The organism is Bacillus marasmi (genome assembly GCF_902168435.1).
GTDB lineage: Bacteria > Bacillota > Bacilli > Bacillales > Cytobacillaceae > Bacillus_BU > Bacillus_BU marasmi.
The window spans coordinates 173,014-230,684 of sequence record NZ_LR656168.1 but is presented as its reverse complement, the minus strand read 5'-3'; the positions used below and the strand labels follow the sequence as shown (position 1 = coordinate 230,684).

Annotated in this window: 59 protein-coding genes and 2 riboswitches (2 of these 61 only partly in view); of the genes, 28 read left to right on the top strand and 31 right to left on the bottom strand. The window is 37.3% G+C overall.

Going from position 1 to position 57,671, the window contains the following annotated elements; genetic code table 11:
* Positions 1–1,220, top strand: the 3' portion of a protein-coding gene (locus FXW34_RS08630) for an ABC transporter ATP-binding protein (protein WP_425457410.1). It extends 739 nt beyond the left edge of the window; the window shows 1,220 of its 1,959 coding nt (coding positions 740–1,959); its start codon lies beyond the left edge, outside the window; it ends in the stop codon at positions 1,218–1,220.
* Positions 1,221–2,499: 1,279 nt separating this feature from the next.
* Here the strand turns inward: FXW34_RS08630 and FXW34_RS08625 are convergent.
* From FXW34_RS08625 to FXW34_RS08580, 10 genes are all read right to left on the bottom strand, one after another.
* Positions 2,500–3,408 carry a nuclease-related domain-containing protein gene (locus FXW34_RS08625; protein WP_147533571.1) on the bottom strand — a complete coding sequence of 303 codons (909 nt, stop codon included), beginning with the start codon at positions 3,406–3,408 and terminating at the stop codon, positions 2,500–2,502.
* Between the two features lie 127 nt (positions 3,409–3,535).
* Positions 3,536–3,793, bottom strand: a complete 258-nt coding sequence (locus tag FXW34_RS08620) for an alpha/beta-type small acid-soluble spore protein (protein WP_147533570.1) — start codon at positions 3,791–3,793, stop codon at positions 3,536–3,538.
* Between the two features lie 140 nt (positions 3,794–3,933).
* Positions 3,934–4,647 (bottom strand): exonuclease domain-containing protein, encoded by a 714-nt coding sequence (locus tag FXW34_RS08615; RefSeq protein WP_147533569.1) that lies wholly within the window; start codon positions 4,645–4,647, stop codon positions 3,934–3,936.
* Positions 4,648–4,649: 2 nt separating this feature from the next.
* The gene (locus FXW34_RS08610; protein ID WP_147533568.1) at positions 4,650–5,630 is read right to left on the bottom strand and encodes a DUF294 nucleotidyltransferase-like domain-containing protein; all 981 of its coding nucleotides are present in this window, start codon (positions 5,628–5,630) and stop codon (positions 4,650–4,652) included.
* Positions 5,631–5,690: 60 nt separating this feature from the next.
* A complete protein-coding gene (locus FXW34_RS08605) occupies positions 5,691–6,962 on the bottom strand; it encodes an ammonium transporter (protein WP_147533567.1) in 1,272 nt (423 codons plus the stop codon).
* Positions 6,963–7,182: 220 nt separating this feature from the next.
* Positions 7,183–7,689, bottom strand: a complete 507-nt coding sequence (locus FXW34_RS08600; RefSeq protein WP_147533566.1) for an AtpZ/AtpI family protein — start codon at positions 7,687–7,689, stop codon at positions 7,183–7,185.
* A gap of 47 nt (positions 7,690–7,736) precedes the next feature.
* Positions 7,737–8,108 (bottom strand): F0F1 ATP synthase subunit B family protein, encoded by a 372-nt coding sequence (locus tag FXW34_RS08595; RefSeq protein ID WP_147533565.1) that lies wholly within the window; start codon positions 8,106–8,108, stop codon positions 7,737–7,739.
* Between the two features lie 15 nt (positions 8,109–8,123).
* The gene (gene atpB / locus FXW34_RS08590; protein WP_147533564.1) at positions 8,124–8,849 is read right to left on the bottom strand and encodes a F0F1 ATP synthase subunit A; all 726 of its coding nucleotides are present in this window, start codon (positions 8,847–8,849) and stop codon (positions 8,124–8,126) included.
* 239 nt (positions 8,850–9,088) lie between these two features.
* Positions 9,089–10,366 (bottom strand): dicarboxylate/amino acid:cation symporter, encoded by a 1,278-nt coding sequence (locus tag FXW34_RS08585; RefSeq protein ID WP_147533563.1) that lies wholly within the window; start codon positions 10,364–10,366, stop codon positions 9,089–9,091.
* Between the two features lie 605 nt (positions 10,367–10,971).
* The gene (locus FXW34_RS08580) at positions 10,972–12,006 is read right to left on the bottom strand and encodes a DctP family TRAP transporter solute-binding subunit (protein WP_147533562.1); all 1,035 of its coding nucleotides are present in this window, start codon (positions 12,004–12,006) and stop codon (positions 10,972–10,974) included.
* A gap of 104 nt (positions 12,007–12,110) precedes the next feature.
* On the opposite strand from FXW34_RS08580, the gene FXW34_RS08575 reads away from it, so the two are divergent.
* From FXW34_RS08575 to FXW34_RS22870, 9 genes are all read left to right on the top strand, one after another.
* Positions 12,111–13,697, top strand: coding sequence for an ATP-binding protein (locus tag FXW34_RS08575; protein WP_147533561.1), 1,587 nt, complete (start codon positions 12,111–12,113; stop codon positions 13,695–13,697).
* A gap of 12 nt (positions 13,698–13,709) precedes the next feature.
* Positions 13,710–14,381 carry a response regulator gene (locus tag FXW34_RS08570; protein ID WP_147533560.1) on the top strand — a complete coding sequence of 224 codons (672 nt, stop codon included), beginning with the start codon at positions 13,710–13,712 and terminating at the stop codon, positions 14,379–14,381.
* 185 nt (positions 14,382–14,566) lie between these two features.
* Complete coding sequence (locus FXW34_RS08565) at positions 14,567–15,805, top strand: ATP-binding protein (RefSeq protein ID WP_147533559.1); 1,239 nt, start codon at positions 14,567–14,569, stop codon at positions 15,803–15,805.
* Positions 15,806–15,967: 162 nt separating this feature from the next.
* Positions 15,968–16,987: a 4Fe-4S binding protein gene (locus FXW34_RS08560; protein ID WP_147533558.1), complete on the top strand. Its 1,020-nt coding sequence runs from the start codon at positions 15,968–15,970 to the stop codon at positions 16,985–16,987.
* 237 nt (positions 16,988–17,224) lie between these two features.
* Complete coding sequence (locus tag FXW34_RS08555; RefSeq protein ID WP_147533557.1) at positions 17,225–18,379, top strand: HD-GYP domain-containing protein; 1,155 nt, start codon at positions 17,225–17,227, stop codon at positions 18,377–18,379.
* A 145-nt stretch (positions 18,380–18,524) separates the two neighbouring features.
* A complete protein-coding gene (locus FXW34_RS08550) occupies positions 18,525–19,721 on the top strand; it encodes a hypothetical protein (RefSeq protein WP_246140937.1) in 1,197 nt (398 codons plus the stop codon).
* A 305-nt stretch (positions 19,722–20,026) separates the two neighbouring features.
* Positions 20,027–21,160 (top strand): DEAD/DEAH box helicase, encoded by a 1,134-nt coding sequence (locus FXW34_RS08545; protein ID WP_147533556.1) that lies wholly within the window; start codon positions 20,027–20,029, stop codon positions 21,158–21,160.
* 153 nt (positions 21,161–21,313) lie between these two features.
* The gene (locus FXW34_RS08540) at positions 21,314–22,453 is read left to right on the top strand and encodes a trans-sulfuration enzyme family protein (protein ID WP_147533555.1); all 1,140 of its coding nucleotides are present in this window, start codon (positions 21,314–21,316) and stop codon (positions 22,451–22,453) included.
* 67 nt (positions 22,454–22,520) lie between these two features.
* On the top strand, positions 22,521–22,679 hold the full coding sequence (locus FXW34_RS22870) for a hypothetical protein (protein WP_187118887.1): 159 nt from the start codon (positions 22,521–22,523) through the stop codon (positions 22,677–22,679).
* 250 nt (positions 22,680–22,929) lie between these two features.
* On the opposite strand, the gene FXW34_RS08535 is transcribed toward FXW34_RS22870, so the two are convergent.
* A complete protein-coding gene (locus tag FXW34_RS08535) occupies positions 22,930–23,298 on the bottom strand; it encodes a DUF1360 domain-containing protein (protein WP_147533554.1) in 369 nt (122 codons plus the stop codon).
* Between the two features lie 186 nt (positions 23,299–23,484).
* Here FXW34_RS08535 and FXW34_RS08530 point away from each other — a divergent pair, with 186 nt between their 5' ends.
* The 5 genes from FXW34_RS08530 to FXW34_RS08510 all read left to right on the top strand — a co-directional run bounded on the left by FXW34_RS08530 (position 23,485) and on the right by FXW34_RS08510 (position 27,077).
* Positions 23,485–23,835 carry a lmo0954 family membrane protein gene (locus tag FXW34_RS08530; RefSeq protein WP_147533553.1) on the top strand — a complete coding sequence of 117 codons (351 nt, stop codon included), beginning with the start codon at positions 23,485–23,487 and terminating at the stop codon, positions 23,833–23,835.
* Between the two features lie 20 nt (positions 23,836–23,855).
* Positions 23,856–24,500 (top strand): PspA/IM30 family protein, encoded by a 645-nt coding sequence (locus FXW34_RS08525; protein ID WP_147533552.1) that lies wholly within the window; start codon positions 23,856–23,858, stop codon positions 24,498–24,500.
* Positions 24,501–24,674: 174 nt separating this feature from the next.
* Positions 24,675–25,409 carry a cell wall-active antibiotics response protein LiaF gene (liaF, locus tag FXW34_RS08520; RefSeq protein WP_147533551.1) on the top strand — a complete coding sequence of 245 codons (735 nt, stop codon included), beginning with the start codon at positions 24,675–24,677 and terminating at the stop codon, positions 25,407–25,409.
* The gene (locus tag FXW34_RS08515) at positions 25,406–26,452 is read left to right on the top strand and encodes a sensor histidine kinase (RefSeq protein ID WP_147533550.1); all 1,047 of its coding nucleotides are present in this window, start codon (positions 25,406–25,408) and stop codon (positions 26,450–26,452) included. Before liaF ends, FXW34_RS08515 begins: the two co-directional genes overlap by 4 nt.
* Entirely contained in the window at positions 26,445–27,077 is a 633-nt protein-coding gene (locus FXW34_RS08510) for a response regulator transcription factor (RefSeq protein WP_147533549.1), read from the top strand. Before FXW34_RS08515 ends, FXW34_RS08510 begins: the two co-directional genes overlap by 8 nt.
* A gap of 67 nt (positions 27,078–27,144) precedes the next feature.
* Here FXW34_RS08510 and FXW34_RS08505 read toward each other — a convergent pair whose 3' ends face one another.
* The 4 genes from FXW34_RS08505 to FXW34_RS08490 are packed head-to-tail and all read right to left on the bottom strand — an operon-like array spanning position 27,145 to position 29,841.
* The gene (locus tag FXW34_RS08505; protein WP_147533548.1) at positions 27,145–27,990 is read right to left on the bottom strand and encodes an energy-coupling factor ABC transporter ATP-binding protein; all 846 of its coding nucleotides are present in this window, start codon (positions 27,988–27,990) and stop codon (positions 27,145–27,147) included.
* Positions 27,991–28,011: 21 nt separating this feature from the next.
* Positions 28,012–28,788 (bottom strand): cobalt ECF transporter T component CbiQ, encoded by a 777-nt coding sequence (cbiQ, locus tag FXW34_RS08500; protein ID WP_147533547.1) that lies wholly within the window; start codon positions 28,786–28,788, stop codon positions 28,012–28,014.
* A 14-nt stretch (positions 28,789–28,802) separates the two neighbouring features.
* On the bottom strand, positions 28,803–29,081 hold the full coding sequence (locus FXW34_RS08495; protein ID WP_147533546.1) for an energy-coupling factor ABC transporter substrate-binding protein: 279 nt from the start codon (positions 29,079–29,081) through the stop codon (positions 28,803–28,805).
* A 1-nt stretch (position 29,082) separates the two neighbouring features.
* Complete coding sequence (locus tag FXW34_RS08490; protein WP_147533545.1) at positions 29,083–29,841, bottom strand: energy-coupling factor ABC transporter permease; 759 nt, start codon at positions 29,839–29,841, stop codon at positions 29,083–29,085.
* A 146-nt stretch (positions 29,842–29,987) separates the two neighbouring features.
* A riboswitch (cobalamin riboswitch) is annotated at positions 29,988–30,182 on the bottom strand.
* A 130-nt stretch (positions 30,183–30,312) separates the two neighbouring features.
* On the opposite strand from FXW34_RS08490, the gene FXW34_RS08485 reads away from it, so the two are divergent.
* On the top strand, positions 30,313–31,653 hold the full coding sequence (locus FXW34_RS08485) for an oligosaccharide flippase family protein (RefSeq protein WP_147533544.1): 1,341 nt from the start codon (positions 30,313–30,315) through the stop codon (positions 31,651–31,653).
* Positions 31,654–32,035: 382 nt separating this feature from the next.
* On the opposite strand, the gene FXW34_RS08480 is transcribed toward FXW34_RS08485, so the two are convergent.
* Together FXW34_RS08480 and mscL are read right to left on the bottom strand one after the other, a co-directional pair.
* Entirely contained in the window at positions 32,036–32,671 is a 636-nt protein-coding gene (locus FXW34_RS08480; RefSeq protein ID WP_147533543.1) for a Bax inhibitor-1/YccA family protein, read from the bottom strand.
* 75 nt (positions 32,672–32,746) lie between these two features.
* Complete coding sequence (mscL, locus tag FXW34_RS08475) at positions 32,747–33,142, bottom strand: large conductance mechanosensitive channel protein MscL (protein ID WP_147533542.1); 396 nt, start codon at positions 33,140–33,142, stop codon at positions 32,747–32,749.
* 340 nt (positions 33,143–33,482) lie between these two features.
* On the opposite strand from mscL, the gene queF reads away from it, so the two are divergent.
* On the top strand, positions 33,483–33,980 hold the full coding sequence (gene queF / locus FXW34_RS08470; protein WP_147533541.1) for a preQ(1) synthase: 498 nt from the start codon (positions 33,483–33,485) through the stop codon (positions 33,978–33,980).
* A gap of 431 nt (positions 33,981–34,411) precedes the next feature.
* Here the strand turns inward: queF and FXW34_RS08465 are convergent, their stop codons facing one another.
* Both FXW34_RS08465 and FXW34_RS08460 read right to left on the bottom strand, forming a co-directional pair.
* Positions 34,412–34,684 (bottom strand): acylphosphatase, encoded by a 273-nt coding sequence (locus FXW34_RS08465; protein WP_147533540.1) that lies wholly within the window; start codon positions 34,682–34,684, stop codon positions 34,412–34,414.
* A 144-nt stretch (positions 34,685–34,828) separates the two neighbouring features.
* Complete coding sequence (locus FXW34_RS08460; protein ID WP_147533539.1) at positions 34,829–36,061, bottom strand: aminopeptidase; 1,233 nt, start codon at positions 36,059–36,061, stop codon at positions 34,829–34,831.
* Positions 36,062–36,320: 259 nt separating this feature from the next.
* Between FXW34_RS08460 and FXW34_RS08455 the strand changes: the two genes are divergently transcribed.
* Entirely contained in the window at positions 36,321–37,490 is a 1,170-nt protein-coding gene (locus tag FXW34_RS08455) for a cation:proton antiporter (RefSeq protein WP_147533538.1), read from the top strand.
* A 485-nt stretch (positions 37,491–37,975) separates the two neighbouring features.
* On the opposite strand, the gene mnhG is transcribed toward FXW34_RS08455, so the two are convergent.
* From mnhG to FXW34_RS08420, 7 genes are read right to left on the bottom strand one after another with little or no spacing between them, the layout of a single operon-like run.
* Complete coding sequence (gene mnhG, locus FXW34_RS08450) at positions 37,976–38,329, bottom strand: monovalent cation/H(+) antiporter subunit G (RefSeq protein ID WP_147533537.1); 354 nt, start codon at positions 38,327–38,329, stop codon at positions 37,976–37,978.
* Entirely contained in the window at positions 38,316–38,597 is a 282-nt protein-coding gene (locus FXW34_RS08445) for a Na(+)/H(+) antiporter subunit F1 (RefSeq protein ID WP_147533536.1), read from the bottom strand. The genes mnhG and FXW34_RS08445 overlap by 14 nt, the downstream gene beginning before the upstream one ends.
* Complete coding sequence (locus FXW34_RS08440; RefSeq protein ID WP_147533535.1) at positions 38,597–39,073, bottom strand: Na+/H+ antiporter subunit E; 477 nt, start codon at positions 39,071–39,073, stop codon at positions 38,597–38,599. Before FXW34_RS08440 ends, FXW34_RS08445 begins: the two co-directional genes overlap by 1 nt.
* 5 nt (positions 39,074–39,078) lie before the next feature.
* Positions 39,079–40,560 (bottom strand): Na+/H+ antiporter subunit D, encoded by a 1,482-nt coding sequence (locus FXW34_RS08435; protein WP_147533534.1) that lies wholly within the window; start codon positions 40,558–40,560, stop codon positions 39,079–39,081.
* Complete coding sequence (locus FXW34_RS08430; protein WP_147533533.1) at positions 40,553–40,894, bottom strand: Na(+)/H(+) antiporter subunit C; 342 nt, start codon at positions 40,892–40,894, stop codon at positions 40,553–40,555. Before FXW34_RS08430 ends, FXW34_RS08435 begins: the two co-directional genes overlap by 8 nt.
* The gene (locus tag FXW34_RS08425; RefSeq protein ID WP_147533640.1) at positions 40,894–41,301 is read right to left on the bottom strand and encodes a Na(+)/H(+) antiporter subunit B; all 408 of its coding nucleotides are present in this window, start codon (positions 41,299–41,301) and stop codon (positions 40,894–40,896) included. The genes FXW34_RS08430 and FXW34_RS08425 overlap by 1 nt, the downstream gene beginning before the upstream one ends.
* Before the next feature lie 17 nt (positions 41,302–41,318).
* Entirely contained in the window at positions 41,319–43,721 is a 2,403-nt protein-coding gene (locus FXW34_RS08420) for a Na+/H+ antiporter subunit A (protein WP_147533532.1), read from the bottom strand.
* 108 nt (positions 43,722–43,829) lie between these two features.
* On the opposite strand from FXW34_RS08420, the gene FXW34_RS08415 reads away from it, so the two are divergent.
* Positions 43,830–44,063: a hypothetical protein gene (locus FXW34_RS08415; protein WP_147533531.1), complete on the top strand. Its 234-nt coding sequence runs from the start codon at positions 43,830–43,832 to the stop codon at positions 44,061–44,063.
* Positions 44,064–44,574: 511 nt separating this feature from the next.
* Here the strand turns inward: FXW34_RS08415 and FXW34_RS08410 are convergent.
* On the bottom strand, positions 44,575–45,858 hold the full coding sequence (locus FXW34_RS08410; protein ID WP_147533530.1) for an MDR family MFS transporter: 1,284 nt from the start codon (positions 45,856–45,858) through the stop codon (positions 44,575–44,577).
* Between the two features lie 133 nt (positions 45,859–45,991).
* Between FXW34_RS08410 and FXW34_RS08405 the strand changes: the two genes are divergently transcribed.
* Positions 45,992–48,184, top strand: coding sequence for a DNA topoisomerase III (locus tag FXW34_RS08405; protein WP_147533529.1), 2,193 nt, complete (start codon positions 45,992–45,994; stop codon positions 48,182–48,184).
* 43 nt (positions 48,185–48,227) lie between these two features.
* Here FXW34_RS08405 and FXW34_RS22865 read toward each other — a convergent pair whose 3' ends face one another.
* A complete protein-coding gene (locus tag FXW34_RS22865; protein ID WP_187118886.1) occupies positions 48,228–48,392 on the bottom strand; it encodes a hypothetical protein in 165 nt (54 codons plus the stop codon).
* Positions 48,393–49,135: 743 nt separating this feature from the next.
* A riboswitch (cyclic di-GMP riboswitch) is annotated at positions 49,136–49,234 on the top strand.
* A 21-nt stretch (positions 49,235–49,255) separates the two neighbouring features.
* Here FXW34_RS22865 and FXW34_RS08400 point away from each other — a divergent pair.
* Complete coding sequence (locus FXW34_RS08400) at positions 49,256–49,384, top strand: anti-repressor SinI family protein (RefSeq protein WP_147533528.1); 129 nt, start codon at positions 49,256–49,258, stop codon at positions 49,382–49,384.
* 80 nt (positions 49,385–49,464) lie between these two features.
* Here the strand turns inward: FXW34_RS08400 and FXW34_RS08395 are convergent, their stop codons facing one another.
* The gene (locus tag FXW34_RS08395) at positions 49,465–49,788 is read right to left on the bottom strand and encodes a helix-turn-helix domain-containing protein (protein ID WP_147533527.1); all 324 of its coding nucleotides are present in this window, start codon (positions 49,786–49,788) and stop codon (positions 49,465–49,467) included.
* A gap of 234 nt (positions 49,789–50,022) precedes the next feature.
* Between FXW34_RS08395 and map the strand changes: the two genes are divergently transcribed.
* Positions 50,023–50,769, top strand: a complete 747-nt coding sequence (map, locus tag FXW34_RS08390; RefSeq protein WP_147533526.1) for a type I methionyl aminopeptidase — start codon at positions 50,023–50,025, stop codon at positions 50,767–50,769.
* Between the two features lie 143 nt (positions 50,770–50,912).
* Here the strand turns inward: map and FXW34_RS08385 are convergent, their stop codons facing one another.
* Positions 50,913–51,134: a DUF1128 domain-containing protein gene (locus FXW34_RS08385; protein ID WP_147533525.1), complete on the bottom strand. Its 222-nt coding sequence runs from the start codon at positions 51,132–51,134 to the stop codon at positions 50,913–50,915.
* A gap of 141 nt (positions 51,135–51,275) precedes the next feature.
* Between FXW34_RS08385 and FXW34_RS08380 the strand changes: the two genes are divergently transcribed.
* From FXW34_RS08380 to FXW34_RS08365, 4 genes are all read left to right on the top strand, one after another.
* Positions 51,276–51,743, top strand: a complete 468-nt coding sequence (locus FXW34_RS08380; protein WP_147533524.1) for a low molecular weight protein-tyrosine-phosphatase — start codon at positions 51,276–51,278, stop codon at positions 51,741–51,743.
* Between the two features lie 15 nt (positions 51,744–51,758).
* Entirely contained in the window at positions 51,759–52,118 is a 360-nt protein-coding gene (locus FXW34_RS08375) for a YtxH domain-containing protein (protein ID WP_147533523.1), read from the top strand.
* A 36-nt stretch (positions 52,119–52,154) separates the two neighbouring features.
* A complete protein-coding gene (locus tag FXW34_RS08370; RefSeq protein WP_147533522.1) occupies positions 52,155–52,976 on the top strand; it encodes a YihY/virulence factor BrkB family protein in 822 nt (273 codons plus the stop codon).
* A gap of 358 nt (positions 52,977–53,334) precedes the next feature.
* Positions 53,335–54,864 carry a processed acidic surface protein gene (locus tag FXW34_RS08365; RefSeq protein ID WP_187118885.1) on the top strand — a complete coding sequence of 510 codons (1,530 nt, stop codon included), beginning with the start codon at positions 53,335–53,337 and terminating at the stop codon, positions 54,862–54,864.
* Between the two features lie 153 nt (positions 54,865–55,017).
* Here FXW34_RS08365 and FXW34_RS08360 read toward each other — a convergent pair whose 3' ends face one another.
* Complete coding sequence (locus FXW34_RS08360) at positions 55,018–56,241, bottom strand: MFS transporter (RefSeq protein WP_342780688.1); 1,224 nt, start codon at positions 56,239–56,241, stop codon at positions 55,018–55,020.
* A 117-nt stretch (positions 56,242–56,358) separates the two neighbouring features.
* On the opposite strand from FXW34_RS08360, the gene cax reads away from it, so the two are divergent.
* Together cax and FXW34_RS08350 are read left to right on the top strand one after the other, a co-directional pair.
* A complete protein-coding gene (gene cax, locus FXW34_RS08355) occupies positions 56,359–57,414 on the top strand; it encodes a calcium/proton exchanger (protein WP_147533519.1) in 1,056 nt (351 codons plus the stop codon).
* Positions 57,415–57,576: 162 nt separating this feature from the next.
* A protein-coding gene (locus FXW34_RS08350) for a YfkD famly protein (protein WP_147533518.1) crosses the window boundary here: on the top strand, positions 57,577–57,671 show its start. The gene runs 736 nt beyond the window's last position; the window shows 95 of its 831 coding nt (coding positions 1–95); its start codon is at positions 57,577–57,579; its stop codon lies off the right edge, out of view.

Genomic DNA, 57,671 nt, shown 5'->3' with positions numbered 1-57,671 from the left:
GTAATTTAGGTGCTCTGAACGGATTTATTGAAGAAACCATTTCTGGACAACGCATTGTAAAGACTTTTTCGCAAGAGAAAAAAGTGATCAGTGAGTTCATGGAGCGAAATGAGATGCTGAAGCAGTCAGGCTTTTGGGCTCAGACAATTTCAGGCTTTATTCCAAAGTTAATGCATGTACTAAATAATCTAAGCTTTGCGATTATCGCTGGAGTCGGCGGGGTTCTCGCGTTAAAAGGAATGATTACAATCGGTGTAATTGTTGTATTCGTGGAGTATTCTCGCCAGTTTACTCGACCTTTGAATGATTTAGCAAATCAATTTAACACACTGTTATCGGCGGTGGCAGGTGCGGAGCGAGTGTTTGAAATTTTAGATGAACGCGTCGAAGCTGCGGATGAAGAGTTGGATTTTGATGGTTCTAGTGCTAATGCAAATGCAAATGCTAAGGCTAAGGCGAGTGGGCTTGCAGGGCAGATTGCTGGTGATGTAAAATTTCGTAATGTTTCTTTTTCCTATGAAAAAGAAGGCGATACTGTTTCTGATATAAGTTTTCATGCTTCTGTTGGTGAGATGATTGCTTTGGTCGGGCCAACTGGAGCAGGTAAGTCAACAATTATAAATTTGCTCGCTAGGTTTTATGAGATTGATGGTGGCAGCATTTTGATTGATGATCGTAGTATTAAGAGTTATAAGCGGGATTGGCTCCGCAGCAAACTAGGGTTTGTGCTTCAGGATTCGGTGTTATTTGAGACGTCGATTCGGGAGAACATTCGTTATGGACGCTTGGATGCTACTAATGAAGAGGTGGAGCAGGCTGCTCGCCTCGCTAATGCTCATGATTTTATTGCTAGACTTCCAGAAGGTTATGATACGGTTTTGAAGCAAGATGGTAGCGGGATAAGCCAAGGGCAAAAGCAACTATTGGCGATTGCGCGGGCAATTTTGATTGACCCGGTAATATTAATTTTGGATGAAGCAACGAGTAATATTGATACAATTACCGAGGTTAAGATTCAAGAGGCGTTACAGCGGCTAATGGCAGGCCGAACGAGCTTTGTGATTGCTCACCGTTTGAATACGGTGTTAAGAGCAAATCAAATTTTGGTGCTCGATCAAGGGCGTTTGATTGAACGCGGAAATCACGATGAACTGCTTGCTGCGCGTGGGTTTTATTATGGATTGTATGGGAGTCAGTTGAAGAGTGAAGTTGTGAACTAGGGGAAGCACTGTAACTGCTGGCTGTTTAGCTTGTGTGTTGTGGTGCTTTTTGGTTTGTGGTTTCTTGTCATAATCGCCCCATCAAGACGGCGAAAACCGAGAATAGAGTAATGAATAGTGTCTAATCGCCCCATCTAGAGGACGAAAATCGAGAATAGAGTAATGAATAGTGTCTAATCGCCCCATCTAGAGGACGAAAATCGAGAATAGAGTAATGAATAGTGTCTAATCGCCCCATCTAGAGGACGAAAACCGAGAATAGAGTAATGAATAGTGTCTAATCGCCCCATCAAGATGGCGGATTCAGAGAATAGAGTAATGAATAGTGTCTAATCGCCCCATCAAGATGGCGGATTCAGAGAATAGAGTAATGAGTAGAACCTAATCGCCCCATCTAGAAGGAGAAAACCAGAGAATAGAGTAATGAATAGAGTCTAATCGCCCCATCTAGAGGACGAAAATCGAGAATAGAGTAATGAATAGAGTCTAATCGCCCCATCTAGAAGGAGAAAACCGAGAATAGAGTAATGAATAGAACCTAATCGCCCCATCTAGAAGGAGAAAACCGAGAATAGAGTAATGAATAGAACCTAATTGCACCATCTAGAAGGAGAAATCCGAGAATAGAGTAATGAATAGTGTCTAATCGCCCCATCTAGAGGACGAAAACCGAGAATAGAGTAATGAATAGAAACTAATCGCCCCATCTAGATGGTGGATTCAGAGAATAGAGTAATGAATAGTGTCTAATCGCCCCATCTAGAGGACGAAAACCGAGAATAGAGTAATGAATAGAACCTAATCGCCCCATCTAGATGGCGGATTCAGAGAATAGAGTAATGAATAGAACCTAATCGCCCCATCTAGAGGACGAAAACCGAGAATAGAGTAATGAATAGAACCTAATCGCCCCATCTAGAAGGAGAAATCAGAGAATAGAGTAATGAATAGAACCTAATCGCCCCATCTAGAGGACGAAAACCGAGAATAGAGTAATGAATAGTGTCTAATCGCCCCATCAAGATGGCGGATTCAGAGAATAGAGTAATGAATAGAACCTAATCGCCCCATCTAGAAGGAGAAAACCGAGAATAGAGTAATGAATAGAACCTAATTGCACCATCTAGAAGGAGAAACCAGAGAATAGAGTAATGAATAGAACCTAATTGCACCATCTAGAAGGAGAAATCAGAGAATAGAGTAATGAATAGAACCTAATCGCCCCATCTAGACCGTGAAACATCGGAAAAGTGAAAAAAGGTAATCAATGCATCTAGAATTATTCAGGAATGTAAAAGGAAGAACGTCCCTTTTGTATGAGTTTATAATTATTAGATAAAGTAACTTGGATAGTTTTTTTACTTTTAATAATTCCACACCACTCCCAAATTCCCGACGTTGTTATCTTCTTATCTGGAAACAGCAACATGTACTCCCTTACATGCCGCATTATTGATGAAGATACACTTTCTTTACAGCCGCAGTCCAGACAAACCACTATGTAATTATCAACGATTAAGTTAAATGATAAACATTTCGAACATAAATTCCCCTTCCTAACCTTCTCATACTCATATTCAGGAACTTTAGTATACGGTGATTTGCTGATATGGTGGGAGAGTAAGCGATTTGCAAGGATAAAGTGGCTATCATCTAATGTGGATGGTTGCCTATCTAAGGAGCATAAAAAACGATTGATCTGGGTTGGGAAAATAATCTGTTTGTTCATGGGGGCGTGATACAGGTGAAATTTTGAGTTGACGAACACTAAGTTTGAATTAACTGAAGTATAGCCGAGTTGGTAAAGCAGACGCCGGAGAAGTGTTTCGCTGCGTTCCATTTGTAGAATTGGGTTTGTTATTGGCGTCCTTGAAATTGAATACCAATTATCGTTATCAATATAATAATCTCCCTCAAAGTTTTTTACTTCAAAAGGGTAAATGGTATTTTGTTTAATCATTAATGAGTCGATTTGAATATGTTGATTGTTAACTTCAAAAAGCAAATCATTCAGCGTAATAAAATTGTCAGTTAAGCCGCTGATATGGGAGTCGAAAATTAGCTCACCCTCATATCCTTTTTCTTTTGCAAGGTAGTATGTTTTGTCATTTTCGGATAATGTCATACGCCTGTTTAAATACCGGAGCTTCAATAATTCTTCAGATTCACAGCGGGTTTTTAGTTCCATAAGTCATCTCCAATCTTTTTGTTGATATATTAATTTTACAAAAAAGTAAGATTTTTTTACAAGGAATATCATTGCGATTTTCACAAAAAAAACAGGGATTCCCCCTGTTTATGCTCAGTAAAATCATTTAATCTTTTTTCGTCATCGCTTGCTGAGCCATTTTGACCATTTCTCGAACCATGCTGCCACCGATTTTTCCGCCGATTTTTCCTGCATCCTGTGTTGATAAATTACCGTTATAGCCGTGTTTGAGTGGAACACCAACCTCTTTGGCTACTTCATATTTCACATTTTCGGGATTAGTTTGATTGTGTAATCGAGCTTTTAGTTGGTCTAAGCTAGCTCTCGCTTCTGGAACTAATATTTTATTTCGTCGCCGCGCCATACTCATACCTCCCTGGATAAGATTTTACAATTAGATTTCCCGGAAGGATGAAGAACTATTTCAAAAAAATCCGAAGCGATATACTCGATCCGGATTGGGTGAAGGGTATAGAGGGGAGGTAAAAATGTTGGGCAAAAAATTTACAGTCGTGCCACATGCTCGTAAACATCCTTTAAATTTTTGTAGCCGGACTTTTGGAGTTTTTCGATGTAATGGCACCAAAGCTGAGCGGTCAATTTGGCATCGCCGAGTGCGTGGTGTCGGTCCAAAACAGGTATGTTGTTGTATTCGCAAAAATCCTCTAAGCGGACGAGCTTTGCGTTTGGTTCCGCAACGCGATATAAGAAGGAGGTGTCGACAACGCGATGTTTAAAGTTTGTGCGGAACAATTTCCAGCTTGCATCCTGAATGAAGCTTTTTTCGTGGCTTGCATGATGGGCGACGAGTGTATCGTCCTTTACGTATTTGAAAAATTTGATTAATGTTTCGGAGAGGGGAGGAGCAAACTGCAAGTCTTCGTCGCTTATTCCGGTCAACTCAACGATTTTAGGTGGCAAGGTTTTTTCATACTGAACAAGAGAATAAAATACATCTTCCTCTTGAATTTTATTTCCGCAAACTCGAATGGCCCCGATTGAGATGATAGCATCGCCGTGTTCCGGGTTGAAGCCGGTTGTTTCAATATCAAATACAACTACATTTAATTGCTCTAATGGAATTTTTAGTTTGTTTTCAGAATTGAGCTCTCTTTGTAATTGACGCATGTAGGCAATGTGTTGGGCGTTTTGAGTTTGGGCACCCCCGAAGATTCCTTGTAATCCGCGCATAAATTGATTTATTGGTTCAAATGCCATGGCTAACACCCTTTTTCAATGATTGCGTTGACGTATTGATGTAGCTTCTTTCCCTCTTTCAAAATTTGCTTAAGTTCTTTTTTTTCTTCACGCGTTAGTTTGTTGATTTTTAAATAATGAATGTCATCGTAAGAGTCACTTTGATTAAAAAGGGTTAATCTTAGTTCCAGTAACCGAAGGAAGTTGTTTTTACAACCCGAAAGCACTTCGTAGTAATTACCGTTAAGATTCATTAATTGATTTAGACGATCAAGTGTTGAGGTATGGGAAATTCCATCTTTAATTGCAAGCAACCGAATTGCGTTTACATAGGGAAGGAAAGCCGCATATTTTAAATCGACTGCACCTGCATGAATGCCTTTCTCTTCGACAATTATTTGTCCGAGTGGACCGATGGCGTTTTTAACATGACTTACATTCTCCATGAGTCTACGGATTAAAGCTGGGTGCTCGGTACGATATTTGAAAATCACATTTTTTAATGAGTTAAGCAAGATTTCATCACCGATTAATAATCGCGCGTCAAAGAATATTTGCAGATTGCGAATGTTCTTGAAGCTGCCTTCGTCCATCCAATCGAACAATTGAATCTTCCAAAGCTCGAGAGGCTTGCGCCATTTGGAATTTGAGCTCATCACGTTTCCTTCACAGTAAGGGTAGCCTACTATATTTAAACCGAAGGAAATCTCTTCGCCCAGTGCCTTAAAGAATTCATTAGCGATATCGTCATTTCTTTCATAAACGATTCCGTGATCTTGGTCGCTAATGAGGCCTTGTTCGAATCTACCGCCACTGCCGGTAATAAACCAGGAAAATGGACATGGAGGGGCACCCATATCCAAGAGTTTTAATGCTAGTTTAAATACATTTTTCATAATCACATCGTGGAAGGTGTTTAGCGAATAAGTATCGGTTTGTTTTTTGGAGATATGTTGATCCTTCCAATCTTTAATTGCCTGATAAGATTGAAATTCCATTGTCATGACGACACATCCTTTAATATTGAAAAAGTGAAAGCCTCTGTATAAGAGGCTTTCTTAAACTTATGAGCTAACGTTTTTATTATTTTCTTCTGACATAAATACTTCGGGATAACCATAGCTTCCGTGTTCGCTAATGTCTAGACCCATAATTTCTTCTTCTTCAGTGACGCGAAGTCCGTTAAGCACTTTTTTGGCAATCGCTAAGATGATGAAAGATACGATAAAGGCGTAGGCTGCGGAAGTTACAATGCCTAATGCTTGAACGCCTAATTGTTCGAAGCCACCTCCGTAAAATAAACCGGGCTTACCAACAGTTGCCAATTCTTTTGTTGCGAAGAATCCGGTTGATAATGTACCCCAAACGCCAGCTGTACCGTGTACTGATAATGCGAAGATAGGATCATCGATTTTCATTTTTTCAAAGAAACGAGCGCTATAGAATACGAGGATTCCTGCGATGAAACCAATTACAACTGCTGCCCAAGTATCGACAAATGCACACGATGCGGTAATAGCAACGAGCCCAGCTAACGCACCGTTTAATATGGTTGGAACATCAGATTTTCCTAGAACAATCCAAGAGATAAGTAATGCAGCTACTGCGCCAGAACCGGCAGCGAGGTTTGTGTTTAAGGCAACAAATCCGAAGAATGCGCCATCAACTGAAACGGTGCTACCTGCATTGAAGCCAAACCAGCCTACCCATAAAATTAACACTGATAATGCTGTGAAAACTTGGTTGTGACCGTAAATGTTATTGGCAGAGCCATCTTTATTGTACTTGCCAATACGTGGTTTTAACAAGATGGTTGCAGCAAGTGCAGCCATTGCGCCAGTTAAGTGAACAACTGTTGAACCGGCGAAGTCTTGCTTGCCGTGTTCTGCTAACCAACCTCCGCCCCAGATCCAGTGAGCGATGACGGGGTATACTAGTGCTGAGAATAATAGTGCGAAGAATAAGTAGACAGATAATTTCGCTCTTTCTGCAAAGCCACCAAAAGCTATTGTTAATGAGATTCCAGCGAATGCTAATTGGAAAAGAAAGAAAACTGGAGTTGAGAGACTGGCGTCTTCAATCTGAGTACCTGAATAAAAGAATTCTGATAATCCGACCAGGAAGTTTGCGTTATCGCCAAAGATAAATCCGTAACCAACAGCCCAAAATACTAATGACGAGATACCGAATGTGAAAATTGTTTTACCAGCTATATGGCCGGCATTTTTCATTCGAGTAGAACCAGCCTCTAACAGGATAAAACCACCCAACATGAAGATCACTAAGACTGCAGACAACATAACCCATAAGCTGTTCATTAAAAATGTCACATCCATTTTTCTTCCTCCTTATCAATTGTTATATTTCTTTACTGTAATATGTCAGAAAATATAACATGAGTATCTTTGTTTATTATTTTAACGGATAAAGAATGAAAGTCAATGGGATTTTTGAAATTTCTGAAATTTAATGTCAGAAAATCTAACATCAAATTGTTTGAAATAAAAAAACATTACCCAAAACTGGGTAATGTAAGTATATGTGCAATAGAAAAAACTAATTTATATGTTTATTTTTGTTTTTATCATTTTTAATGGTCTTTAAATCAATTATTTTTTGGCTGGAAATTTTTTTTTCAATCGTGTTATGTGCTTTTAAGTAATTCATTATCATCACATAAGCAATTGTCCCACCAAGAATAAGTCCAGAAAGTACTCCAATAATAGTAAAGAGTGTCTCAAACCCCCACTTGTCATCGGCGAAGGTTCCGAGTTTGTAGCCACCAAAAATCGTAAGGCCAAGCATAATACAAATAACCACATTAAAGGATAACATTTTAATAAGAAAAATGGTGAATCTTTGCCAGTCGGTTTCCTTTTTTGAGTTATCATTAGCAATAAAGTTTTCGATATCAGTAATTAGAAGATCTGAAACATGATTTTCCTCAAGGAAATGACTAATATATTGAGCATTTGATTTTTGAGCATTTTTTAAAATATAGGCAGTCTTTTTGATGCTTCCGTTTGTGTAATATACGTATATCCACTTTTCCTCAATATCCAATTCTAGCTTTTCAGATATCCCTTCAGAGGTATTTGAGAATACGTGTTTCATCCGGCATCACGCTGCCGATCGGTTGGGAGGCTGTTATATGCTTGTGTTCGGATCATATTCGCTTCCTCTTTTGCCAGTTTTATGATGATGAGGGCTTCTTTTTGACTTCGAGTAATGATTTCTTTTGCTTCTATTTTTGCTTCCCGCAGCAGGTTTTCTTGTTCTTTAGCATACTGTTCTCCTTCGGCCTTGAAACTTTCTGCTAACATCAGTTGTTTTTCAATATGCAATTTCCGGTTTTCTAAGACTGCGACAAGCTTTGGTAATACATATTTTCTAAGTAATAAAAACAACCCTGTAAAAAGCAATGCTTGATAAATCATGGTTCCTAATGCGACGTTCATTCCGAAAATTGTAAAATCCCCCATTTGAATTCATTCCTTTCACATTTCATGGGCAGAAAATCTTTGCCCGATATAAACCATTGTTAATGTAACGAAGATATATGCCTGCAATGCTCCGATAAAAATACAGAAGGCTTGCCAAATGACCATAGGAATCGAAGCGAAAAATGCAGCGAAAAATCCGTTATGTACTGCACCGGCTAAAAGTGCTAACATCACTTCTCCGGCATAAACATTACCAAATAAACGCAATCCAAGCGTTAAAGTGGTAGCAAATTGCTCTAATAAGTTAATTAGAAACAATGCCTTAAATGGTTTGAAATAGCCTAAAAAGTATTTTTTTACGCCGTGAAGCTTTAAATCAATGAAATGTGTGTAGACAATCATCATAATTGCCAAAGTCAAGGTGACATGTGCATCAGAGGTTGGAGATTTCCACCATAAAAATTGTGTATCCGTACCGGCTACGAAGGAAAAAGGAATTCCCAGCATATTTGAAACAATAATAAATAGGAAAAGTGTGACACCTGTTGTTAAAATGAACATATTATTCTTAATGCCAATAGTGTTCATCATGATGTTTTGGATAAACTCGACGAGCCATTCCATAACATTTTGCCATTTTTGTGGTGAAGAGTTGACAAGTTTTCTAGATGCAAGAATTGCAAAAAGGAAGACGGTTACTGCGGTGAAAGTACTAGTGAGGACAAGTGACAAATCAAAAGTTAAGTTAAAGAATGTGACAAGCGGTCTTTCGTAATGCATAATATTCTACCCCTTTCTGTTCCCCCAAATCAGTAAGTGGCAGCTGTAATAATATGAAAATTTTGTATTATCTGGTTACATTATATTATATTGATAAAGTAATTCTGAGGGTCTTTTGTGTCATCTTTTCGAAATTTTCAGTATTTTTACATAAACATATTAACTAATAAAACAATCTAAATTAAGGATTCAAACTTCTTAATAATAAAAAAAGAACGGGCTTAGCCCGTTCGAATCGTTTAAACAACTTGTTCTTTAGTAGCTACTAGTGTCTCAGGTTTTTCTGGAGCAACTTCGAGTGGATTAAATTCATTTTCCATTTTTGATACAACAACTGTTGCCACGCCATTACCGATTAGATTAGTAATCGCTCTTGCTTCAGACATGAAACGATCTACACCTAGAAGTAATGCAATACCTTCAACCGGAATCATTGGGAAGGCTGCTAGAGTTGCCGCTAATGTGATAAAGCCAGAACCTGTTACACCTGCTGCGCCTTTTGATGTTAGCATTAAAATTCCAAGAAGTGTAATTTCTTGCACTAAAGTTAGGTCAACGCCATAAGCCTGTGCAATGAAAATTGCGGCCATTGATAAGTAAATTGCAGTACCGTCTAAATTGAATGAATAACCTGTTGGAACGACTAATCCAACCACTGATTTAGAACATCCGTATTTTTCTAAGCGTTCCATCATACGTGGTAAAGCGGATTCAGAAGATGAAGTTCCAAGTACAAGTAGTATTTCCTCTTTAATATATGCGATGAATTTAAAGATATTGAAGCGATAGAATTTAGCAATTGCCCCAAGAATAAAGACTACGAAAAGGAACATCGTAATATAAACAGAGCCCATTAATTTTCCTAATGAAATAAGTGATCCGAGACCAAATTTACCGATAGTATAAGCCATTGCTCCTGAAGCGGCGATTGGTGAAACCTTCATAATCATATTTACGACACCGAAGAATACATCAGTAAGCTTTTCGAACAATGAAACGATTGGCTTTCCTTTTTCTCCCATTGCAGCTAATGATACCCCGAACAAAACAGCGAAGAAAAGGATAGGAAGCAATTCACCCTTTGCCATTGCCGCAATGATATTATCTGGAATGATTCCTACGATAAAATCAATTGCTCCGTGACTGGTTTCTTTTGCGGCGTCTGTATATTGACTAACATCGCCGCCTTCAACTGATGATGTGTTAAAGCCTTTACCAGGTTTAATAAAGTTTACAACAATAATACCGATTGCTAAAGCAAACGTCGTTACGATTTCAAAATAGAGGAGCGCTTTACCCCCGATACGCCCGACTTTTTTGAGATCGCCCATGCTGCCGATACCGATAACGACTGTAAAAAAGACAATAGGTGCGATAACCATTTTAATCATTTTGATGAATACATCTGCTAATACTTTAAGCTTTTCACCGAACTCAGGAAACATAAACCCAATTGTAATCCCGACAAAAATCCCGATGATTACTTGTACAGTTAAATTACGGAAATTAATCTTCATTTTTCATCCCCCTTGTATATGAAAAAAATGTTAGCGTTTTCAATTGGTGTGAATGATGTAATATTAACAGATAATTTAGAAAATCCAGATTTATGGTGATATTGTTCTTTTTGTTCTTTTTGGTCACAAAATTGTAAAAAGTTTTAGTGTATAAAATGAAGCTAGGGCAGAACTAAATTGTCCGTTATTAAAACCGAATGATTTTTATGTAGGTATGAGAATAAATAAGAGGAGAATTTCCCGTTATTGTATGTAGTTGGGGCTAATTGAGCTGAAATAAGGGGAGAATTTCCACTTAACTACTCCCAAAAGGACAAAATCTAGTGATTTTTATGAGATAAGCGGAAAAACTCCTGCTATTTTTAAGGAAATATAGGTATTTCCTGAGATAAGCGGAATTCCTCCGCTTATTTTCAAACAAAAGGAAATCAACAATCGGGTTAACAGAGCCAGATGCAAAAAATTTTGCACAGCAATGTAACCGCAATTTTTTCAGGGTAATGCCTATTGTAAAAGTAAAAAAATCGAACTATAAGGAAATTCTAAGTTAGAATTTCGAATGATAGTTCGATTTTTTGTATAGCTGAAATACTTAAACTATATGGTTATTCGTTAAGTATACTTTGAATTTGTGTTGATCCGATTTCTGCTTTTAATTCCTGGTAAAGTGGGGCAAACCTGTCTTTCCAAGCTTTCTGTTGTTCTTTATTCAAAGTGTGAAGCTGTAGAGATGAATTTTGTTGGATTTCTTCAAACTGCTGTTCGTTCATTTTCTTGGCTTCTTCCTGTATCCATTTGGTTGTTTCTGATAGTGCGCTATTAATTTGATTTTGTTGTGTAGGAGTTAATTTTCCCCAAAATTGCTTGTTGATAATGACTGCATAACCTAGGTAGGCATGATTGCTTAAAGTAAGATGGCTCTGAACCTTGTAAAGTCCTTTTGAGTAAATATTGGAAATGGTATTTTCCTGCCCATCCAGTTCATGAAGCTCCAATGAACGGTATACATTATTGAATGGTTGTGCCGTGGTTTTTGCATTTAAAAGGGCAAACTGCCTTTGAATAACAGTGCCAGGCATTACCCGGAAATGGAGCCCTTGAAAATCCTCAGGGTTTAACAATGGACGTTCATTACTGGTCATTTGCTTAAAACCATTACTCCAAAACGTCAACCCAAGCATGTTTTTATGATCTAATTTTTGGAGCAAGTCTTTGCCTATTTTCCCATTAAAAACTCGCTCGACGTGTTCATCATTTTCAAACAAAAACGGTAGGTCAAGGACCTTCCATTTTGGAGCGTACTCGGTCATTTTTGAAAAGGTTGGGGCAATCATTTGAATATCCCCATTGACAAGGGCGTCCACCTCTTCGCCGTCAGAGTAAAGAATGCTGTTTGGATATACTTCAACTTTGACTTTTCCATTAGACTCGCTTTCTACTAATTGGGCGAACTTCTGTGCAGCAAGCCCCTTTGGTGTATTTTCGGCGACAACATGACTAAAGCGAATGACAATTTGATCACGCAAGCCAGTTTGTTCGTCGTCTTGTACGCGATTTTTCGAGTGATTTAAGGTATCTGTACTAATCCACGATATTAACATAACAATTGTTAATAAGCTTATAGAAATAAATGTTTTCATAGCCACCCTCAAATAGTTGTTTTTTAAATAATATCATTTATTAGAATAGTATATCATTTTTTTCGTGCTAAAATAGAAGCAAGAAATGTAAGGGGAATTCACGTATGCGGACACCAATACAATGGAAAATCACTAGCCTAATTGTGTTTATTCTTGGATTTTCATTAATCTTCCTTGGAATTATTTTAATAAACGAATTTACCCATAAAGAACAGAACAAAATTCGGGAGAAAGCAATGTTGACTGCCCGAACAGTTTCTGAGCTTCCAGAAGTAATAGTTCACCTTTCAGAAGATAACCAAGAGTTAGAGGTACTACAAAAAACGGTAGAGAAAATCCGCATGATTAATAATGCGGACTATATCGTTGTCATGGATATGAATAGAATACGACATACTCACCCAAATAAAGAGTTGGTCGGCAAGGTTTCGGATGGCTTAGATGAAGGTGCTGCCTTTGCTGAGCACTCTTATCTATCAGAAGCAATCGGGGAAATTGGCTCAGTGGTTCGAGCGTTTGTACCGGTCATTGATGAAGATCATCAGCAGGTTGGCGTAATCATGGTGGGCTATAAGCTTCCAAGTCTATTTGATACTTTGATGAATGTGAAGAAGGAAATTTTGCTGTCGGGAGGAATTGCTTTCCTATTTGGAGGTTGGGGCGCCTGGGTGTTGGCTCGGCACATTAAACGGGAAATGTTTCAGTTGGAGCCACATGAAATTGCGAGGTTGGTCGTGGAACGGACCGAGGCTTTTAATGCGATGCATGAAGGAATTATTGCCATCGATCGCCATGAGAAAATTACAATTTTTAACAATCGAGCAAAGGAGATTCTTGGAGTTGAAGAAGAGGTTATCGGAAGAGATATTACTGAGGTATTACCTGAAACCTATTTGCCAGAAATTCTTCATATAGCGGAACCGATTTATAACAAAGATTTATATATTAATAACTTGATGATTGTCAGTAATCGAGTTCCGATTAAGGTTGACAATAAGATTGTGGGAGCAATTGCGATTTTCCAGGACCGAACAAATGTAAAAAAGTTAGCCGAGGAGTTAACTGGTGTAAAAGCATTTGTTAACGCATTGCGGGTTCAAAATCATGAGCATATTAACAAGCTCCATACAATCGCTGGCTTGATTCAACTTGGTAATCGGGATAAAGCGTTACAATATGTTTTTCAGGTAACTGAGGAACAAGAGGAACTCACACGCTTTTTGAGCAAAAATATTCATGATGATAGTTTATCTGGTTTATTGTTAAGTAAAGTAAGTCGGGGCAAAGAGCTTGGGATACAGGTTATCATTGATCGGAATAGTTATTTACGGGAATTCCCAAATTTACTTGATCATCATGATTTTGTGCTAATGGTAGGAAATCTAATTGAAAATGCGTATGATTCCTTTCATCAGTCTCATGCGGATTGTAAGGAAATCTATGTAAGTATCAGGCAATCAGACAAGCTATTAACTATTTTAGTAGAAGATAATGGCTGTGGAATCCCTGAAGCGAATTTAGCTTCAATCTTTAGCTATGGTTATTCCTCGAAATCGGGGCCTGGAAGGGGAATTGGATTATTTTTAGTTCAGCAAATCGTCGAAAAGGGGAAAGGCTTCATTCATGTCGATTCAATTTTGGGGGAGGGGACTTCGTTTCAAATCACATTCGAACATGAACTAGCAAATTAGGGGGTGGATGATTTGTTCAAAGTCATTTTGATTGAAGATGATCTTATGGTACAAGAGGTTAATCGAATGTTTGTAGATCAAGTCGAGGGCTTCAGAGTGCTTGGAGCAGCAAGCAATGGATTGGAAGGTATCGAGCTAATTGAACAGCTAAAACCCGATTTAGTGTTGGTGGATGTATTCATGCCGAATCAAGATGGTCTGGAAACCTTAAAGCAGATCCGGGCAAAGGGATATGAGGTAGACGTGATTGCTATTACTGCTGCAAGTGATATGGATACGGTGCGAACTTTCCTGCAACAAGGTGCATTTGATTATATAATGAAGCCATTTAAGTTTGAAAGAATGAAAAAGGCTCTGGAAAATTATCGTTCGTTCCGGTTGCAGGTTCGGAAGAAGCAAAATATTTCCCAAGAGGAGTTAGATGGAATTCTTTTTCAAAAAGAATTAGATGAACAACCAGATTTACCGAAGGGGTTAAATGCTGTAACGTTAAAAAAAGTCATTAGCTATTTATCAAGCAATGATTTCCCTATTTCGGCGGAGGAAGTGGCTGAAGGAGTAGGAATTGCCCGTGTAACAGCTCGCCGATATTTAGAATACCTGGAGAAGTGCGGAAAAGTCATTATCGATATACAGTACGGAGGAATTGGACGGCCGGTTAATCGCTATATTTTCCAGAAATAGGAGATGTGAAAATCAGCTGAATTTGAAGTTTACACCCACTGAAAAATGCGATTTTTGTCGAATTTTATATTATTTTGCCGATTAATTTCATTTTGTGGTAGAGAAAAGCCTCTCTGTCGATTAAAATATGTATAAGGTATGTACATCATATATGGATACTATTAATCTTGAGGGGATTAGGATTTATGACAGGAAATATGAATGGAGACAACATAGTCAGTGAAGAAATAAAGTCAACTAAGCTTTTTTTGCTGATGTTTTATATTATTTATATTGGATATGATTTGTTTTATTATTTTATCTATCCTAAATTGAAAAATAAATCAATGGGTCTACCTGAGTTTGGTTTAGGTTATTGGTTTTATTTTTTGATGTTTGGATTTTTACCAATATCAATATATTTCTTAAAGAAGAAAAATCCATTCGTGATTAAGTATATTTATTCTATAGGGTTTATTTTATTAGAAGTTATAAATTATATTTTGATTACACTTAAAAACTCGAATTATATTCATGATGGTAATGTTGTAGAAGTTTTTCTTATGTTATTTTCACCAATTTTTATTAATAAAAGATATTACTGGGTTGTAATTTCAATCTTGTCTGGAAAATATTTATTTTATACGATGTATTTTCAGAGTCTAGAATTTCTGTTTCCAGTTGTAATAATCTTGGTAATTGGGATCGTTTCATATATCTTTTTAGCACGTTTTACATCTTATATTAAAACGCTGACTTCAATGTTTGAAAGACAACGACAAAATGAAAAGCTTGCTGTTCTAGGTCAGATGGCAACATCAATTGGGCATGAAATCCGTAATCCTTTATCTTCTTTAAAGGGATTTACGCAATTACAACAGGAACGCGATAACAGTGAAAACTCGTTTTATCCAATTATGATTCAGGAAATTGATCGAATTAATTCAATTGTAGATGACTTAATGATTTTGGGCAGACCAAAAATGAATCATTTTGAAAAACATGATCTGAATAAAATTGTTGACTATGTAACAAGTGTAACAAGTCAATTAGCCGAAAACACAAATTCAAGGATAGTCGTAGAACCGAATGATAAATTGTCATTAATTGAATGTAATGAAAAGCAAATTAAGCAAGCACTTATTAATATCATAAAAAATGCCCTCGAATCCATGCCTACGGGTGGCACTGTAGAGGTGAAATTAGTAAGAAAAGGTTCTGGGAAAATCAATATTGAAGTTCAAGATCAGGGCTGTGGGATTGATAAGGAAAAACTGCAGAAATTAGGAGAACCTTTTTATACAACAAAACCAGAAGGTACTGGTTTAGGTTTACTTATTACGAAGAAAATCATTGAAGACCATAATGGTGAGTTGCGCTTTGAAAGTAAAGAAAATAAAGGGACAAAAGTAACTATTAACATTCCGATGAAGCAAAATAAGTAATTCCTTTGAGGAGCTGTCAAAATTTCAGCTCCTTTATTTATGAGCTATGACATTTTTTCGACAACATGATGAATTCCGTAGTTTATCTAGTTATCATGTGAAGAAAATCACGTAAATTACCACCTGTTTTTTTTATATTTAAAAAAGAAAGAGGTGGGCATCATGAATACAAAAAAGTTGCAAAGACAAATCAAGAAAAGACCAATAGAATACGCTAGAATGACGGTGCAGCTCTTATTCTTATTTTTTATTCTTTATGTGGGACTGCGTTTTTATTTATTTTATAATCATTTTGCTACTTTTGGTGAAGCTCCTTTTGTAGAAAGACCACCAGCAGTGGAAGGCTTTTTGCCAGTCAGTGCTTTGATTGGCTTTAAAGTGTGGATTTCTACTGGAGATTTTGATCCGATTCATCCTGCAGGGTTAGTTCTACTCACATTCATTGTTGGTTCCGGACTGTTGTTTAGAAGGTCGTTCTGTAGCTGGATTTGTCCGATTGGCACTGTGAGTGAGTGGACCGGCAAGTTAGGTAAAATGATTATGAAAAAGAAAACCTATGATCTACCAAAATGGTTAACTTGGGTATTATCTCCAATAAAATATTTAGTATTAGCCTTCTTTTTAAAATATATTTTATTTGATATGCCTGCAGCAGCTGCCTTGGATTTCATGTTTAGCCAGTACAACGTCATTTCAGATGTTAAAATGTTAACGTTCTTCCTAAACATAAGTAGCTTTGCTGTAAAATTTATTTTAGTAATTTTCGTACTCTCACTTTTCTTTAAAAATTTTTGGTGTAGATTTTTATGTCCATATGGTGCTTTGATTGGTCTAGGTTCCTTGCTTGGCATTACAAAAATCAAGCGAAATGAAGACACCTGTATTGATTGCAACGCATGTACACGGGTTTGTCCGCAGCGAATTAAAGTCTCCGAAAAGAAAGCTGTATTAACACCAGAATGCTCTGCATGTATGCTTTGCGTGGAAGCATGTCCAGTAAAGGATACATTAACTGTGAATGTTGCTGGGAAAAAGGTTAATAAATGGTTCGTACCAGCTGCTTTCTTCGGAGTTTTTGCGTTGGTGTATATTACCGCTAGACTTACAGGACATTGGGAAACTATACTAACTTATGAGGATTTTAAATATTTAATATCTATAGTTGAAAGCATCGGACATTAATTTTGTTCCTTTGAAAAGCATCGAACTTTTAAGTCGTTCGATGTTTTTTTATGCAAATAATGGTATAATTTCGACGGATTGTGCACAATTAAACAATAAGTACTTTATTGGATATTAGTAACTATTTTGTTATGCTTTGTTTTCGGATATAATTATGTCAAATGTCGATTATTGACGAATGACTATAGCCTCATTAAATAGGCTCAAAGATTATTGCATAAATGTGGGGTAAATTTTATGGGTGTAAAAGGAAAAGAAGCTATATTATCAACTGAAGAAAAGCGTTCAGTAGTATTGTTTATATGGCTTTTTTATATTATTACGGTTGGTTATGATGTAGGCTATTATTTAATATTTCCTACGTTATATAATATGGAAGTTAAATTTACACTAATAAATTATGTGATTTATATTATCTTGTTTGCGATATTACCGATTGCATTGCGACTTATTAAACAAGGTAGGAAAGACATTGTAAAATACATTTATTTTATTAGTTATACTATTATTGTGTTGGTTCAAGATATCATTACTTATTATGGTTCATCAATGCAATACAAATCTGGAAATGGTGTAGAGCTTTTTTTCATCCTAATTTCGCCTATTTTCATTAATAAAGCTTTTTATTTGGTTGTATTGGTTGGTACAATATTTAAATATTTAATTTTGGGAGTCATTTTAAGTACGACAGACGTTTTTGCCCCAATTATATTAATGATGGTTTTTGGGATTGTTGCTTACATTTTTTTAAATCGGTTTTCTGGCTATGTTCGTGGAATTGAGGATTCCTTTGATAAGCAGTTGCAAGGAATTGTAAAAGGTGTGATTGCAACGCTTGAATTAAAGGATCCATATACTCGTGGACATAGTGAACGTGTTGCTTCTTATGCATTGATATTAGCTAAGGAAATTGGCAAGTTTTCTAAAAAGGAACTCAAGGAGTTTAATTATGCTTGCTTGCTTCATGATGTTGGAAAGATTAATATTCCTGACCATATTTTAATGAAACCACAAAAATTAACAGATGAAGAATACGAAATCATAAAAACACATCCGGCCCTTGGAGCAAAAGCCCTTGAGGGGGTAGAAGGCTTGAAAAATGGAATACAGGTTATTCATTTTCATCATGAACGCTGGGATGGAAAAGGATATCCAAATCAATTAACAGGTGAGGAGATTCCTTTCCTTGCAAGAATTACTTCGATAGCAGATGCATTTGATGCAATGACTTCATCACGTTCATATCGAGAAGCTATGCCCTTAGAAGTAGCGTATCAAAGAATAGTTGAGGGACAAGGGACACAATTTGACCCCAATCTAGTTGAGGAGTTTAAAAAAGCCTATCCAAAATGGAAGGAGTTTCATCAGAATTACCGATGGGTACTCAAATAACTACTTGAGAGGAGGTGACAAAAAATGAAGATTCGTAAGCTTAAGAAAGTAAAAACAACTTGCTGGTGGTGCATTATTATTGGATATTAATAATACGGTAAGATAGACTTATTTTTGTCTGGAATATTGAAAAAGGGTGTTTTAAATGAGATTTACCTATAATACAACTATGCAATTGCATCCTGTCCACATCCGAGAAGATAAAAAGAACTACATTGTCGAGGACGCGGTAACGGGTGAATTCTTTGAAATGCCCGATGTTTGTATTCATGCCATTGAAATGATTGAAACTGGCGCAAGCTTATTAGAAATTGAAACAGAACTTAAAGCTATTTATCCTCATGAAGAAATAAATATGATCGAATTTGCAGAACAACTACTCGAAATGGAATTGGTTCAGGAAATTAATGGGCAACCGATTACTAAGACAGAATCAATTCCTGAGAAACAGGGTTTCCTTTGGATTCCCGAGAAATTTGCACATATCTTTTTTAATCGTTTTATGCTTGTCGGTTATATCTTGTTTTTTTGCCTTAATATTATTTTTCTACTAACTAATCCAACCTTTGTTCCTCATTATCAAGATTTATTCGTTTTTGACGTAATGATATTTAATATACTTTTGTATATGGGTTTATCGTTTCTACTCATTTTGTTCCATGAACTGGGACATATTTTAGCGATACGGGCCGTAGGTCAACCTACCAAATTAGAAATTGGCCATCGTCTCTTTTTGGTTGTGTTAGAAACTGATATGTCATCAGTTTGGAGACTGCCAAGAAAGCAAAGAAATATACTTTATTTAGCAGGGCTATGCTTTGATAATTTAGTATTATTTATAGCACTTAGTTCGATGTTGATTTTTCCAAATCTTTCAGCTGTGAGTATTGGAATCATCGGTGTAATTGTCTTTGATGTTCTAATTCGGATTGTTTACCAATGCTGCGTATATCTCAAAACAGATTTATATTACGTTTTAGAAAATAGCAGCGGCTGCTATAATTTAATCGAAAATGCTCAAACTTACTTCAAAGGGCTGATATTCCCTAAGCAAGGAAAATCAACTAACGAAATGTTTCAGGGCGAGAAAAAGATTGTTATCACATATGGTATTTTTTACTTGCTAGGTATGGCAATAACCTTGTCATTATTAGTTTTTTATATCGTTCCACAGCTAGGATATGTGTTTAAAGAAACAATACATTGTATTAGTCATCCGGTCGGGTCGATGCATTTTTGGGATGGCATCCTTACAATATTGCAATTGTCTTTGGGCTTAGGGCTACTGCTTTATTCTTGGATAAAAAAATATAAGTTTATTTTTAAATGGAGTAGCCACTGACGCTGCTCTTTTTGTTTTTATGCTCTGTTAAAGCACAGTTTTGATTTTTGTCACGTTGATTGGAGAGGAAGACACGGAGACTCCTATGGGAGTAGCTGGCATGGGAGACCCCACAGGCGCAAAGCGCCGAGGAGGCTCCCAGTTAGCCCCATGAACCGCACGTGTCTGGAGCGGAAATCAACGTCAAATTTAACAGAGCCTGTTTTTATTTAAAGCATTACTAGACCGATTTTTGCTAGAATGCCAAGGGTATATTAAAATGAAACCATGTATGAATAAAATCGGGTATGTATAAAGGAGAAATTATGCTACAGACCATTAATATTGAATTGAAACCATTCTTACAAGCTGCTTGGGAAAAATCAGGCTTTGAGCAATTAACAACTGTCCAAATGAAAACTATTCCATTTATCCTTGAAGGCAAAGACGTAATCGCTGAGTCACCAACTGGAACAGGAAAAACATTGAGCTATTTAATTCCAGTGCTGCAAAAAATTGATGTAGACCGCCGTGGAGTGCAGGCTGTTATTTTGGCTTCATCACAGGAACTTTGTATGCAAATACTGGGCGAAATCCAAAAGTGGGGTGAAGGAAGTGGAATTCGTAGTGCTTCCTTTATTGGTGGAGCAAACCCTAAGAGACAGCTGGAAAAATTGAAAAAATCACCGCAAGTCGTCGTTGGTACACCTGGCCGTGTGCTTGAATTGATAAAGCAAAAAAAATTAAAGATGCATGAAGTGAAAACCGTAGTGTTAGATGAAGGTGATCAATTGCTGATTCCGGAGCATCTAACGACGGTACGTCACATTGTAAACGCACCTTTAGCTGACCGCCAGGTGTTAGTGTTTTCTGCAACTTTACCACCAGTTACCGAGGATTTGGCAAGGGGCTTAACGAACAATCCCGAATTAATAAAAATCACAAGAGATGAAACGATTAAGGCTGAGAAAGTGGAGCACGTTTATCTTGTTTGTGAACAGCGGGATAAAATTGATCTATTGCAAAAGGTAGCACGGATCAATGGAATTAAGGCACTTGCTTTTATGAACGATATTGGGGCAGCAAGTGTGGCTGTTTCAAAGATGAATTTCAAAGGGATATCTGCAGGAGTTTTACATAGTGATTTGAAAAAGCTAGAACGACAATCAGCATTGAAAAAATTCCGCGATGGGGAGTCAACGATGCTAATCGCTACTGATGTTGCGGCTCGTGGCTTAGACATTAAGGGGATTACCCATGTTGTTCATGTTGATTTTCCAAAGGAAATCAATCAATATGTCCACCGTTCAGGACGAACAGGACGATTTGGAGCAAGCGGAACGGTTATTGCTATAGTGACTGAACGCGAAGAAAGGGAGCTAAAGAAATTTTACCGTGAGCTTGGCTTAACTGGGCAAAGAAAAGTATTCTTCAAAGGCGAACTCGTTACAGAGAAATAATTGTAGGTGATATTTATGTAATGGAAAAGTCGGCATTGAAAGCGGTTTTAAATGTTGATTTTTCCAATCGGGATTGACGAATTACGGAGATATTGTTATATTCATCGTATATTTTCAGATAAGTTTTTTTATTCATAAAAGAAGGTGAACAGGTTGGCCAGGTTTGAAACAGAAGTATTACATAATGTAAAAAAAGGTAAATTGCCAATCAAAAGCAAAGTAACGCCGATTTACCAAACGACTGCATTTACGTTTAGTGACCTTGATGAACTAGAGGGCTACTATCAAGGACAAGGAAATTACTTATATTCTCGGGTCGGCAATCCAAATACGGATGAGTTGGCAGAAGCAGTTGCTGGATTGGAAGCTGCACCAGCAGGAGTGACAACATCTTCAGGTCTGTCAGCTATCATGGCCGGAGTACTAGCAATCGTGAAAAATGGTGATCATATCGTTGCAGCGGAGGATTTGTACGGAGGTAGCTTCCAGCTATTAAAAGAAGAATTAAATCAGTTCGGTATTGAGGTTACGTTTGTTGCCTTCAACGAGCTTGAGCAAGTTGAGGCAGCCATCAAGCCAAATACAAAATTACTCTACACCGAATCAATTACTAATCCACTTTTGCGCGTCCAAGATATCGAGGAATTTGTGGAAATTGCTAAAAAGCATGAGCTTATCACACTTGTGGACAATACGTTTGCAACTCCATATCATTGCCAGCCTTATACGAAAGGCGTTGATTTAGTTGTTCACAGTGCGACAAAGTATATCGGTGGACATAGTGATGTAACAGCAGGTGTGCTTGTCGGTAGAGCAGATTTGATTGAGAAAGCTCGGGCAAAGGTCGTTAATCTAGGTACAAATGTTAGTCCGATTGAAGCATGGTTAACAACACGTGGTTTAAAAACGCTCGCTTTGCGGATGGAGCGTCAATCAAAAAACGCGCGGGCACTTGCAGATGCATTAGTGAAAAATCCAGCTGTTAAAAATGTGTATTACCCATTTGAGCAAGGGGAGAATGGGTACGGTGCAATTGTAACGATTGAATTGGGCAATACAGTTGATGTAAATGAATTCTTTAAAAATCTATCCTGGGTAAAAATCGCACCGACATTAGCAGGTGTTGAAACCTCGGTGTCTCATCCGGTGATTACTTCCCATCGGGCTTTACCGCAGGAGGCAAGAGATGCATTAGGTATCACCTTTGAAGTGGTTCGCATTTCAGTTGGTATCGAGCACGCAGAGGATGTTATCGAGATATTTGAGCAGGCAATTGCTTCTGCTTTGAAATAATAATCGGAATAAACCTCTTGAATCTGTCTCATACTACCTTTGACAATAGAACAAAGGAGCTGAAAGTGTGGGCAGAACAAAATTAGGGAACGCAAATGCAAACCGCAATAATAATAGTAAGCTTGGCAATCGTACTAGTGAAGAGCTAGTCGAATTCACAACAGGTGAAAAAGGCAGCAGACAGCCGGATATAAAGGATCAGGATATGGATTTATCTAAGGATTAATAGCGAGGGCGCTCATTTTTGAAATGAGCGCTCTTTAAGTTTGTAAAAAAATTAGGGTTTTGGCAAGTAAATTAGGATTTTGGCAAGTAAATTAGGATTTTGGCAAGTAAATCAGGATTTTGGCAAGTAAATTAGGATTTTGGCAAGTAAATTAGGATTTTGGCAAGTAAATCAGAAAAATGGCAAATAAATCTCGATTTTGGCAAATAAATCGAGAAAATGGCAAATAACATATCAACCGACCTCTATGCTAATCATCTTTCTTCGCATAATAATCCACTTTCTTAATATTCACGCCGACAAATGTTTCAATAATGGCTTGAGCCCCAGCAATGGATAAAATAAATATTAAAACAAAGGCATATTTCGGGGAAAGTAAATAAAAGCTTCCTAAAAATATTGCGCTCCACACCCCTGCACACCAATAACAATTCAATAAATAGCCGAACAGGTTTCGGGGAACATCCTTTTTCTTCGGACCGTGCCCGGTTTGTACCTCGATTTTCTTCATAAACGGCTTGCGCAAAAACTCAGTAATTTTATCAAAAACAATCAAATGGGTTAGACGGTAGCTCGCTAAAATTAGCATGATATAGGTCATCCAGGTGATATTTTTCATGTAAAAGTCCCCTTATTGAACGGCATTTTCCTTTAGTTTCACCACTAAAAATCCTGATTATGTAACACTTCCAACGACGGTCTTATCCCGACTAAGCCTTAAGTCCGAGATGAAAATCAAGCTTAGGCACGTTATGAGAAATTGGGTAAAAAGGTAAGATGAATACATGAAAGGAGGAAGTCAAACATGAAAAAATTTGGTTTATTACTAGCAGGTGGAATTGCAGCAATCGTGTTGTTATCAAACTTAGGATCAGTGGTAGGTTTAGCAATTAGCTTGTTTATTTTATACTTCGTATTTAAAAAGTTTTTGAAGGCAGATAAGCTGTTTGCAAAAATCTGTTGGGGTCTAATTGGGGTAGCGATGTTGATGGCTTCTGCGGCTAATGCTCCTGCAATTTTAGCAGTTGCTGCAGCTTATATTCTTTACCTTGTATATAAAAATTGGAATAAAGTGGGCAACAGTTCAGTGATCGTTGAAGATAATGATCCGTTTACGAACTTTGAAAAACAATGGTCTGAGCTTAACAAAAATTAATGATTAGGAGAGATGATCAAATGGCAAACTTATTTACTCGTATTAAAAATGTGGTATTAGCAGATTTGAATGAGGTAATTGACAAAAAGGAGCAGAAAAATCCTATCGCTTTATTAAACCAGTATTTACGCGAAAGTGAAGCAGAAACTGAAAAGGTACGTAAGCTTCTTGAACGTCAATATACTTTGAAGGATCAATTTGGCCGTGAATATCAGCAAGCACTTGAATTAGCGACTAAACGAAGCCGTCAGGCAGAAATCGCTGCGCAAGCCGGAGAAACTGAGCTTCACCAATTTGCATTAAACGAGAAGCTTCAATATGAAGAGCGCGCATTACATTTAAAGGAATCACTACAAACGGTGCTTAGTCAGCTAACAGAGTTGGAGCAAAAATATGAAGAAATGAAGCATAAATTAAAAGACATGCACATTCGCCGCATGGAATTAATGGGTCGCGAAAATGTAACAAGAGCACACAACAAAATTAATCAAGTATTAGAAAACCCTAGCTACTCTAATCACTCTTTCTCAAAATTTAATGAAATCGAATCATATCTTGATCGCCTGGAGCAGCAGGTAAATAGCGCTTACTACCGCAATACGATTGATGCAAAGATAGCACAATTGGAAAAACAAGCGAAAAATGATGAAAATATTTCTATCTAATCACTAAAACTGATATTCTAAAAGGGCGTAGGAGTTTTTTCTACGCCTTTTGCACCACACTTGAAACATATTATTTACTAGCAGTCACGATGATGATGTTTAGCGAAAGCGACTAAGGCCTCGAGTTACAAGATTACATGCCGCTTACGCTTTTCGAAGAAGGGAGGTTTGGCCATGCTAGGAAAAATGAAAAATGACTATTTCAGTTGGTTGTTATTAATGAGTCTAATACTCCTATTGTTAGAGGTTTTGTTTTTTAATAAAGGCCTAATCTTCTCACTTCTAGTGGCTGCTGGAATGGTTTATATTGGTAGAAATCGTCTGGAAAAGAAAAAAGGAAAATTCCTGTTCTGGGTTGGTATTCTCTTTTTAGCTGTCAGCATCTTAGGGATGATTACATTTCGCTTTCTTGTGCTAGCTGTCTTCATCTATTTATTAATCCAATTTGCCCAAACTAAGAAAAAGCCGAATTTAATTATGCCTATCGTGAAGGAACCAGCCGCTCAACCTGCTGGGGAGGAGCTCATCACCCGTGAACCGTTGTTTAAGAATGTCATGTTCGGGGATCAAAAAACACCAGAGCATACCTATGAATGGGATGATATCAATATCCAAACATGGGTTGGGGATACTGTAATCGACTTAAGTTATACGGTACTTCCAGAAGCAGAGATAGTAATCTTTATTCGAAATGTGATTGGGAAGGTTCAGATTCTCGTACCATATGATATTGAGGTAAGTGTGCATCATTCCGTTATCGTAGGGAATGTTGATATTCTCCATTTCCATGGCGATAAGATGTTCAATCAAAACGTTCATGTCCAGACCGCGGACTATGACCAACAGAAACAAAAAATTAAAATAGTTACCTCATTGTTAATTGGTGATATTGAGGTGAGAAGAATATGAGCATGGTTCAAAGACAAGTAATCATGGGAGTATTCATCTCGCTCATTTTGTTTTTACTGATTTCAGCAGGGTACTTAATCGCGTTTCCGCTTGATGATTGGAGTGAGCTTTGGAAAAGGGAGGTATTGGATATCCCTTTTATCATCTCTGTTCCAAGCGTTAGTATAGCCATTGGGATTATTTTTGGTATCATTGCTGGCTTAAATTGGCGTAAGCAGTTAAGAACCGTTGATCAGTTGCTGCATGAGCTAGAGGAAGGTCGACCGGTTGAAGTGCAACTTCAAAATGGGTTTATCGAATTAGAATCTATCGGCAAACGAATAGAAAAGCTTCAAAAGCAGATGAGTGAACAAGTTAAGCTATCGCAAAAGCTCGCTACTGAAAAGGTGGAGGGGCAGGAAAGCCAAATCCAGGAAATCATCTCGCAGGAACGAAATCGGCTAGCTCGCGAGCTCCACGATTCAGTAAGTCAGCAATTATTTGCAGCCTCGATGATGATGTCAGCCATTAATGAAAATAAAACTGATACTGAGACCCGAGAGACTAAACAATTGAAATTAGTCGAGGAAATGATTCATCAGTCGCAATTGGAAATGCGCGCACTGCTACTTCATTTACGCCCCGTTGCTCTTAAAGGGAAATCGCTGAAAGAAGGCATGAAGGAGCTATTAAATGAATTAGCACAAAAGGTTTCCATGGCGATTACCTGGAAAATCGAGGAGCTCACTTTAGATAAAGGCGTAGAAGATCATTTATTTCGGATATTGCAAGAGTCGGTTTCGAATACACTAAGGCATGCTAAAGCTTCTAAGCTTGATGTTTTATTAATTGAAAGAGATGACTTTATTATTTTGCGTGTAGCTGATGATGGGATTGGTTTTGATGTTGAAAATCGAAAGGCTGGCTCATATGGGCTGCAAAATATATATGAACGTGCTCTTGAAATTGGCGGATCGGTAAAAATCATCAGTCTGCCTAATAAGGGTACTCGTTTAGAAGTTAAAATACCTCGGATGTTGAAAGGAGAGGAAAGCAATGATTAAAGTCGTGTTTGTGGATGATCATGAAATGGTCAGAATTGGAGTGTGCTCTTATTTATCAGCTCAGCCTGACATCGAGGTCGTCGGTGAAGCGGATAATGGCAAAACAGGCGTGGAGCTTGCCCTTTCCTTGCGTCCGGACATCATTTTGATGGATTTAGTTATGAAGGAAATGGATGGTATTGAGGCAACAAGGCGAATCATCGAAAGCTGGCCAGAGGCAAAAATCATCATTGTGACGAGCTTTTTAGATGATGAGAAGGTATATCCAGCGCTTGAAGCAGGTGCAACAAGCTATATGCTGAAAACCTCAAAGGCAAGTGAAATTGCCAATGCAGTTCGTGATACATACCATGGTCAATCGGTGCTTGAGCCTGAAGTAACCGGAAAAATGATGCTGAAAATGCGCCAAAAGCAAACTTTACTTCCTCATGAGGAGTTAACGACGAGAGAAATGGAAATATTGCTATTAATGGCAGAAGGTAAAACAAACCAGGAAATTGCCGACGAGCTATTTATTGCTTTAAAAACCGTCAAGACCCATGTGAGCAATATTTTAAGTAAATTAGGTGTACAAGACCGAACTCAAGCGGTCATTTATGCGTTCAAGCATGCGCTTGTGCAGTAGGTAGCAATGATGAGATTATGAGCATACTCTGTAAAAATAAAACCTTATGCTGAACTAAGAAAGTTAATCAGCATAAGGTTTTTTGTGTTTTTAGCATTTTAAATAACTCTTGTTTTGATTTTGGATATTGTTGATTTTGGGGCCCCAATCCATCCTGTAATTTTTCGAAAACCTCGATAACCCAGGGTTTTTCTAAATGACTAAGTTTGATTGCTGCTTCATTTTGAAACACTTCGCAAGGTGCACCTTGTTCGATAATTTTTCCATCATGTAAAACGATAATTTCATCAGCCCATTCATAGGCAAGATCAACATTGTGTGTCGAAAGAATAATTGTCCGGTTTTTATTGTGAATGTCTTCTAATAGACTCATGATTTTTTTTGAATAATAAGGGTCTAGCCCAGCAGTGGGCTCATCCAAGATCATAAGCCTTGGATTCATGGCAATAATGCCAGCAATCGCAACGCGCTTTTTCTGTCCGATACTTAAAAAATGAGGCGGTTTATCTTTTAATGCTTCAGTTTCTGTTAGCACCATCGCATCTTGGACGACTTTTTCAAGTTCCAATTGGGACAATCCTAAATTTTTAGGTCCAAATTTGATATCCTCATAGATGCTCGAGGAAAATAATTGAGTTTCCGGGTTTTGAAAAACAATCCCCACAAGCTTTCGTAGTAGCTTAATTTCCTTGCGTTTATAGGTTAATTTTTCGCCATTAAATATTAAATTACCGCTTGTCGGTTTTAATATTCCGTTCAGAAGCAAGAAGAGTGTTGATTTTCCAGCACCATTATTACCGATTAAGGCAATCTTTTTTCCAGGATCTAATGACAAAGAAATATCGTTTAGAGCAATGGTTCCGTCGGGATATTGATACGTAATATTTTTTAAAGAAAGAATAGGTGACATCATTTCAAACTACCTCTTTTTTATCTAAGTAAAAATCATTATTATGAAAAGAACAACCATCGAGACAACGATAGCTACGATATTCAAACGATTGTATTTTAGTCTCATATCTACTTCATACAAGCCATCATCACCACCACGACTATCGATTGAATATTGTAACTCTCTGGAGGACTGAATCGATTTGATAAATAAACTAACCGTAAGCTGCGCAATCGACGAGAACCAGGTTTTATAATTTTGGTAACCTAATCTACTAGACTGCGCGAGGTGAATTTCGCTCATCTTATCAAAAAGAACGAAAATGAATCGGTAGGTTAAGCCCACTAATTCAATAAAAAGAGTGGGTAGTTTTACTTTTTGCAGCACCCACATTAGCTGATGTAATGGAGTAGTTAAAATAAGAAAGTACAAGCTACTAATACTTGCTAAAACCGTTGCAAACAGATGAATAGCCTGATTAGCAGAACGTGAACTAATGTAAAATTGCCAAACTCCGATTTCAAGTTTCCACAGGGGCTCAAGGTTGTTTGTATCAATCGGAGCAATAGAAAATAGTATTGAGATGATACTAGTTAATAAGAAAAGGCTAGGCAAAAGTAATAGCTTTACGAATTGCCTGAAAGGGATTTTGGCTGCTAACACAACACTCAAGGTCATGATGATAAAGGTTAAACCTGTTATCCATATGTTTTTTGTGATAATCGAAAAAAACAAATAAATAAAAGTAAAACTTACCTTTTCAATCGGGTGAACATCTTTTAATCCGTTTGTATATGCGTAATGGTCAATGTTCAACATCGTTTATCTTATACTCATTCTTTTGTGGAATACTTTTTTCGTGCTGAGCTAAAACCCATCACATAGCCAATGATGATGGCTCCGATTGCCGCTTGCAATGAAAATAGTAAACTTTCAATTTCGCCACTTGGAGGCTGCCAAAAAGAACTGAACCACGGCTCGTAATCAGGTGCAATTTCTGCAATGGCTTCTTCTGCCTGTCCATCAGCTCCGTCGAATTCTGCACCTTGTAGAAGAAATAGCGGAACAATCGCTAACAAAATGACAAATAGTAGTAGAATGAAATTTTTCACGTTAGTTCGCCCCCTTTAGAATTTGTAGTTTACTAAGCTCCGGCATATTGTATTTTTGCAATAAATTCATGACGATGACAGTTAATAAACCTTCGCTAATGGCTAATGGAATTTGTGTTAAGCCAAATATGCTGGAAAATTTTATGAATGAAGCTAAAAAACCACCAACTTCAGCTGGGAACGCAAGCGCTAATTGAACGGAAGTAACAATATATGTGCCTAAATCGCCTAAAGTGGCAGCCAGAAATACTGTAAGTGCAAAAGGTAGGTTTAGTTTACGTCCGAATCTGAAAGTACCATAAGCTAGCATCGGACCGACAACCGCCATCGAAAATGCATTTGCACCTAATGTTGTGATTCCGCCATGGGCAAGTAATAGTGACTGAAATAATAGAACGATTGTGCCTAAAACACTCATTGCAGTAGGTCCAAATATGATGGCTCCTAGTCCAACTCCAGTTGGGTGAGAGCTGCTACCAGTTACCGAAGGAATTTTTAATGCTGATAATATAAACGCAAAAGCTCCAGATAAACCAAGCAATGTTTTTAATTCAGGGTTTTCCTTAAGCTTTTTTCGAATAGACTTTAAGCCAATCATGATAAATGGTAGTGTTAAAGCCCACCAAAAAAGAGCCCAACCAACTGGCAAAAAACCTTCCATGATATGCATAGCGAAAGCTTCAACCGAAGAATTAACCCAAAAGTAAACAGTCAATCCTAGCATTAACATTATCCAAGATGACAATGATTTTTTCCTCATTACAAAATCTCCCTTACTTCAATTTGCGCAAAATAAAAAAGCATTTAAACCCAGAGAGTTTAAATGCTTCAGAAAAACGATTACAAGTATAAAAAAGATTGAAAAACCTTTTGCTCGTAACACATCTCTCCTATCTCCCGTAGGTAAATTATGTCTCAAAATAGGCAGGTCTCCTGACTTAACTTCCTTGCTCGCTGCGCCTTCCCGCTATGATAGCAGTGACTTCTTGCAGCTTGCTCCGAATTACAGTGGCGGGAACCGTGTCGGATTTTCACCGAACTTCCCTTTTAAGCTAAATATACATAGTGAAATGTATTAGCACCTATTTTAGAATTATTTGTTATTTTCTGTATTTTAACATAACTATTCATGACTGTCAGTGTTTTTTTCCTTTTCGAAATTTTTGTAAATAATATCCTAGCTTGTCACATAAGTTTAGTAAAAGGAAAGACAAACTGTAAGGAGAATCGCATGAATACGATATTACGCGGAACGATGCTGCTAATTGGAGCAGCCTTCATAAGTGAATGTGTTGAATTCCTGGTTAACATGGTTCTTGCGAGAGAATTAGGAGAACGGGGCATGGGGCTGTATATGACGATTTTGCCAACTGTGTTCCTTATCTTTCTCCTGTCAAGCTTTGAGATGCCCGTTTCTATTTCAAAATTCGTTGCAGAAAGAGAGAATAAATATCACCACAGTATGCTACAACATGCACTTCGACTGGCGATAATCTTAACGTGCGTACTGTTTATTGCAGCGATGTTAATCTTGCCGTTCGTTCCGGTGTTTGATGCATATGACCCGCGGATACGGTGGCTTGTCGTAATTTTGATTCCAATTGTGGCGTTTTCTTCGATTGCGAGAGGTTTTTTTATGGGTAAGCACCAAATGGGGAAGATTGCGGTTGCTAATTTCTTAAGAAAGCTATTGCAATTGGGTTTATTAGTTTTATTATTCCAACTGTTTGATTTTAAGATTGAGACATCTGTTTTGATTGCGCTTTGTGCTTTGGTTGGTAGTGAATTAGTTGTATTTATTTACTTAGTCCACATGTTTTTTATTCAATTTCAGCAGCTTAAACAACAGCCAATTAAGCATATTTCACGGAGAGAGGTCCAGAAAAGCTTGATGGCGGTTTCGGTGCCTACTACAGGCCTTAGACTATTTAATGCTTTAACAAATGCAATTGAGCCATTCTTGATTAAGTTTGCTTTAGTCAAATCAGGTTTAACTGCCGCAGTGGCTACTGAGCAATTTGGCTTACTAGCTGGTGTAGCGATGTCCATCGGCTTTTTCCCGGCGTTCATTGCTCATTCCTTTTTAATTATGTTAATTCCAACTGTGTCAAAAGCGTATGCAGATTATGATTTCGCTAGATTGCGGAAGCTCCTCCGAAATGTAATGCTGGCAACACTCGCCTATGGTAGTGTGGCGGTTTCGATTTTTTACATCTTTGCAGAGCCGTTAACCTCTTTATTTTTCGATTCAAAGGCGGCTGCCTGGTATTTACAAATGCTTTGGCCATTTTTCCTGTTCCATTATTTCGTCATTCCAATGCAAGCCTATTTAATCGGTCTTGGACTGGTGAAGGATGCGTTTATTCATACCGTCTGGTCCACGCTGTTTTCTTTTTCGCTCATGTATTTCCTTGGATCCTCGTATCAGTTCCATATGGGAGGAATTATTATCGGCATGAATGGTGGGATTGTTTTGCTGACACTGATGCATTATTTAACGATTTGTAAAAAAATCGGCATCACCTTCCGATCCAAAACGAGCTTCGACGATCCATACGAAAGAAGAGTATAAGCAGCAAAAAAGGCAGTCCGAAAGTTTTAATTATGGGCTGCCTTATTTTTTGTTTATACGAAGAAAATGTGTAGAAAGTATCATTGGAGGTCTCAATGAAACAAAACCAAAGGAGAAAATGCGGGAAGTGTATCATTGGGGGTCTCAATGAAACAAAACTCAAGGAGAAAATGGGGAAAGTGTGTCATTGGGGGTCTCAATGAAACAATACATATTAGATACAAGGAAAAGAAAAATGAAGTCAACACAACAGTGCCCAACGCCTATATCACCAAGATTTCATAAAAAAAAGAAAGTGGAGAATGCTATTTTACTCCACTTTCTTTATTTAAGTAATCATTAATAATTAGTAATACGTATAAAAGCGCTAGTACTTACTGGCTTAATCATCACTACCCAAAATCCCAAAGATACGGAGGATGTTTATGAATAGATTGATGAAATCAAGATATAGGTTGAGAGCCATTAATGGAACTTCCTCAGCGCTCACACCATAGTGCTTCATACGGTTAAAATCAAACAGAACATATCCGCTAAATACTAAAACGCCGATGAATGAAAATGCAAGCATTCCAGTTGAGCTTAATGGCCATATTAAGTTGAAAATACTAATCGCAACAAGCGCAAGTAATGCTGCAAATAGCATCCCGCCTAAAAATGATAAATCACGCTTTGTTGTTGATGCATAAACTGCAAGTCCAGTAAAGACAACTGCTGTCGTTCCAAATGCCATAAACACGGCATTAGCGCCAATAATGGAAAGATAATGAGCAATAATCGGATAGGTGGTGATTCCTGATATAAAGGTAAAGAAATATACGAAAGTATACCCGATTGCTTTTCTCTTTCTAAAGAAAAAGGCACTAATAAGTAGAACGAACTCTAGGATAATTAGCGGTAAAAATAGTGCTGGTGGAACAAACACACCTGCGGCCATACCGATAACGGATATTGCCAGTGAAAGCGCAAAAGTCCGTAGTACTGATGGTAAATATTGAGTTTGTGAATGTGCGTACATTTAGTTCACCTCGTAGATTGATATATTTTAATCATACGATAATTGTACGAGTTAGTTTCATCTTTTTTAAATTATTTAAGGATTTTGCTTGGACGAAGCATTTTGCTTCAGGAGATCACGGATCTCAGTGAGCAGTTGTTCCTTTTTATCAGGATTAGCGACAGTAACCGGTTGTTCTTCCTGCTTCTTTTTAAAGCGATTAAACATTCTAATGACCATAAAGATGGTAAAAGCAATTATAAGAAAATCAACAACAGTTTGGAGAAAGGCACCATATTTAACCTCTGCATCAACAACCTTAAAGGAAAGCTTACTGAAATCAACCCCACCTACCAATAGACCAATTAGTGGCATAATTAAGTCATTAACAAGTGAAGTTACAATTTTTCCGAATGCACCACCAATAATGACCCCAATGGCAAGGTCAACAACATTTCCTTTTAACGCAAATTTCTTAAATTCCTGAAACACAATAAAGCCTCCTTTTATAATAGATTCTATTCTTATTTTTAATGCGATTCCAAAAATATGCACCCAATAAGGGTCATTGAGTACTTAATTTTCAATCCATCGCCGAAACCAAGCAGTCAATAAGGGTGATTGAGTACTTAATTTACAATCCATCGCTCAAACCAAGCAGTCAATAAGGGTGATTGAGTACATAATTAACAAGTCACCGCCCAAACCAAGTACTCAACAAGATTCTTGAGAATTTATGTCCTTTAGTGTTACCATAATTGTCCGTTGACAGCCTTACTATTTTTCCCCTATAGTATGGGTTGGAATTCCGCTTAATAAGGAGGATTTTTTTATGGCAGGTAGAAAAGATGAAGAGCTAACCGAGATTACTTTACTTGGTAATCAAGGTACGAAATATTTATTTGAATACTCTCCAGATATACTTGAGGTATTTGATAATAAACATCCAAACAGGGATTATTTTGTTAAATTTAATTGCCCAGAATTCACAAGTCTGTGTCCAAAGACTGGTCAACCTGATTTTGCGACGATTTATATTAGCTATATTCCTGGACCGAAAATGGTAGAAAGTAAATCGCTAAAGCTATACCTATTTAGTTTCCGCAACCACGGAGATTTCCATGAGGATTGCATGAATATTATCCTAAATGACTTGGTTGCATTAATGGATCCTAAATACATTGAGGTATGGGGGAAATTTACCCCAAGAGGTGGAATTTCAATTGATCCATACGTCAATTACGGTAAGCCAGGAACAAAGTATGTAGAAATGGCCGATTATCGCTTAATGAATCATGATTTGTACCCAGAAAAAATTGATAACCGATAGAAAAGCGAAGGCGGCTCGGTCAGCCCCGACAAGCTTAAGACGAGCCGGTCAGAAGGTTGTTCTTTGACCTTTTGGACGGATTGGCTTAAGACCTCGAGGGGTTAGCCGCCGCAGCTAGATGATAGAAAAGCGAAGGCGGCTCGGTCAGCCCCGACAAGCTTAAGACGAGCCGGTCAGAAGGTTGTTCTTTGACCCTTTTGGACGGATTGGCTTAAGACCTCGAGGGGTTAGCCGCCGCAGCTAGATGATAGAAAAGCGAAGGCGGTTCGGTCAGCCCCGACAAGCTTAAGACGAGCCGGTCAAAAGGTCGTTCTTTGACCATTTGGACGGATTGGCTTGTGACCCCGAGCCACTAACCGCCGTAGCTAGACACTAAACTATGTTCAGAATGAATATATCAACTAGAAAAAAGGCAGCCATCTTGGCTGCCATTAATATTTTATCTTGAAAGAATGATACCCGTCTGTTTTATCCATTTCTTTAATGGCAATATCGTCCACTGTGGAAAAAGGATTTCCTCTTCGAACATCTTCTAAAAATAACTGTAGGTTTTCCCCTGTTCCCTCAGCAATTATTTCGACAGATCCGTCATCACAATTGCGAACCCAACCATGGATGCCATGTTGAATGGCCTTCATTTGTGAAAAATATCGAAATCCCACACCTTGAACTCTACCAAAAACAGTTAGATGGATTTGCTTCAATGTTAATTCCCTCCGGTTAATCTACGCTGATCATTCTAAGAAGCTTGTTTATTTATCTGACTTAGTGGTGGATGATTTCACTCGCTAAGTTCTATTACAATAGATTCATTAACCCTATCATACTAAACTAAATGCAAGATGTCACTAAAACGCCCAATTTCCGTTGCGGAAAACAGGTTCTATTTTTCCGTCAGCCGTAATTCCGTCAATATCCATCTCACTTGAACCAATCATAAAATCAACATGAGTTAGGCTTTCGTTCAAGCCGTTTTCTGCTAATTCTTCTGGTGACATATTTTTGCCGCCTTCGATACAGAAGGAATAAGCGCTACCGATTGCTAAATGATTGGAAGCGTTCTCATCAAATAAAGTGTTGTAAAATAAAATATTTGATTGGGATATCGGAGAATGATAAGGAACTAGGGCTACCTCACCTAAATAATGTGAGCCTTCATCAGTTTCAACTAGACGTTTGAGTATTTCTTCGCCTTCCTCAGCTTTGTAATCGACAATCCGGCCATTCTCAAATTTGATTGTAAAGTTATCGATAATGTTGCCACCATAGCTTAATGGCTTAGTACTAGAGACGACACCATTTACTCCATTTTTTAATGGTACCGTAAAAACTTCTTCGGTTGGCATATTAGCCATGAATTCATGACCTTTAACATTGATGCTGCCAGCACCAACCCATAGGTGCTTGTCGTTTAACTCAATAGTTAAATCTGTACCAGGCGCTTTATAATGGAGCTTTTTATAGCGTTTACCATTTAAATAAGCAACTTTTTCGTGAAGGTTCGCATCATGTTGTTTCCAGGCTTCAACTGGATCAGCATTATCCACGCGAGTGGCTTTAAATATGGCATCCCATAGCTTTTGAACTCTTGTTTCAGCTGGTTCATCTGGAAATACCTTTGCTGCCCAAGCATCGGATGCGCCGGCAATTACTGTCCAGCTTACTTTATCGGTTAGGATGTATTTACGGTATTCTTTCAGAGCTTTTCCTGTTGCCTTTTGGAAATTAGCAATTCGCTCAGGATTCACTCCTTTTAATAAATCAGGGCTAGAGGAGACGATTGACATGAACGCTGCGCCGTTTTCAGCTAATTCCTCAGCTTCTTTCGCACGCCATTTTGGATATTCATGAAAAGATTCATCTGGAGCTAAATCGTATTTCAGCTTTGATACAATATCATCATGCCAATTTACAATAACGTTTGCTGCGCCATTTTCATATGCCTTTTTAACGATTAATCTCGCTAATTCTAAGGACTCAGTCGTTGCAGTGATAACCAAGGTTTGATTTTGTTGGAGATTCACTCCGACTTTCACGGCAAGTTCGGCATATTTTTCTAAGTTTGTTTGAAAATCATTCATTGAATTCGCTCCTTTATCATAAGTTCCTTCTTAATCTTATCGGTTCACGAAAGAAAAAGAAACTAAATGCACTACTATAAGTAATTCTTACCAATTAACCTTTTTTCCTGTCTTTTTCGTAGAATTTATTGTATAATTATTATTAATGACTATAAAATTAAATACAGTTTTTTTGGAGGAGCCTGTCACCAAGGGGGAAGTATGCCCTTGGTGACGGGCTCCTTTTGTATTTTTTAAACAATTTATTTGGAGGTAATCGATGTTTATTTTACAAATAGTAATTATTTTACTTGCGACGAAAATTGCGGGTCAGTTAAGTATTCGACTCGGGCAGCCATCGGTATTAGGTAAAATTATCGTTGGGATTTTGTTGGGCCCTGCACTTCTTGGATGGGTGCATGATACAGAAGTTCTTGATGTTTTTAGTGAAATTGGTGTGTTACTGTTAATGTTTTTAGCAGGGTTAGAAACAAACATGAAGGATTTAAATCAGAACAAAAATGCAGCTATTCTTGTTGCTGTCGGTGGGATTATTGCACCTATCGTATTAGGTTATTTTGGTGCACAAATTTATGACTTATCGAACCAAGAAGCGATTTTTATCGGCTTATTATTATCGGCAACTTCGGTTAGCATCTCGGTTCAAACCTTAAGGGAACTTGGTTGGTTAAATAGTAAAGAAGGTTCTGCATTATTAGGTGCAGCCGTGCTTGATGATATTATTGTTGTCATTTTAATTGCGATTGCGATGAGTTTATTCGCTGGATCTGATACGAATCTTGCTTTGCTCATAGGAAAGAAAATATTGTTCTTTGTTATTATTATTTTAGCTTCAAAATGGTTAGTACCTAGATTTATCCAATTGTTTTCTAGGTTTAAAGTTACCGAGACTATATTAAGTGCAGCATTAATAGTATGTTTTGGGTTTGCGTATTTTGCAGAGTCATTCGGTGTTGCTGGAATCATTGGTACGTTCGTTGCAGGTATCGCCATTGCTCAAACGAAATTTAAAGAAGAAATTGAGCATAAAATTGAGCCTATTGCCAATGGGGTTTTTGTACCCTTCTTCTTCGTAAGTATTGGGTTAGCTGTGTCTTTTGAGGGAATAGGTAACCAGGTAGGATTTATTACAATTTTCTCAGTTCTCGCCATCTTATCTAAGTTTATTGGCTCTGGAATTGGTGCCCGGATTTCCGGATTTAATACAAAATCATCAATGGGTATTGGGGCCGGAATGATTTCAAGGGGAGAGGTTGCATTAATATTAGCTGCGATGGGCTTAGAAAGCGGACTGTTGCCGACGGAATATTTCACGGCAATGATAATTGTCGTCATCGTTACGACGCTTGTCACTCCTCCGTTATTAAAAGTATTTTTTGGAACCAGGAAAAAGGGGCAAGTTGATAATAGTCAGAGTCTATCAATGTAGTGTTGCTTACGTTTAGGTTTTTGACTAGACATTGTCCCGTATTAAATAATCAAAAAGGAGCCGGGACAGAACTAAATGATTTTATGGAAGACAATATTAAAGTTCATTGGTGATTTTCATGAAGGTATGAGAAAAAATAAGCGGAGAATTTCCCGTTATTGTATGTTAGGGCGGCTAATTGATCTGAAATAAGAGGAGAAATTCCGCTTAACTGCTCTCAAAAAGACAAAATACAGTGATTTTTATGAAATAAGGGGAAAAACTCCTGTTATTTATAGGGAAATATGGGTATTTCCCATAATAAGCGGAATTCTTCCGCTTATTTTTAAACACAAGTAAATCAACATTTGGATTAACAGACTCACGTGCAAAAAAATTAGCACACAGTTATTTCAAGGTAGTGCCTATTTAAAAAAACCGAACTATTAGGAAATTCTAAGTGAGAATTTCACATGATAGTTCGGTTTTTTGTTTAGCTGAAAAACTTATGTCCCAGCCTCTTTTTTTGTTACATCAAGATCATCCCGAACACTTTTGTCCCAGAGTTTTACTCCGGAATTATATGCAGCTCTGTTTATGAGATGACCTGAGACAGGTGAGGTTAGAAAAATAAATACAATGGTTAGGATTAACCTTGATTGAAATAGGTTCATTTCAATGTAAAAGAATAAAAATGTCGCTAATAATAGGAACACCACTCCAAGGGTTGTTGCTTTTGACGCAGCGTGGTTGCGAGTATAGACATCAGGAAGTCTCACAACCCCGTAAGCGGCAGCAAGGTTTAAAAAGGCTCCGATAATAATGAAAAGGATGATGATAGAATGGCTAATCTCTGTCATGGTCTATGATTACCCCTTTTTCAAGATATTTTGCAAAGGTAACTGTGCCAATAAAAGCAAGAATTCCAATTAATAACGTAATGTCTAGAAAGGCGCTTGTTTTTAATTCGATTGATATTAGAGCGATAAATGCAACAAGATTAATACCAATTGCATCTAAAGCTATGACTCGATCTGGTGTGCTTGGTCCTTTTATTACCCTGTAGATTAGTAAGACCATAGAACAAGCAATGGTGAATAGCGTAATCACGACTATATTTTCTAGCATTATCGGCTCACATCCCTAATTAGTCTTTCAAATCCGTTTTTAATTCCGTTAATGGACTCCTCGATATCCGGAATATCCATAGCGTGAATATATAAGGTCTTTTGATCGTTTGACACCTTCATAACAAGCGTCCCAGGTGTTAATGTAATCAAACAGGATAAAATGTAGATTTCCCAATCTTTTGTTATTCCAATTGGTAGGGCGAAAATTCCTGGTTTCATATCAAGCTTAGGAGCTAAGACAATTTTTAGCACAGCGATATTGGAGAGCAATACCTCTCTTATAAAAACTAGTAGTAGGTGAACAATCGCTAAAATTCTGTATATGTAAAATCGAGAATCAAAAAAACGTCTAAAAATAAATATTATGATCAACCCTGTCATATAACCAACAAAAAAATCCATAGGCTGATAGGAATTTTTAAACAACATCCAAATAATAGCCATACATAGGTTCAATAATATTTGAAATGCCATCTACACTACTCCTTTAACACGGCATCAATATAGATGTCAGGATTTAATAATGTTTCCACAGCCAATGAAATATACGGAAAAATGGCTTCAGACCCAACTCCCATCAAAATAGATATAATTACTAATATAACAGGAGCTATTAACAGGGATTTGACAGGAGTTTTTTCATCTTCAGGATAGCTGCGAGGCTCACCCCAAAAACCATAAATAAAAATTTTCATAACACTAAATAGGATTAATAAGCTGGAAAAAAGAACAATTTCAGCCCCAACATTGAACCCTTCAGTAAAACCCCCTCTAATAATCAACAGTTTACCGAAGAAGCCACTAAGGGGTGGTATTCCTGCTAGAGATACGGCTGCGAGGAAAAATGTCCAAGCTAGTCCTGGATAACGTTTAATTAAACCGCTCATCTTCTTTAAATTGCTTGTACCCGTAATCTTTATCATGATCCCGATTATTAGAAACAACGCGGCTTTGATTATCATATCGTGAACGATATAATATACACTTCCAGCAACAGAATCCAATGACATAACAGCAAAGCCAAATAATATTACACCAATAGCTGCGATTATGTTATAAATGATAATCTTCTTTAAATCCATATAGGCAATTGCACCAATAACTCCTAATATAATTGTCAACAGTGAAAGGAAAATTAGTATTCCATATGTATATTCATAGTCATGGTAAAAGAAGAGACTGTAGGTTCTCATAATAGAATACACGCCAACTTTGGTTAGCAGAGCTCCAAATAATGCCATAATTGGGGTTGGTGGTGCATAATAGGAGCCTGGAAGCCAGAAATACAAAGGGAAAATTGCTCCCTTTAATCCAAACACAATCAAAAATAGAATGGCAATGACGGTTAAAATGCCATTTTGTTCAACCTCACTGATTCGTTCAGATATATGGGCCATATTTAGTGAACCAACAACTGAATATAAATAAGCAACAGTAATCACGAAGAGAGCGGATGAAATAACATTAACAAGAATATATTTAATCGATTCTCGTAATTGTATTTTTGTACCGCCGTGTACAAGTAAAACGTAGGAAGACATGAGCATGACTTCAAAGAAAACGAATAGGTTAAAAATGTCTCCTGTTGTGAAAGCCCCATTGACCCCAACGACTAAAAATTGAACGATAGGATAATAGTAAAATCTTTCACGTGCTTCCCCAATGCTGAAGCATGAGTAGAGAATACATAAAAAAGCAATGATGCTTGTAGTTAATACAAGTGTCGCAGACAGCATGTCAGAGACAAGTGTGATTCCAAAAGGAGCCTCCCAGCTGCTAACATCAAGTGTTTGAATTCCGTCTTGATAAACTTTTTGGACTAGACTAGCTGCAACCATAACGGTTCCAAAGGTAGATATGGCGGAAATCCAACGCTGTAAATATATATGACGCGGTAGAAAGAGCAAAAGGATTCCCGTTAAGATTGGGACAAGTATTGGCAGAATTAAAAAATTAATCATTTCCTTCTGTTCCTCTCAATTTCTCAGTATTATCAGTCCCAAGCTCTTGATAGGTTCGGTAGGCAAGAACAAGGAAAAAGGCCGTTACCCCAAAGCTAATCACAATGGCTGTTAAGATTAATGCTTGAGGTATTGGATCAGAGTAAGAAGAAGCTTTTTCACCGAGTAAAGGAGCAGCTCCTCGTTTTACTTTTCCCATTGTTAAAATTAATAAGTGGGCTCCATGGCTTAAAAGTCCTGTACCAACGATGATTCGAAGTAGGCTTTTAGAAAGCATTAAATAGGTTGCTGACATAAATAACATTCCAATGACAAATGCCATTAATATTTCCATTATTCGTCCTCCCCTATCGTTTGAATAATGGTCATCGTTACACCGATAACAACCAAATAAACTCCTAAATCAAATAATGTGGCAGTATGCAGTGCTGTTTCTCCTAAAATTGGTATTTGAACATCACCAAATGCATGGGTTAAAAACGGGACGTTAAAAAATAACGAAGCTGCAGCCGTTCCTACTGCGAATAATAAACCTACTGCAATAAGGTATTTAAAATCGATCGGTAAAATATTTTTAAGTGTTTTCATATCGTAAGCAATTAATAGCAACACGAGAGCTCCTGATGTCATAAGACCACCAATAAAGCCTCCACCAGGTTCGTAATGTCCAGCGAAGAAAGAATGAACTGAAAATAAAATAATAATAAACAAGCAAACCTTTGTACAGACTTGCAGGATCATATCGTTTTCTTGTGTGCTCAATGTTCTTCCCTCCCCGAAAGGCGAAGCTTAATCATGGTGAAGATACCAATTGCCGCAATCGCAAGCACAGTAATTTCAAACATCGTATCAAATCCTCGAAAATCAACAAGAATTACGTTAACCATGTTTTTTCCGGCCGCTTCGATATAGGTATTTTCAACATAATAATGAGCTATTGAATCATAGAGTTTCGTGCTATGTGCCGAAATTGCTATCAGTGTGACAATAACTCCAACACCAATTGAAATCACTAAATTTGGTATTTTAAAACGAATTCTTTCCTCATTCTTCTTTTTAGGTAAATGGTAAAAGCAAAGTAAAAATAAAGCTACGGACACTGTTTCAATTACAAGTTGTGTTAAGGCCAGATCAGGAGCGCGGAAAAGTACATAAAACAGTGACACAGTATACCCGACGGCACCTAATAAAATAATTGAAGTCATCCGAGATTTAACAAATAGAGCGGTGATGCTTCCGATGACAATGATTATAGAAAGAATCACTTCCCAAATTCCAATCTCCGCTAAATTATCTAACTCTAGCTTAAAGCCTTCCTTTACTACCATTGTTGCAGCCAAAATAGCAATAAAAAAGGCAAAAATATAGAGTAGGTAGGAACGGATGGAGCCGTTCATATAAAGTTTTGTTAGTCTCTTTGAACCATTTTGCGCAATTTTTAATGTCTCATCATAAACGGTACTGAAAAATCTGTCAGGAAAGATTGTATAGACATGTTTCCATTTTTCCCTGGTAAGGAAGAGAAAAGTGCCTAATAATAAAACACCTATTGTCATGAATAGTTCAACCGTAAAGCCGTGCCATGCAGAAATATGTACCTGAAATGCTTCGGTTTCGGTAAGTAAATTTGGCAAAATAACTGAAATAGCTGGAGCAATTATTGAATCGGATAATAAGTCTGGAAAGAAGAAAATAATGATGACTAAGGAAGCTAATACAATGGGCGATATGAGCATGCCGATTGGAGCCTCATGTGGCTTCTTATCCAGTTTTTCAGGTTGGTATTTTCCAGTAAACGTTTTAAACACAAGAACCATGCTATAGATAAAGGTAAATACACTAGCAATCCAGGCAATGCTAGGAAATAAAATTCCCCATGTCTGAAGATGATAAAGGTGCAAATCTTGAATGCGAATCATGCCAGTAAAGAACATCTCTTTACTTAAAAATCCATTAAATGGAGGTAAACCTGCCATTGAAAAGGCACCAATGATTGAAAGGGTGAAAGTGATTGGCATGAACGTCATTAAACCACCTAGTTTCCGAATATCCCGTGTACCTGTCTCATGGTCGACAATTCCGACAACCATAAACAAACTACCTTTAAATGTAGAATGATTAATTAAATGAAAAATTGCAGCAGTTGTAGCGACGAGATAATAGTTATCGTTTGTGTCGCTAAATTTCAGAGCGGCAGCTCCTACCCCAAGTAAGGACATGATCATTCCTAGCTGACTAATCGTTGAATATGCGAGGATTCCCTTTAAGTCAGTTTGTCTTACTGCATTAAAGGAGCCCCAGAAAAGTGTCAGTAGTCCTATGCCCGAAACGAGCCAAAACCATAATGGATGTTCTCCAAAAAAAGGAGTAAATCTAGCAACTAAATAAATTCCTGCTTTGACCATCGTAGCGGAATGTAGGTAGGCGCTAACTGGTGTTGGAGCTTCCATGGCGTCAGGAAGCCAAATATGAAAAGGAAATTGAGCAGACTTTGTAAAAGCTCCTAATAATATGAAAATTAAAGCTGGTATAAAGTACGAATCCTTGACGTAATTAGGATAAAAAAATTCCATGCTTTCTGAGATGCTAAAGGTGCCTGTCATCAAATACAGGAGAATAATTCCTCCAAGCATACACAATCCACCTAATACGGTGATGATCATTGATTTTTGCGCTCCAAAACGTGATTTGTCCCGTTTATACCAATAACCAATTAAAAAGAAGGAAGAAAAGCTGGTTAATTCCCAAAACATATAGAGAACAACTAAGTTATCTGAAAGAACAACTCCAAGCATGGCGCCCATAAATAATAAAAGATAAATATAGAAGGTGTTTAACTGTTCTGTTTTTTTATTTAAATAATAAATGGAGTAAAGCACAACAAGTGAACCAATTCCTGTAATGAGGAGTGCAAATAAAAGTCCAAGACCATCAACTCGCACCGTAAAATTAATACCGAGTGATGGGATCCATGATAGTGTCTCTCCGATTGAACGATTGTCTTTTGTCACAGAGACAAATGTTATAAAGTAACTAGTTAAGAGGACCGGCAGTGGCAAAATAAACCAACCTGTATGTACGTTGCGAAAAAATTTATACACAATTGGTACGACAATTGTGAAAATTAATGGCGATAGTATTGCTACATGCAATAATGACAAAACGATAAAACCTCCTTACTCATTTTGCAAAAACAATTGTTTCAATGGCAATTTTCCTTAGTATACCTAGTTCGTTTTTTTCTCATCCTAATTTTGGGTGGTGAAAAAATGAAAAGGAAAATTGGCGTTGCATTAGGGATTTTTCTTTTGTTATTCTCGGGGTGTTGGTTTTTAGATCAGAAGCAAGCGAGAACCGCGGAGGAAATGCAGGTTACTGAGGGACGAGAGGGTACCATGAATATATCAAATGTAAAAATTAATCAAGGTTCAATGTTTGACCAAATAACAATTAATTTTTTGCCGCGTGAATATATTCGAATTCAACAAAATTCCAGACAATGAAAAAAGGAGGCTGGGACAAAAGTATTTCAGCTAAACAAAAAACCGAACTATCATGCGAAATTCTACTTTGAATTTCCTAATAGTTCGATTTTCTTATTCCTATTTACTATAGAACTACCCTGAAATAAATGTGGATCACACATTGAGTGCAATTTTTTTTGCCTGTAGGTCTGTAAATCCGAATGTTGATTTCCTTGTGTTTGAAAATAAGCGGAGGAATTACGCTTATTTTGGAAATGACCCATATTTCCCTTAGAATAACGGGAGTTTTTTCATAAAAATCAATTGATTTTGTCTTTTGGGGAGTAGTTAAGCGGAAAATCTACCCTTATTTCAGCTCATTTAGCCCCCCTTACATACAATAAGGGGAAATTCTACTCTTATTTAGATTCTCATACCTATATGAAAATCAACACTGAACTTTAATTATAGTCCTACATAAAAAGGTTTTAATAACGAACAGTTTAGTGCTTCTTAATATTAATTTTGAAAAAAATTAAGATGTCCCCTTTTATGCCGACCCCTTCAGTCGCTTAGATTGCTTCTCTTTTTCAAAAATTGCAAACATCAACCAAAAGATAACTGCGCTTAAAATGGCTAAAAAACTGAGCAAGCCAATCGTCCAATCATAACCTATCCATACGGTTAATGGGATAGAGATGGGCGCAATCGTTTTACCGATGGTATAGCGTAGGCTTGCTGCTGCAAAATATTGGCCTCGCAAATGCTCAGGGGCTAACTTTGATACAAAGGTTTGCTGTAAGCCAGCTGTCATCAACTCGCCAAGGGTAAATAGTCCGATAGCGAACACCAACCCCCAAATCCATGTTGTTTGTCCGAAAAGGTAAATGGCAATTGCATAGATTAACGAAGATCCAATAAACACATTTCTTTCGTGAAATTTCCCCATCCATTTTGTTACTAAAACGGTTAACAAGGCAACCAAAAGGCCATTTTCTGATAAGAGAATGCCAAAGGCCTGTTCCCCTTCAATCGTAAAGGTCCAATTTTTCAAGGAAATAAAAGTTTGTTCCTGCACATTATCCTTTGTATACACAGGGATTAATAAATCAAGCTGCATGAATGTTTGCGCTAACAACACCCCGCCAATAATAAATAGCAGAAAAACTTTGTCTTTTAGAATGATATAGTACTCCTTTAATTGTCTTCCGATAAAAGAATACCAATGTTTATTGCCATCCAAACCTTTAGCATTGAACCTCGGTGCTGTTTCACGAGTCCATTTTGCTAAAAGGAAACCTAAAAGGATGCAGGCTCCTCCAGCGATAACCATTAAGTGAACCCGATATGTTGGGTAGAAAATGGCCCCTATTAACGGCCCAATGACAACTGCGATATTTATAGATGTATAAAAAATAGCAAAAACGTGATTTCGATCTTTTTCTTCGACGACATCAGCAACCATCGCTTGACTTGCAGGCCAATAAAAGGCACTAAAAATGCCAACAAAGGTATAGCAGACAAAGCTAATCCAAGCAGCATCAAGCCAATCTGTGTTAGCCAATCCAAATATCATGAAGCTAATGCCTTGGCCTCCTGCGGAGAGGACCATCATCTTTTTGCGGCCAAAGCGATCGGCACAATAGCCTCCAAGTAAATTAGCAAAAACCGAAAATATTTGTGAAAAAATCAATAAAAAGCCGGCTTTATCCTTACCAAACTCTTCGGCAAAATAAATTGTAACAAAAGGAAAGAACATCCAAAATGAAATGTTCATCAAGGATTCCCCATATAAACGGACCTTTAAATTTCGATCCCAATCTCTCAGTCTCATATTCCACCACCGTTTCTCCGGAAATAATTATATCAGTAAAACAAAAGAAACGGCTATCATGGTAATCTGCAATATATTGATTTGTATGATATATTAAAAATTAAATGTTGTTCCGAAAGGATGTTTATAAAAAGTGAAAAAAAGCGTAGTACTTGCTGAGAAACCTTCAGTTGCTCGTGATATTGCACGAGTATTGAACTGTAATAAAAAAGGTAATGGCTTTTTGGAAGGTGATAAGTATATTGTCACGTGGGCATTGGGGCACTTGGTTACACTTGCTGATCCAGAAAGCTATGATGAAAAATATAAGTCCTGGAAATTAGAGGACCTGCCAATGCTTCCAGAAAGATTGAAATTAACAGTCATTAGGCAGTCTGGAAAACAATATAACGCAGTTAAATCCCAACTTGTTCGTAATGATGTGAGTGAAATCATTATTGCTACTGATGCAGGACGTGAAGGCGAATTAGTTGCCCGATGGATTATTGCGAAAGCAAAAGTCAATAAACCGATAAAACGACTTTGGATATCCTCAGTTACCGACAAAGCAATTAAAGAAGGATTTCAAAAGTTAAAAAATGGAAAAGAATATGAAAACTTATTCCATTCAGCTGTAGCACGTTCAGAGGCGGACTGGTATATCGGACTCAATGCTACACGTGCCTTAACAACTAGATTTAATGCCCAACTAAACTGTGGTCGGGTACAAACACCTACTGTTGCCATGATTGCAGCCCGTGAAGCTGAAATCAAAAACTTCAAGGCTAAAGATTTTTACGGCATTGAAGCTCAAACAGCAAATAATTTAAAGCTGACTTGGCATGACTCAAAAGGAAACCGCAGTAGTTTTGATCAAGAGAAAATCGCAGCAATCATAAATACAATAGGTAAAAATAAAGCTGCTCTTGTTACGGAAATTGACAAAAAAACGAAGAAGTCCTTTGCACCAGGTCTTTATGACTTAACTGAATTGCAACGTGATGCGAATAAAATCTTTGGTTATTCTGCTAAGGAAACGCTGAACATTATGCAAAAGCTGTATGAACAACATAAGGTACTAACCTATCCGCGTACGGATTCACGCTATATTTCTTCTGACATCGTTGGTACGATTCCAGAACGCTTGAAAGCGTGTGGGGTAGGTGAATATCGCCAGCTCGCACATAAAGTACTAAATAAGCCAATAAAGGCTTCAAAGGCATTTGTTGATGATAGTAAAGTATCGGATCATCATGCCATTATTCCAACGGAAGGCTATGTAAACTATTCGGCTTTCACAGATAAAGAACGAAAAATTTATGACTTAGTAGTAAAGCGCTTTTTAGCTGTACTATTCCCTGCTTTTGAGTACGAGCAATTAACACTTCATGCAAAAATTGGTGATGAGAGCTTCATTGCTAGAGGGAAAACAATTTTAACAAGCGGCTGGAAAGAGGTATATGAAAATCGCTTTGAAGAGGAGGAGGCGATTGACGAGGTGAAGGAACAAATCCTACCGCGGATCGAAAGAGGCGATCAATTAAATATCAATTTAATCGTCCAAACATCTGGTCAAACAAAACCTCCTGCGCATTTTAATGAAGCAACATTGCTTTCGGCAATGGAGAACCCAACCAAATATATGGAAACTCATGATAAAAAGCTCGCGGAAACATTAAAATCAACTGGTGGATTAGGCACAGTGGCAACACGGGCGGATATTATTGAAAAGCTGTTTAATTCTTTTTTAATTGAAAAGCGAGGCAAAGATATATATTTAACATCAAAAGGAAAACAACTATTGGAGCTTGTCCCTGAAGATTTAAAATCCCCAACTTTAACAGCACAGTGGGAACAAAAGCTAGAGGCTATTGCTAAAGGAAAGTTAAAGAAGGAAATTTTCATTGGGGAAATGAAAGGCTACACTAAAGAAATTGTTGCTGAGATTAAAGCTAGTAATAAAAAATATAAGCATGATAATATTTCCACAAAATCCTGCCCTGAATGCGGAAAGCCTTTGCTTGAAGTAAATGGGAAGAAGGGGAAAATGTTGGTTTGTCAGGACCGTGAATGTGGACATCGAAAAAATGTCGCTCGCGTTACAAATGCACGCTGTCCACAATGCCATAAAAAGCTGGAGCTACGTGGGGAAGGTGATGGACAAATCTTCACTTGTAAATGTGGTTACCGCGAAAAAATGTCTTCATTCCAAGAACGCCGGAAGAAGGATGCTGGCGGTAAAGTTGATAAACGAACTGTACAGAAATATTTAAAACAACAAAACAAACAAGAAGAGCCTATCAATACGGCTTTGGCTGATGCTTTGAAAAACTTAAAATTAAAATAGTAAATCAAGAGGATGACTTACATGTGAGTCATCCTCTAAACGTTTAAGTATTTTCCTCACCGCCAACGCGATTTTTGAAGGCTTCCTGGGTAACAATTAATTCCTCATCACCAATTCTTTCTCTAGATTGTTTTTCAGTTTGGCTGTTTTTCGGAAAGTCTCCGGGATGATTTTTTTTCTTATGGTCAAAGTTTTGCCCTCGGCCCATTACTACCACTCCTTTCGTTCTGTGATGTATCATGCCCAAAGTGTGATTATTTCATGTGAGAAGAGGAAGAATGAAGGATTTAATGTGAAATATTTCACAATTTTTTCACAGACAAAAAGGAGTAGTCGTTATATAATCAAATTGTTCAAAGGTTCACAAACCCCCATTAGAATATTAACTTATATAACACCTAAATGATGCTTCCCCCCCAGGAGCATCATTTTTCTGCCTCCAATTGTATGCGCTTACAAAATAAAACGGCCATGAAGGATTCATGTCCGTTTAAACACCGTATTTCTTTCATTTGATTAATCTTGGCTTTCTTCTGTAGATACATCTGGTTTTGTAACATGATCCAGAAAATAACCGAAACCAACCATCGCAGCGACAGGGAAAACAACGTTAACTACATGCCAAAAAGTCATGAACATCACTCCTCGATATAAATACAGTGCTAATAGTATTATGTTGTCGTTAATATAATTTTATCGGAATTTTCTGAAAATAGACACAAAAAGTTCACAAGATTTAAAAATAAGTTTCGACAAGAAATCAACCAACTATTCGATTATTTTTACATAGGTTAATATAGCCATTTTTTGTAGAAATTATTCGTATTATTTTTAAAAATTAGGCCTAATTTATTATGATGGTGTCATAAATTGTAAGAATATTTTTTACACATTTGACAAAATTGTGTACATTTTTCACCTAAAACAATGTAAAATAGAAAAAACTAGAAAGTTAGATAAAGGCAAACCTATTGAAAAATAGGGACGCAAAGTCACAGATCTAAGGTCGTCAATGTAGAAAGTATGTACTAAGATGGCTGGACTTCCTACATAATAAATGGAGGATCAAAATTGACTACACATTTGAAATCAATTGAAGAGTTGGATATCGAATGGGTTCAACTAATTTTGGAAGCACTAGACCTGGGAATCGATAAGGAAGAAATTCGCTTATTTTTACAAGAGAAAAAAGTTGGTTAATGTATTGCGGAGATTGTAATACATAATAGGGAATTGATGTTAGCACAATTCTAAAATGAAAAAGAGGCCTACGCCTCTTTTTATTTGTTTTGATTTATTTTCCATTTATTAAACTCTAGATACTCACGAAATTGTTCCTTTGTAACCCCAGAGCCCATAGCCTCTTTTACTAAATCAACCCAATCACTATCGAGTTGTTCTGTGTTTGGCCTTTCTAAGATGAAATAGTCTACAGAAACGCCAAGTACAGTTGCGATTTTTTCTAGAAATTGAATCGAAGGGTTTGATTGCAGATTCCGTTCGAGAGAACTTAAATATGATTTCGCAACGCCAGCCTGGTCAGCAAGTTCTGTCAATGACATTTTCTTTTCTTGACGAAGCCTTTTTACACGATCTCCTATCATTAAGCTTCACACACCTTATTAATATATAATCACATTATACCAAAGGTCTGGGAAATGTTCCATACAACGAACGGTAAATTTTTTTGAAATAACATATTTTTAGGAATAATGGCTTAATTAAATAGGGGATAATTCGCTAAGTGCAAGCATGTTATAATATATGGTATGAATTGGATACTATTTTATGAGTATAAAGTTTGTATTCTTTATAGTGGGAGAGAAGGAAGTGATTAAATGATTGTATTAAAATCAGAACGGGAAATCGCTGGAATGAAGAAGGCAGGAGAAATCCTTGCTGCATGCCATAAAGAGCTAGCCAAACTTGTGAAGCCAGGCGTAACAACATGGGAGTTAAATGAATTTGTTGAAAAGTTCCTTAAAGAAAGGGGCGCAACACCTGAGCAAAAGGGCTATCGGGGATACGAATATGCCACTTGTGCCAGTATAAATGATGAAATTTGTCATGGCTTTCCACGTAAACAGCCTCTGAAGGATGGAGATATTGTAACGATCGATATGGTGGTTAATTACAATGGTCCCCTTGCAGATTCGGCATGGTCCTACGGAGTTGGGAAACTATCTGAGAAAAATAAAAAACTGTTATTGGTGACCAAGGAAGCACTTTATAAAGGAATTGAACAGGCGCAACCAGGTAATCGAATTGGAGATATTGGGCATGCAATCCAAGTGTATGCGGAAGGCGAGGGATTTTCTGTTGTCCGAAACTTTATTGGTCACGGTATCGGCGCGGTAATTCACGAAAAGCCGGATGTCCCGCATTTCGGACTTCCTGGTAAGGGAGCGCGCATCAAAGAAGGTATGGTTTTCACAATCGAGCCTATGATTAATGTTGGAAGCTATGAATCAAAGATGGATAACAATGGTTGGACAGCTCGAACGATTGACGGTAAGAACTCAGCGCAATACGAGCACACAATTGCCATTACGAAGGATGGTCCAGTCATATTAACGGAGCAGTAATAAGTTTGCGGAAAAAATCAAATCCCTTCAAGATTTCGATACTTGAAGGGATTTTTTTGACTTATAATCACCAAAAGGCAAATTAGCACAGAAAGGAAAGCTACTTGCATAAGCTTACCACTTAGTACACTTTTCAAATTCTGTTATTTTCGTAAACTGCCTAGCTCTTCTACAATTGCTTGCATTTCGCTGATGCTGAATGAGTCCTTTTTCATCACCAGGTTATAAATATCCTTTAACTCCTCATACATTTCTTCATCAAAATGCGAAGGCTTGATGGCGCCAAAATTCATTACTTTTAATTTTTCTTTTATTTTTTCAATCATAAATTCCACGTTTTCTACAGATTTTTGCGATAAATTCACACAAGTCATCCTTTCACAGTGTAATATTCACATCTTTTCATGTTCAAAACGGAAAGTCAACGAAAACACATACAATACAGGAGAAATTCACTTGAAACTTCATGCTGATATGAGGAAAATATAGAAAAAGGAGGAAGAAGTATGATTCATGTATTATTTGTTTGCTTGGGGAATATTTGCCGCTCTCCGATGGCCGAAGCAGTGTTTCGAGACCTTGTTAAAAGGGAAGGCTTGAAAGATAAAATAATCATCGATTCTGCCGGGACTGGGGATTGGCATGTTGGTCATCCACCACATCAAGGTACAAGGGAAGTATTAAGTAAAAATCAGATTAGTGCAGAAGGTATAGTAGCACGTCAAATTAATTGTGATGACCTTTCCAAATTTGATTATATTATTGCAATGGATCGTAATAATGAAATGGATATTATCAGATTAAGTGGTTCGGAGCAGAATCAATCTAATATCCTTAAACTCCTTGATTTAACTGATGAACATAGAGGAAAGGATGTACCAGATCCTTATTATACAGGAAATTTTGATGAGGTTTATCAATTAGTCAAACAGGGCTGTGAACAGCTACTTCAAAAAATAAAAATAGAGCTTTGAAAGGTGGAAAATAATATGGGTGAGGCAAGGAATTTTTGGAAGGGTGTATTGTTAGGAGCTTTGGCAGGCGGGGCATTAAGTTTGCTTGATAAACCAACGAGACAAGCTGTTACAACGAATTGTAAAACAGCTACCAAAAAAGTGGTGTATGTGATAAAAAATCCATCTGAAGTAGTAGACAAGGTGAAGACTACCTCAGAACAGGTACGGCAAACAGTTGCACAGGTAAGCGATGATCTATATTTTATTAAAGAAAAGGTTGAGGAAATAACCGAAGCTACTCCTTATGTTGTTAATGTTGTAAAAGAGACAAAGGATGTATTTTTAGATAACAAAGATACATATACTGAAACGGAGCAAGATCCACTGAAGTAACAAAAGAACTATTACATACAAGAAAAGGTGATTCAAATGGGGTCCATCAATACATCCATCATCAAGCATTTATGGGTAAGGATTGGAAGAGATGATATCTCCGGCCTGGCCGCACAATTGGCTTACTTTTTCTTACTTTCCTTGTTTCCGATGTTAATTTTTTTAGTGACACTGCTTCCATATTTTTCAATGTCGCAGGAATATTTGCTAAGTTTTATTAAGGATTATGCTCCAGGTGAAACGATGGAGTTAATCGAGACAAGCTTAAAGGATGTAATGGATAAAAACGGGAAGCTGTTGTCATTTGGGGTGATTGCAACTCTATGGTCAGCTTCCAACGGAATACACGCAATTGTCAGTGCCTTTAACAAGGCGTATGATGTGGTCGAAAATAGAACCTTTGTGGTTGAACGTGGAATTGCCATTATGCTAACGATTGGAATGATTGCGGTAATTGTAGTAGCGCTATTATTTCCAGTGTTTGGACGACAAATTGGTCTGTTCCTGTTTACTGAATTTGGTCTATCAGAACAATTTTTAAAGGTTTGGAATGCGCTAAGATGGCTATTTAGCTCACTGTTCTTATTTATTGTTTTTATGGGGCTGTATTGGATTGCTCCTAATAAAAAAATCAGCTGCTTAAGCGCAATACCTGGTGCAGCTTTTGCAACAATAGGCTGGGTGCTAACTTCACTGGCTTTTTCCTATTATGTTGGCAATTTTGCCAACTATTCCGCAACGTATGGAAGTATTGGCGCAATCATCGTACTGATGATTTGGTTTTATTTATCGGGATTTGTGATTATTTTAGGAGGAGAAATAAATGCGTATTATACTATGAAAAAAAGCAATTGTTAGTCTTCTTTACCTTAACTTACCTCTAGTAAATTTCTGCTTCCGTTTCAAAATAAGGAAGGGGAAATTTGAAGCTTAAATATGGAGGGATTAAGATGACTAAGCATACTAAAAAAGATGGAAGTACAAAGCAAAAAGGGAAGAAAAACAGTCCGAAACAAAAAACATCAGGTTCAGCAAACGGTTCAAATGGTTATCACTAATTTATTAAAGGGAAGTGCGTTTAGCACTTCCCTTTATTTGTGTCTAAATTATTCAGAACTATTTATATTTATATAATATTTCGATGGGTGTATCTATTCAAAAGGGTAGGAATTTTATATGATATTTATGCATTTAAATACTTTTTCGGAGGAATATGATGAGGCGATTTTATTATTTATTGCTAACTTGCGTTTTACTGCTAGGAGTTTCGCCGTCTGTAAGTTTTGCTTTATCAAATGAAGACCTTGCTAGTTTTTTGGAGAGTGAAGGTTTAACTGAAGAACAGTTGTCCGCTCATTTATCAGATTATTATTGGGGGCTGACACCTGAAGATTTTGAAACCATTGCCGAATTAGATGAGTTTTTAGGAGAAAAGATTTCCGATGAAAACCTTCAACAATTATTGGAAGATAATAATTTTTTAAATGAAGAAGAATTGATGTCCTTACTAATCAAAAATCAGAAACTAGAAGAGGGTCAAGACCTTCAAACGACGTTTCTTTACGTTGATGCTTTAGAAAGTACAATCTACAGCCTTCCTATCATTCCGAAAACAGATGAAAATTTGCAGGAGCTTGTTGATACATATGGATTAACCCTCGAAGAATTAAATCAAATTTTCGTCAGTAATAATGATACATTAGAAGATTATGAGTTTATCGAAGATATTGAGACGATGCTACTTCAATACGGAGTGCCAATCACTGAGCAAACACTTAATATCATGCTTGAAAATTATGGTCTTACACTTGAACAATTAAATAGTATTTTAATAGATCAAAATGATTCTCTTGAACAATATAGCAAAATTGATGATCTAGAAATTAAACTATTGGAGTATGGCGTACCGGTAACTGACAAAAATCTTCAGGATTTAATTGAAGTTTTTGAGCTAACCTTTGAAGAGTTATCAGCTTTATTATTGCAATATGAAGATTCTTTGGAAAGTTATCAAACCATCGACGAGCTTTATTTTTCCGTCGCTATGTATATGTCTATCGAAGAATCTGATGAATTTTTAGAAGAGCTAGGGATTGGGCTTGATAAAAATGAACTCAAGAATATTGTTAAGCATTTCTTAAGCATTGACATGACGGATCCGGCATTTATAGAGAAAATGTCTGAATTGGAAAATAGACTGTTAGAATTAGGTGATCTTGAAAGCCCTTCTGATCTGACGGAAGAACAAAAGACAATTCTTGTCAGCTCGTTCCAAGAGATGATGAACTTGTATCAATTACAAGCTAAGTATTTTCTAATCAAAGGAACTGAAAGAATTACTGTTTCTGATCAAGAAATGCTTACAATGATAACGACCAATGGATATGATTTAGGAATCGAATTATATAATCTAGATGGAATGCTACTTGCAGATATTACTGTTCCTGCAGAGTTTTTAGGCGGTGTAGAGCCAAATGAACAGCCTAATGATGATGAGAATGAAAATCAAGAAGAACCTAATGAAGAAGAAACTGAAGTTGTAAATGAAAACGTAAATAACACGGATAATATTAAAAGTGAAGTGCAAGTTCAAGCGAGTCAAACTAGTTCTCAGCAAGTGCAAACTGCAGGAGGAGAAAGATTGCCGGATACTGCGGGAAATAACGGAAATGGCATAATATTTGGTTTCGGCCTAGCTATGACAGGATTCATTTTATTACGCAAGCAATATAGAAAGCAAGCTTAGTAATTGAATAATTATTAGGTAGGAAAATAACCCGTTTGCTAAATATCATATACTTCCTTTTTGTATAGAAAAGTGTATTTCTCGTTTTACGTGTTTAGGAAGTATAAGAAGTAGCAATACGGGTTATTTTTATTTAAAAATTGTTCTTAAAATTTATCCCGACGCTTTTGCTTCAGTGGTGTGTTCTACTCTGAAGAGGGTCAAAGCAATAAAAATAAACAGGAGCATTAGGCTTAAACAATAGAAAAAACTGCCTTCTGGTAAAAATTGAATTGCTAATCCGCCAATAAAAGGACCAGAAATACTTCCGATGCTGTAAAAAATCCCGCACATAAGATTACCAGCCGGTAGTAGTTCACGTGGCAATAAATCAGCCATATAGCTGATTCCAAGCGAAAAGGTTGAGCCGACGAGCATACCGGCTATAAAAAAGCTAATCGTAAGGCCAATCACTGAATCCTGCAGGAGTCCAGCACTAGTAAAACTGACGAAACCGAGCAGCATAATCGTCGTTAAAACATGCTTGCGGCCGAAGTAGTCACTTAGCATTCCTAGTGGTAGTTGAAAAATAATCCCACCAATTGCAAACGATGGCAATATAATTGAAACGCCACTAACATCAATCCCATTTCTGAGTGCATAAACTGGGAAGTTACCATTTAAGGATGCTTCTAAAAAACCATAGCCAAATGGCGGAAGGAAGGCGACCCAGGCATATTTAAAAACTTGGTTGAACCGCTTGAAGGTGCTGAAAAAAGAGTCCTTCTCCGTAGTTTTTTCAGGAAACTCATTTTTCAATAACCAAACGGTTAACCACCCGGCAAGGCTCACAAGTGAGGCAACAATAAACGGCAAAGCTTCATTTACATGAACGAGTCTCGTCATATATGGGCCAGCTGCAAAGCCTAATCCAAAAAACAAACCATATAAAGACAGATTGCGTCCTCGTTTGTTTGCTGGGGAAAGATAAGTGATCCAGGTCTGTGTTCCAAAATGGAGCATGTGATCGCCAATTCCGATAATTAAACGTAAAACAAACCAAAACCAAAACGACTTCCAAATTGGAAACAAAGCAATTGAAAGCACAACGGCTATGCCACCTGTCAAAATAATTGGTTTATAGCCGACCTTTCGTAAAACACCCTCCATGAATGGGGAAACAAGCAAAACGCCAATATATAGGGCTGTTGCATGGAAACCGTTTAATGAGGAAGAAAGTCCATCCTCTTCGAAAATGATTGCAATCAGCGGCAGTAACATCCCTTGCGAATACCCAGAGATGGCAACAATGCCAACGAGAATCCAAAAGCGTACTTGTGAATTAATATTTATCATTATTATATCTCCATAATTTACTTCTTGATTTTGATGGTAAATGGAAATAATAGACTTTGCAAGAAAAATTGTTATGGATATTCCCTCCACGAAAAAAATAGTGTAATCTCTTTATTGGTGAGGAAATTATTTCCTATATTGAAAGAAGGAGAAGTTAAAATGGTAAATAAGATCTTTTTCTTAATGACCGTAATCGGTGTACCACTTTCAGTTGTGGGGACGCTGATGCATTGGCCTAGTATTATGCTTTTTATTATTTATTGCTTAACAATCATCGCGTTAGCAAGTTTTATGGGGAGAGCCACAGAAAGCTTAGCAATTGTTACTGGACCTCGAATCGGTGGTTTACTTAACGCGACATTCGGTAATGCGGTCGAGTTAATTATTTCAATCTTTGCCTTAAAGGCAGGGCTTATTGGAGTCGTTTTAGCATCTTTAACAGGATCCGTGCTAGGGAACTTATTGCTTGTTGCTGGATTATCGTTCTTTATTGGCGGAATAAAATTTAAGCGTCAAAAATTCAATGTATATGATGCGAGACATAATTCCGGATTATTAATGTTTGCGGTATTTGTAGCTTTCGTCATTCCAGAAGTATTTTCAATGGAAATGAATGATACAAAAACAATTAATTTAAGTATCGGGATTTCTGTGATTCTTATTGCTCTTTATTTGGCTGCATTGTTTTTCAAGCTCGTTACACACCGCGGGGTTTATCAGCATAATGAACGAGAAGAGCATCATGAGGAAGAACCAGAATGGAGCAAAGGAAAGGCGATTACAATTTTAGCATTGGCAACCGTTGCCGTTGCGTATGTTTCAGAAAATCTCGTTCATACCTTTGAAGCAGTAGCCCATTCCTTTGGTTGGACTGAGCTCTTTATCGGGGTCATTATCGTTGCGATAGTGGGTAACGCTGCCGAGCATGCTTCAGCTATTATCATGGCTTATAAAAATAAAATGGATATTGCGGTTGAAATTGCAGTTGGTTCAACATTGCAGGTGGCGATGTTTGTCGCCCCAGTGCTGATGCTTGTTTCTCTATTTTTTCCTACTCAAATGCCGCTTGTGTTCACTTTGCCAGAGCTTGTAGCAATGGTTTCGTCAGTATTGTTGATGATTGCTATTTCAAATGACGGTGAAACAAACTGGTTTGAAGGCTTGACATTGTTAGGTGCCTATTTGATTATGGGTATCGGTTTTTATCTATTATAAGTGTTTTTTGGAAAAGTTCCGTATTTCGTTATGCGGGGCTTTTTTTGTTGTTCAAAGTAATCAAGTTCACTGAGTTTAAATTTTTGGTTTCAATGGATAATTTTTGTGGACTCCGAAAAAACTAGTATTAGCGCTTCTAGGAAATGAAAGGAGTTTGTCACCATGAGAAAAATCTTAACCATTATGACGATTTGCTGTTTCGTCATGCTTTCATTCTTACCTTCCACCTTTGCAGAAAAAGCTAAAGAAAAATCAGC

What these genes read in the sequence shown, in the direction of transcription:
- FXW34_RS08625 (WP_147533571.1), bottom strand. Translation starts at nt 3,408, where the DNA reads ATGGAACTAAAAACCCGCTGTGAATCTGAAGAATTATTGAAGCTCCGG.
- FXW34_RS08620 (WP_147533570.1), bottom strand. Translation starts at nt 3,793, where the DNA reads ATGGCGCGGCGACGAAATAAAATATTAGTTCCAGAAGCGAGAGCTAGC.
- FXW34_RS08615 (WP_147533569.1), bottom strand. Translation starts at nt 4,647, where the DNA reads ATGGCATTTGAACCAATAAATCAATTTATGCGCGGATTACAAGGAATC.
- FXW34_RS08610 (WP_147533568.1), bottom strand. Translation starts at nt 5,630, where the DNA reads ATGACAATGGAATTTCAATCTTATCAGGCAATTAAAGATTGGAAGGAT.
- FXW34_RS08605 (WP_147533567.1), bottom strand. Translation starts at nt 6,962, where the DNA reads ATGGATGTGACATTTTTAATGAACAGCTTATGGGTTATGTTGTCTGCA.
- FXW34_RS08595 (WP_147533565.1), bottom strand. Translation starts at nt 8,108, where the DNA reads ATGGGGGATTTTACAATTTTCGGAATGAACGTCGCATTAGGAACCATG.
- atpB (WP_147533564.1), bottom strand. Translation starts at nt 8,849, where the DNA reads ATGCATTACGAAAGACCGCTTGTCACATTCTTTAACTTAACTTTTGAT.
- FXW34_RS08585 (WP_147533563.1), bottom strand. Translation starts at nt 10,366, where the DNA reads ATGAAGATTAATTTCCGTAATTTAACTGTACAAGTAATCATCGGGATT.
- FXW34_RS08580 (WP_147533562.1), bottom strand. Translation starts at nt 12,006, where the DNA reads ATGAAAACATTTATTTCTATAAGCTTATTAACAATTGTTATGTTAATA.
- FXW34_RS08575 (WP_147533561.1), top strand. Translation starts at nt 12,111, where the DNA reads ATGCGGACACCAATACAATGGAAAATCACTAGCCTAATTGTGTTTATT.
- FXW34_RS08565 (WP_147533559.1), top strand. Translation starts at nt 14,567, where the DNA reads ATGACAGGAAATATGAATGGAGACAACATAGTCAGTGAAGAAATAAAG.
- FXW34_RS08560 (WP_147533558.1), top strand. Translation starts at nt 15,968, where the DNA reads ATGAATACAAAAAAGTTGCAAAGACAAATCAAGAAAAGACCAATAGAA.
- FXW34_RS08555 (WP_147533557.1), top strand. Translation starts at nt 17,225, where the DNA reads ATGGGTGTAAAAGGAAAAGAAGCTATATTATCAACTGAAGAAAAGCGT.
- FXW34_RS08550 (WP_246140937.1), top strand. Translation starts at nt 18,525, where the DNA reads ATGAGATTTACCTATAATACAACTATGCAATTGCATCCTGTCCACATC.
- FXW34_RS08545 (WP_147533556.1), top strand. Translation starts at nt 20,027, where the DNA reads ATGCTACAGACCATTAATATTGAATTGAAACCATTCTTACAAGCTGCT.
- FXW34_RS08535 (WP_147533554.1), bottom strand. Translation starts at nt 23,298, where the DNA reads ATGAAAAATATCACCTGGATGACCTATATCATGCTAATTTTAGCGAGC.
- FXW34_RS08530 (WP_147533553.1), top strand. Translation starts at nt 23,485, where the DNA reads ATGAAAAAATTTGGTTTATTACTAGCAGGTGGAATTGCAGCAATCGTG.
- FXW34_RS08525 (WP_147533552.1), top strand. Translation starts at nt 23,856, where the DNA reads ATGGCAAACTTATTTACTCGTATTAAAAATGTGGTATTAGCAGATTTG.
- liaF (WP_147533551.1), top strand. Translation starts at nt 24,675, where the DNA reads ATGCTAGGAAAAATGAAAAATGACTATTTCAGTTGGTTGTTATTAATG.
- FXW34_RS08515 (WP_147533550.1), top strand. Translation starts at nt 25,406, where the DNA reads ATGAGCATGGTTCAAAGACAAGTAATCATGGGAGTATTCATCTCGCTC.
- FXW34_RS08510 (WP_147533549.1), top strand. Translation starts at nt 26,445, where the DNA reads ATGATTAAAGTCGTGTTTGTGGATGATCATGAAATGGTCAGAATTGGA.
- FXW34_RS08505 (WP_147533548.1), bottom strand. Translation starts at nt 27,990, where the DNA reads ATGATGTCACCTATTCTTTCTTTAAAAAATATTACGTATCAATATCCC.
- cbiQ (WP_147533547.1), bottom strand. Translation starts at nt 28,788, where the DNA reads ATGTTGAACATTGACCATTACGCATATACAAACGGATTAAAAGATGTT.
- FXW34_RS08490 (WP_147533545.1), bottom strand. Translation starts at nt 29,841, where the DNA reads ATGAGGAAAAAATCATTGTCATCTTGGATAATGTTAATGCTAGGATTG.
- FXW34_RS08485 (WP_147533544.1), top strand. Translation starts at nt 30,313, where the DNA reads ATGAATACGATATTACGCGGAACGATGCTGCTAATTGGAGCAGCCTTC.
- FXW34_RS08480 (WP_147533543.1), bottom strand. Translation starts at nt 32,671, where the DNA reads ATGTACGCACATTCACAAACTCAATATTTACCATCAGTACTACGGACT.
- queF (WP_147533541.1), top strand. Translation starts at nt 33,483, where the DNA reads ATGGCAGGTAGAAAAGATGAAGAGCTAACCGAGATTACTTTACTTGGT.
- FXW34_RS08460 (WP_147533539.1), bottom strand. Translation starts at nt 36,061, where the DNA reads ATGAATGATTTTCAAACAAACTTAGAAAAATATGCCGAACTTGCCGTG.
- FXW34_RS08455 (WP_147533538.1), top strand. Translation starts at nt 36,321, where the DNA reads ATGTTTATTTTACAAATAGTAATTATTTTACTTGCGACGAAAATTGCG.
- mnhG (WP_147533537.1), bottom strand. Translation starts at nt 38,329, where the DNA reads ATGACAGAGATTAGCCATTCTATCATCATCCTTTTCATTATTATCGGA.
- FXW34_RS08445 (WP_147533536.1), bottom strand. Translation starts at nt 38,597, where the DNA reads ATGCTAGAAAATATAGTCGTGATTACGCTATTCACCATTGCTTGTTCT.
- FXW34_RS08440 (WP_147533535.1), bottom strand. Translation starts at nt 39,073, where the DNA reads ATGGCATTTCAAATATTATTGAACCTATGTATGGCTATTATTTGGATG.
- FXW34_RS08435 (WP_147533534.1), bottom strand. Translation starts at nt 40,560, where the DNA reads ATGATTAATTTTTTAATTCTGCCAATACTTGTCCCAATCTTAACGGGA.
- FXW34_RS08430 (WP_147533533.1), bottom strand. Translation starts at nt 40,894, where the DNA reads ATGGAAATATTAATGGCATTTGTCATTGGAATGTTATTTATGTCAGCA.
- FXW34_RS08425 (WP_147533640.1), bottom strand. Translation starts at nt 41,301, where the DNA reads ATGATCCTGCAAGTCTGTACAAAGGTTTGCTTGTTTATTATTATTTTA.
- FXW34_RS08415 (WP_147533531.1), top strand. Translation starts at nt 43,830, where the DNA reads ATGAAAAGGAAAATTGGCGTTGCATTAGGGATTTTTCTTTTGTTATTC.
- FXW34_RS08410 (WP_147533530.1), bottom strand. Translation starts at nt 45,858, where the DNA reads ATGAGACTGAGAGATTGGGATCGAAATTTAAAGGTCCGTTTATATGGG.
- FXW34_RS22865 (WP_187118886.1), bottom strand. Translation starts at nt 48,392, where the DNA reads ATGGGCCGAGGGCAAAACTTTGACCATAAGAAAAAAAATCATCCCGGA.
- FXW34_RS08395 (WP_147533527.1), bottom strand. Translation starts at nt 49,788, where the DNA reads ATGATAGGAGATCGTGTAAAAAGGCTTCGTCAAGAAAAGAAAATGTCA.
- map (WP_147533526.1), top strand. Translation starts at nt 50,023, where the DNA reads ATGATTGTATTAAAATCAGAACGGGAAATCGCTGGAATGAAGAAGGCA.
- FXW34_RS08380 (WP_147533524.1), top strand. Translation starts at nt 51,276, where the DNA reads ATGATTCATGTATTATTTGTTTGCTTGGGGAATATTTGCCGCTCTCCG.
- FXW34_RS08375 (WP_147533523.1), top strand. Translation starts at nt 51,759, where the DNA reads ATGGGTGAGGCAAGGAATTTTTGGAAGGGTGTATTGTTAGGAGCTTTG.
- FXW34_RS08370 (WP_147533522.1), top strand. Translation starts at nt 52,155, where the DNA reads ATGGGGTCCATCAATACATCCATCATCAAGCATTTATGGGTAAGGATT.
- FXW34_RS08365 (WP_187118885.1), top strand. Translation starts at nt 53,335, where the DNA reads ATGAGGCGATTTTATTATTTATTGCTAACTTGCGTTTTACTGCTAGGA.
- cax (WP_147533519.1), top strand. Translation starts at nt 56,359, where the DNA reads ATGGTAAATAAGATCTTTTTCTTAATGACCGTAATCGGTGTACCACTT.